Below are 57,671 nucleotides of genomic sequence, written 5' to 3' on the forward strand. Positions count from 1 at the left end.
AATTACCATTGCCAGGGAAACTTCCCGATTCAAAAGCTTCAAATTCTTTACGCCACTTGTATAAAAGAGTAACCTTGATACCTAGTTCTCTTGCTAGTTCTGACAGGTTCTTTCTGTCCTTACTTAATTCTACAGCTTGTCGTTTAAAAGCTGGATCATATTTCTTTCGCTCTTGTGTCATAAGTTAAATGTAAGACTTTATGCTTAACTTGTACTGTCCGCTAAATTAGCACATCCAGACTTCTATTTTTACATTTCTTTTTTATCGTACAATGAATAATAATACCTAAAATCCTAAGACTCCTATTATATCATAATATGAAAAAAACTAAACAACTGTTATTCGCAATAACCGCTTTAATAACCTTAAACTTATTTTCTCAAGACATTTCAATACATAACAATATTGCCTTGGTTAATGGTAAAGAGTACGTTTCTATAAATAAGAAAAAAAGCGATGAATATAGTATTAGTAGCTTAAAAACTAACGAAAAAATTATTGTAGTTAAAACCAACAAAAGATTTAATACTTATAAAAATGAATATGTACTGTTGCCAACAGTCACGTTTGTAGATTTAAATAAAACTTGGGATTTTGAGACTGAAAGTATAACGAATGAAAAAGATGTGATTAGGTTTATTTATAACCTTAAAATAGTTTCCTTAAGTGGTGAAGTAAATAAAGAAATGGCTTTAGAATACTATGACTATTTTGAAAAACAATCTAAAACTCAATCGCAAAATTAAGAACAGAATGCTAAATATCAGCTCTATTACTATAGCCTATAATGGTAATATATTCTGCTTTATTCCAAAGACTAGCAATGCACTTTTTAGTAGATTAAGAGATGGTAATTAAAATTTTCAAACAAAAAAGAATAATTATTGCCTAATAAGCAAGCTATAAAAATCTATTATTATTTTTACAGTCCAAGGATTAAAACTCACTGTTATTTTTCATATTTTTAAACTCTTTTAAAGGAAATATGAACAGCGCAATAGAAAGGTTTAAAAATAGTCGATTTCGCAATGCCATTCAAAAATATCAAAAATATTTACTGATATGCTTTTTTGTTGGTGGCTTTATTTTCGATTCCTTAACTCTTGGTCGTATCGATCGTATTTACGATTTAGTGGTTCTGTGTTTACACATGACTTCTTTAACCGTAACGCTGTACCTCTATAATTTAATGGATGATGGTAAATGGAAAAACACCTTTTTAGAACGTTATCAGATTTATTTTTCTCTAGCCATTCAGTTTTTCTTTGGTGGGTTGTCTAGCGCTTACGTTATTTATTTCTCCAGAAGTGTTTCATTATCCAAAACCATTACCTTTTTTATTATTCTGCTAGCATTGCTGCTGGCAAATGAATTACTAAAAAAGCGAATTTCCAATAAGTATTTACAATTTAGCGTCTATTTTTTTCTTAGCTTCACGTTCTTCGCCTTTATGATACCGGTTTTTATAAAGAAAATGAATACCCCTGTTTTTATTTATTCCGGTTTGGTCAGTTTAGCCGTAACGCTTTTATTAATAACTTTTATTTATAGAAAAAGCCCTAGCACTCGTGCAGAAATAAGAATTGTTAAACTATTCAGTATTATTTTAGTAATATACGTTACCATAAACACATTTTATTTTACAAACCTTATTCCGCCAGTGCCATTGGCTTTAGATGCTGGGATGGTTGCACACAACGTTCAAAAACAAAACAATAGTTATTTAGTGACTTACGAGCGAGATGAATGGTATATATTTTGGCGAGATCATAGACTAGAGTTTATATATGAACCCGGTGAAAGGGTTTATATTTTCACCTCTATTTTTGCACCGACCGAAATTAAGAAATCAATTTTTCACCGTTGGAAATGGTTTAATAAAAACACTAATAATTGGGAACTTGTAGACAATATTAGTTATAAAATAACGGGCGGTCGTGATGCTGGTTTTCGCGGTTACACATATAAAAACAACGTGAAACCGGGGCTTTGGAAAGTCGACGTTACCACCAAGGAAGGCTTAATTTTAGGCGTCATTGATTTTGAAATTATTATAGACACGAACTTGAAACCTAAAAAACGTATTCAGCGACGGTTTTAACAATTTGAAAGTAGACAGACACTAAGGGGATTCACTACCTTATATTCTATAAAGATTAGAAGGTATGTAAAATGGTTTCTACTCTTAATTAGGGCGTTAACCGATTAAAAAAAACAAACAATAAAACTAACAATTATGTAAGTTGAACTATTAAAATAGTCTTAAATAGGTGTTTTTTCACCCTTGAAGGTGAGATAAATTAAGAGCAACTTCAGTATTTTTGCAGTATGATACTAATAATTGGAGCAGGTTTATCGGGTCTTTTAATAGGTTACCACTTAAAAAAACAAGACATTCCGTTTAAAATACTAGAAGCGAGAGATCGCGTTGGTGGCCGCATAAATACTATTTATGGACCAAACTACCCACCTATTGAGATGGGAGCCACTTGGTTTACACACCAGCACAAGCAGCTACTATCGCTTTTAAATGAATTGGAAATAGAATACTTTGAACAGTTTATGGACCGCACCGTTTTCTTTCAAGCAGGTTCTACTTCAAAAACTCAAACTATAGAAATCCCTCCGCAAGCCCCGAGTTTTAGAATTTCTGGAGGAACAGCGCATCTCATAAACACTCTAGTCAAAAAATTGGATAAAAACGACATCCTGTTAAATCAGACGGTAAAGCACCTTAAATTTAAAGACAATTCTGTTCAGGTTATTGCAGAAGAAGTTATTGAAGGTACTGCGGTAGTATTAGCAATCCCTCCTAAATTATGGGCAAACAGAATTACATTTAAACCAGAGCTCCCAATCAATCTTTCAGAAATTGCAAAGCAAACACATACCTGGATGGAGGACTCCATAAAGGTAGCGTTAAGTTATACCACGCCTTTTTGGCAAGAGAATAACAAACCGGGCACTTTATTTAGTCAGTCCGGTCCCATTACAGAATTTTATGATCACTGCAACCACAAAAGGTCTAAGTATGCTCTCTGTGGCTTTATGAATTCAGCTTTAAAAACGCTAACAGCTTCCCAAAGAAAATCAATTGTGATTGAACAGATTACAGCGGTGTTTGGTTTGAAAGCAAAAGATTTTATTACCTATGAAGAATGTGTATGGAGTAATGACGTAAATACTTTTGAACCCTCCGAAGTGTATCCTCATCAGAATAACGGAAACCCCATTTTTAGAGACGCCTTTTTTGATGGTAAAGTCTTTATTTCAAGTTCTGAAGCGGCATCAGAATTTCCTGGATATATGGAAGGTGCAATACGCTCAGCGAATGCAATAGCTAAAAAAATAAAGGAAAGATAACAATTCTACTGATTAATTATCTCCAATAGAGAGGTGCAAAAAAGCAAACACGATTGTTTAACTTTTTTGAGAAGAAAGTTAGCGGTTTTAACAAAACTCTTGAATTCAACTAATAAACGACGATGTTTACTTCCTTTTATTTATTTTAGTAAAAAAGTAGACTACAAACACATTTGCAACGGTTGGTTAGTCCTTTCATTCTAGTTTGAATTCACTCTTTATAATAGCTTTTAGAACAATAGAACACACAACGCACGATGCTTTACAATTTATCAAAACACTTATTATTATTTATTTTTCAAATATCTTGTACCCTTTCAATGCAAGTTCATGCACAAACGAAAGCAACAGATACTATTAAAAGTACGTTGCGCGTTGGGGTTTCGGGAAGTGAACCCTTTGTTTTTAGTGAAAGTGATAACGGCATAGCTGTAGAGATATGGGATAGAATAGCTGAAAAGAAGGACTGGAATTTTAAATACATTCCGTTTACAAATGTTGAAGATGCACTGAACGCTTTAGAGAAAAAGGAGCTAGATCTGGTGGTTGGCCCCATAAGTATTACGTCAAAGCGCGTAGAAAGTATGCGATTCTCGCAACCCTTTTATAATTCGAGTATATCGATAATATCACGAATTGGGAATCAGACGTTTTGGCAAAAAATAAAACCACTATTTAGTTTTAAATTAATAATAGCTGTTGGTATCTTTCTAATTATCTTGGCCGGTGTTGGCTCGCTGTTTTGGTTGGCCGAACGCAAAGAATCCCCAGAACAGTTTCCTCACGATCCTGTAAAAGGTATTGGTACAGGTATGTGGTTGGCTATTGTAACGATGAGTACCACGGGTTACGGCGATAAAGCACCCATAACTTTAGCGGGCCGCATAATTGCAGGCTCTTGGATGATTATCTCCATAATTTTTGCCACCTCTATGGTAGCAGGAATAGCGAGCACACTAACGTTAACCTCTATTGGGTCGACTACCATTACAAATTTAGAACAACTTTCCGGTCGCAAAGCCGCTACGATTTCCGGGTCTCCAGCGGCTCAGTTTTTGACCAAATCTAAAATAAAATCTATTGGTGTTGCTAGTTTAGATATCGCAATGGAGAAATTAGAAAATCAAGAAGTAGAGGCTGTGGTATACGACCGGCCTCAATTATTATACTTCTTAAAAAATAATGAAAGTGATAACGAAACACTAAGCATAAGTAAAGCCGAATACTATAAACAGGGCTATGGCTTTGCGTTCCCGTTAAATTCAGAACTGGTATATAGCGTTAACAGAACTTTATTGGAGCTCGCCGAAAACCAAGAAACCGAAGGTATCATCCACGATTATATTCAAAAAGATGAATGATTTTAGCGTGATAGTGTTTTTAGCGCCTTAAAAAGATTTTGTTTACTATATGAATGATCTTAAATTCTAGAGACAAGAAACGAGACGTACTGCGTATTATTTTTATTAATTGAAAACGATTGTCTAGTTAAATCATTGCACCCGAGAAAAACTAAAATCGGAACCTAGAAATTATCTAGTGGTTTGTTGTTTGTGAATTTATAAATTACCTCTCGACTGCGATAGAGGGAACAGTTTTATTTCAAATTAGTATTATGTGGCAGAACTTTTCGACGAAACTGTAACACAAACTTAAATCGGGATCTCTTATAGAAACACAAATTTAGGCCACCTATTGTCTGGTCAATCGCCGTCGAAAAACTAAATAGAAAGATACTATTAAATCTAAACAAGCAGCTTCAAAATCTGTATACTAAAACAAGAAACCCATACATTCTCAAAATTTATCAAACAAACAATACCGTTTTAATTCTATTAATCGTAATATTGCAATAAACAAATCACTATGGGAATTACTAAATCCGAAATATTTACCCTTCAGCAAAACGAAATAGCAACATTTGCTAAAGTTTTCGGGCACCCAGCACGTGTAGCTATCCTTCAGCATTTATTTAAAATAAACACCTGTGTTTGTGGCGATTTAGTCAGCATTATTGGATTAGCACAACCTACCATTTCTCAGCATCTAAAAGAATTAAAAAACTTAGGACTGATAAAAGGAACGATTGAAGGCACGAGCGTGTGCTATTGTATTGACAAAGACAATTGGTTAAATATGAAGACTATTATGATTACATTTTTAGATCAAGACTATTCTGAAACCGATCAGTGCTGCTAGAAAACAAACTATTACATCGTAATTAACGAAGAAAAAAAACTTATGACATTATCTCAAATTAAAGCCATATTGAAAGAAGTTGAAACCATCGCTTTTCAATTACCCGATGGCACTTTGGTACCACAACATTTTCACGTTACCGAAGTGGGGAAAATAACGAAACATTTTATAGACTGTGGCGGAACGGTGAGACACGAAGAAGTTATTAATTTTCAATTATGGAACACCGATGATTACGACCACCGTTTACATCCTGAAAAGCTTTTAAATATTATCGCGCTATCAGAAAACCTTTTAGAGCTTCAAGATTTGGCGATTGAAGTGGAATACCAAGGACAAACTATAGAAAAATATGGACTTGGCTACAACGGTTCTCAATTTCTATTAACGACAACGGCGACCGACTGCTTGGCAAAAGACCACTGTGGTATTCCAGAGACTAAACAGCAATTAAATTTCAAAGATATTGAAACAGGGAGTTCTTGCGCGCCGGGATCTGGTTGTTGTTAATTGCAATACGAAATAAAACGACGCTATGAATGCCATATTTCCTGAGATTAAAAAACTGTTACGGAGTTTAGCGGTTGAAACCATAACACCACATCGAAAAAACATATTGGATCCTATTATCGAAGAGATACAGCAAAAGGTAACTCAAAATAAAGAGATAAGACTAAATTTTATCTGTACTCACAACTCGCGTCGCAGTCATTTAGCACAAATATGGGCACAAACTCTAGCATATTATTACAATATCCATAAGGTTCACTGTTATTCGGCAGGCACAGAAGCCACAGCGTTATTCCCTAAGGTTATTGCTACATTGCAGCAAACGGGCTTTCAAATCACCACACTGTCTGGAGCCGAAAATCCAGTATATAGTATAAAATACGCCACTAACGCACCCCCAATTATCGGGTTCTCGAAAGCAACAGAACACCCATTTAATCCTAAAACGGCGTTTATTGCAATAATGACGTGCTCTCAAGCCGATGAAGGATGCCCTTTCATAGCCGGAGCTGAACGTCGTTTTTCGCTCACCTATAGCGATCCAAAACGTTATGATAACACACCAAAAGCAGCAGACGAATATAATCAAACAAGTTTGCAAATTGCTACCGAACTATATTACGTATTCTCTAAAATTAAAGCCTAAACAATGAGCACACCAAAAAAACTAAACCTCTTAGATCGCAACTTAACGGTATGGATACTCATTGCAATGCTCCTTGGGGTTGGCATAGGATTTTTCTTTCCGAAATTTCCCGCAGTTGTTACTAGTTTAAGTAGCGGCTCGACAAATATTCCAATTGCTATTGGGTTAATTGTAATGATGTATCCACCACTAGCAAAAGTTAATTATGCCTTACTTCCTAAAGTGTTTAAAAACACTAAAATATTATCGATCTCCCTACTGTTAAACTGGGTTATTGGTCCGATTTTAATGTTTGTTTTAGCGCTTATTTTTCTCCAAGATCACCCCGGCTATATGGTCGGTTTAATATTAATTGGTTTAGCACGCTGTATTGCTATGGTGCTCGTTTGGAACGATCTTGCCGAAGGCAGCAGCGAATACGGCGCTGGTCTGGTCGCCCTAAACAGTGTATTTCAAGTATTTGCTTATAGTTTTTATGCTTGGTTATTTATTACCGTTCTTCCGCCCTACTTTGGTTTTGAAGGCGCTATCGTAGATATCTCTATTGCGACTATTGCCGAAAGTGTGGCCATTTATTTAGGTCTTCCGTTTTTACTAGGTATTGTTAGCCGTTATGTTTTGGTGAAAAAGAAAGGAGAAGTATGGTATAATACCGTGTTTATCCCTAAAATATCACCGCTAACCTTAATCGCTCTATTATTTACTATTGTGATTATGTTTTCTTTAAAAGGAGAACTTATTGTACAGATTCCTTACGATGTTGTGATTATTGCGATACCACTCGTTTTATACTTTATTATTATGTTTGCAATTGGCTTTTTTGTAACTAAAGCTAGTGGTGCCAACTACGACAAAACAGCTGCCGTGGCGTTTACCGCTGCAGGAAACAATTTCGAATTAGCGATTGCTGTTGCCATTGCCGTTTTCGGACTCCAATCAGATCAAGCTTTTGCTGGGGTCATAGGACCGTTAGTAGAAGTCCCTGCACTAATTCTTTTGGTACGCGTGTCTTTTTGGCTCAGGAAGAAGTACTTCACAAACATAACAAACTGATTATAAAGATACTCTCACGCGCCTAAAAGTAACAAGCACTACTCTTTGTTATACCCTTTAATATACCGTTTGGCGCTTGGGTTTCCGCTATCTAATGTTAACGATTTTGAATAGTTAATAAAAGCGTCCAAGCTGTCACCGCTTTTTAAATAGGCGTCTGCCAAACTATCGTAAACATTTGCGCTTTCAGGATACAAGGCCACATTCATTTTAAAAATGGCTATCGCATCATCGAACGCGTCATTGCGTAACGTTTCGTAACCATAAGTATTGAACTTTTTTTCTTCAATAAAAATACTCGCCGAATCTTCAACCTGAATCTGTAAATAACCTTTCAAAGCCTTGTCATAATCTTTATTTAGCAAATAATAGCTTGGCACGTGTTGCGAATCGCGCAGTTTTTTATAATCGTACGTTACAGCAGCATCCCCAATCACTTCCGATAAATAGTAAAGGCTATCGGCTGGATTTAAAACCAATCGCATTTTTTTATTCATTTCTTTTACATAAAATGTATGGTCGTCTAAAAGCAACGGCTTTATATCTTTAGCCCCCAACCAATCTACTAATAAGGTATTGTTATTATAATGAATACCAATCACGGCATCCGGATGTAATAAATAACGCCCAGCAGTGTGTTGCTGAAAAGCTTCAGTAAATTGATCCTGATCGGAACAACTTAATACGAAAACAATTAAAAAGAAGGAGCACAAAGAAAATGGTTTCATCAGAATTATAGTTTTGATTGCTGGATTTCTAAATAAAATAGAAAAAAATGAAGCACAAAAAAAACGCCCCATACCTATGAGACGTTTAATTAGTGTATTTGTTACGTGCGGACTACTTAACAGCCATTAATTCTACATCGAAAATTAAAGTTGCATCTGGTGGAATAACTCCTCCTGCACCGCGAGCTCCGTATCCTAAATCGCTAGGCACAACAAAACGCGCTTTATCGCCAACGTGCAAAAGGCTAACACCTTCATCCCATCCTGCAATAACTTGTCCCATTCCTAAGGCGAAATCTATAGGAGAATTACGTTTGTAAGACGAATCGAAAACCGTTCCATCAGTTAATGTTCCTTTATAGTGTACCGAAACTGTTTTTCCTTTTTCTGCTTTTGCTCCGTTTCCTTTTTGTATAATTTGGTAACGTAAACCACTTTCTGTCGTTTCAAAACCCGTAGCATATTGTTCTAATTCTGCTGCTTTTGCTGCGCGCTCTTCAGCGATAAGTGTTTCACGAGAACCTTCAAAGGTTCTAAATGCTTCTATAGCATTAAATTTCTCAGCGGCGTCTCCTACTCTAACAATTTCTAAAGTTTCAATAACATCGCTTTTTGCAATAGCATCTACAACATCTTGTCCTTCTATAACTTTTCCGAAAACGGTGTGGTTACCATCTAACCAATCGGTAGCGATATGTGTGATAAAAAACTGACTCCCGTTAGTTCCAGGTCCTGCGTTGGCCATCGATAATACGCCCGGTCCATCGTGTTTTAATTCTGGATGAAACTCATCGTCGAATTTATACCCTGGGTTTCCAGTTCCTGCTCCTTGTGGACACCCACCTTGGATCATAAAATCTGTAATTACTCTGTGAAATTTTAAGCCGTCGTAATAAGGCGTACCCTGCGGTTTTGCAGTGTTTTCCATATTCCCTTCTGCTAAAGCCACAAAGTTACCTACCGTTCCAGGTGCTTTTTCAAATTCTAAATTAACTAATATAACACCTTTGTTAGTGTTAAATTTTGCATATAAACCGTCTTGCATTGTCTTGTTTTTTTATGAATGGCAAAGATAGTAAGGTTTTACGAATTACGTTTTATCATTTTACATCTTTTTAAAAAGGCCTTTTAATAAAAATCAGCCCAAAACATGATTATTTTAGGCTGATGGTCTTTTAATTTGCGACTTCGCTCATAAATTTGATGCGATAGAGTCGCAATTCTTCATCGTCGTAATCGCCATCAAACTCATCGATCGCGTTATCTATTTTATCAGATTCAGATTCCATAAAATAATCGTGAAGCTCTTCTTGTTGGTCTTCATCTAATATATCGTCTATCCAATAATCGATATTCAATTTTGTTCCAGAAAACACAATCGCTTCCATTTCTTTTATAAAATCAGACATTTCCATACCTTTTGCCGACGAGATATCGGTTAACGGTAATTTCCTGTCTACGTTTTGAATAATGTATAATTTAAGACCCGATTTGGTTCCGGTAGATTTCACTACCAAATCGTCTGGTCTCACAATATCATTGTCTTCGACATATTGTGAAATTAGAGCCACAAAGTCTTTACCGTATTTTTTTGCCTTCCCTTCTCCTACACCGTGTGCATAAGCTAACTCGGCAACAGTAATCGGGTATTTTAGCGCCATATCTTCTAACGACGGGTCTTGAAAAATGACAAATGGTGGCACCCCTCGTTTTTTTGCATTGGTTTTACGAAGACTCTTAAGTAACGTCATTAATTGATGGTCTACAACAGTTCCACTCCCTTTGGAAGCCGTAATAATACTATCGTCATGTGCGGCGTTAAATAAATGATCTTCCGTCATCAAAAATGAGGTCGGGTTTTTTATAAAATCTAATCCGGCGTTATTAATCTTTATAACACCGTAGGTTTCAATATCTTTTTTAAGATATCCCGTCACTAATATTTGGCGTATTAAAGCCATCCAATACGTGTTTTCTTTATGTTTACCGGTTCCAAAAAAAGGCTTGGTTTCGGTTTTATGAGATTTTATTAAAGCATTTTCTTTACCTATAATAACGTTTACCAAATCTTTAGACTTGTACTTCTCCATTGTTTTCTTAACGATTTCCAACAGTAATTTAACGTTCTCTTTAGCTTCGTGTTGCTTTTTAGGAAAACGCATATTATCATCTAAATCACCTCCTTCTCCGGTTTCGTTATCGAATTCTTCACCAAAATAATGAAGTATAAATTTACGTCTCGATATAGAAGTTTCGGCAAATGCCACAACTTCTTGTAATAGCGCCTGACCAATTTCTTGCTCGGCAACGGGTTTCCCCGACATAAATTTTTCTAATTTCTCAATGTCCTTGTAATTGTAAAACGCTAAACAATGCCCTTCGCCACCGTCGCGACCCGCACGACCAGTTTCTTGGTAATAACTTTCTATACTTTTAGGAATATCGTGGTGGATAACAAAACGCACATCGGGTTTGTCAATTCCCATACCAAAAGCAATAGTCGCCACAACCACATCAATATCTTCCATTAAGAACATATCTTGATGCTTTACACGGGTTTTGGCGTCTAGACCAGCGTGGTACGGCAAGGCTTTAATACCGTTAACTTGTAGTACTTGCGAGAGCTCTTCTACACGTTTCCGACTTAAACAGTAGATAATACCTGTTTTACCTTCATTTTGTTTAACAAATCGGATGATATCTGCATCTACGCTTTTCGTTTTCGGACGTATTTCGTAGTATAAATTAGGACGATTAAAAGACGCTTTAAAGGTTCTTGCGTTAGACATTCCTAAGTTTTTCAAAATATCTTCTTGAACTTTAGGAGTTGCCGTAGCCGTTAAACCAATAATAGGAATATTGTCGCCAATACGCTCTATTATCTGTTTTAAATTTCTGTATTCTGGTCTAAAATCGTGTCCCCATTCACTAATACAATGGGCCTCGTCAACAGCCATAAATGAAATTTTTACACTGCGTAAAAATTCTACATTCTCTTCTTTGGTAAGAGACTCGGGTGCAACATATAAAAGCTTCGTTATACCATCGGTAATATCTTGCTTTACTTGTTTAACTTCAGTTTTGTTTAACGATGAGTTTAACACATGCGCAACTCCATGCTCATCAGAAACACCACGAATGGCATCGACCTGATTTTTCATTAAAGCAATTAAAGGCGATACAACAATAGCTGTGCCCTCTTGCATTAATGCGGGAAGTTGATAACATAAGGATTTCCCACCGCCAGTAGGCATTATAACAAAGGTACTTTCTTTGGCTAAAATACTCTTGATAACGGCTTCTTGTAATCCTTTAAATTCGCTGAAGCCAAAGAAGGTTTTTAGTGCTGAATGTAATTCACTTTTCACTAGTAACTCAATTGGTTTTAATTATTATTTACACTTTACAAACTGTACAATTTTTCAAAAAATAATCACTAATATTTTACACTCTTTAACAATCTTTCCTTTTAATTTTTCGCTAAATTTGCTGCAAATAAGAGTTATTACTAATTATACGTATTGCATATTATTTAAAGATAATAAAATCTTTTAGATGCATCATATATAAAAATTGATTAATTTGAATACTAAAGACAACATTCTAAAAACAGCAAGGGAAACTATTGCTTTAGAGAGCAAGTCTATTGAAAACTTGGCGCATTTAATTGATAATGATTTTGCTGATGCTGTTGAACTAATATACAACTCCAAAGGTAGGGTAATTATAACAGGAATTGGCAAAAGTGCCATAATTGCTACAAAAATTGTTGCGACCTTAAATTCTACCGGAACACCAGCTGTTTTTATGCATGCTGCCGATGCCATCCACGGAGATTTAGGATTGATTTTAAAAGATGATATTGTCATTTGTATTTCTAAAAGTGGTAACACACCAGAAATAAAAGTGCTGGTCCCTTTAATTAAAAATGCAAACAATAAAATGATTGCAATTACGGGTAATAAAGACTCGTTTCTAGGGCAACAAGCCGACTTCATTTTAAATACCTATGTAGAAAAAGAGGCCTGCCCTAATAACTTAGCGCCAACCACAAGCACAACCGCACAATTGGTTATGGGCGATGCGCTAGCGGTATGTTTATTACAATTACGAGGTTTCTCGAGTAAGGATTTTGCAAAGTACCACCCTGGCGGTGCTTTAGGCAAAAAACTATATTTAAGAGTACACGATTTATCGTCTGCCAACCAAAAACCAAAAGTAAACCTTGACACCAACGTTAAACAGGTTATTATAGAGATTTCAGAGAAAATGCTGGGCGTTACTGCTGTAGTAGAAAATGATAAAATTGTAGGTATTATTACCGATGGTGATTTAAGGCGAATGCTTACCAAAGTAGACGATTTTTCGAAATTAACGGCACAAGATATTATGAGCGCCAACCCTAAATGCATCACAGAAGAAGCGATGGCTGTAGAAGCTATGGAGCTTATGGAAATCTCCGGTATTTCTCAATTATTAGTGGAACATAATGGTAACTACGCCGGTGTGGTGCACTTACACGATTTAATTAAAGAAGGTATTTTATAATGGCAAAAAAAAATGTGAACAATATGTCTTTTTTAGATCACTTAGAAGATCTAAGATGGCATTTAATTAGAATCTGTTTAGCTATTATTGTTTGTGGAGCCGTTGCTTTCGCATTCAAATCTTTTATTTTTAATGTCATAATTTTTGGCCCTAGTAAAATGTCATTTCCTACTTACGAGTGGTTATGCAGTATGGCAAACTTTGTAGGGATAGAAGATTCTACGTTTTGCGGTGAAGAGTTACCATTTATACTTCAAAGTAGAACGATGGCCGGACAATTCTCGGCACACATTTGGACCTCCATTTATGCCGGTTTTATTATATCCTTTCCGTATTTTATTCATCAAGTATGGCAATTTATAAGCCCTGGAATGAAATCTACAGAACGCAAACATTCTCGCGGTTTTATAATTGTGTCTTCATTATTATTTTTTACTGGTGTTCTTTTTGGGTACTATATTATTACGCCATTATCTATTAACTTTTTAGGAACATATCAAATAAGTGAGCAAGTTAAAAACAACTTCGATATTAGTAGTTATATTGGTTTACTTCGGGCTTCGGTTATTGCTTCAGGCTTTATTTTCGAGCTTCCTATTATAATATACTTCTTAACCAAAGTTGGATTAGTCACTCCAGAATTTTTAAGAAAATACCGTAAATTTGCTCTAGTAATTGTACTTATTCTGTCGGCAGTAATCACTCCCCCCGATGTGGCAAGTCAAATTATTGTAGCGATTCCTATTCTTGTCCTATACGAGATAAGTATTTATATTTCTAAATTTGTATTACGCAAACAAAACCGCAAAATTAAAAAAGATGTCAGATCTAATAACCGAGTTTAATGACTATCGTTCTAAAATGAACGGTAAGATTCTAGAAGATAATAATAAAGTTATAAAACGTATTTTTAATTTAGATACCAACGCATTTGCAGCCGGTGCTCTAGATGTGCAAACCAAAGAATTACTAGGTCTCGTGGCCTCTACAGTGTTACGTTGCGACGATTGCATCAAGTACCATTTAGAAGCCTGTTTTAAGGCTGGAGTAACTAAAGAGAAAGTAGTCGAAACCTTAAGTATTGCTACTTTAGTGGGCGGTACCATTGTGATTCCGCACTTACGTCGCGCTTACGAATTTTGGGATGCCCTAGAGGCCCATAGTTAAACTTTAAACAAATCACTCTCCTGCTATTAGCGTTTAATTTTGATTTAGTATTTTTAGCACTTATATATTATACCTATGAAGCTTAAAGCCGAAAATTTAATGAAGTCCTACAACGGACGAAAAGTTGTAAAAAGCGTTTCTCTTGAAGTAAATACAGGAGAAATCGTTGGTCTTCTAGGCCCTAACGGCGCCGGGAAAACCACGTCGTTTTATATGATTGTAGGCTTAATAAAACCCAACGGTGGAACCATTCATTTAGAAGGCCAGAATATTACCAACTACCCAATGTACAAACGTGCGCAACACGGTATTGGTTATTTGGCGCAAGAAGCTTCTGTTTTTAGAAAACTAAGTATTGAAGACAATATTTTAAGCGTTTTACAAATGACGAAACTGAGTAAAAAAGAGCAGTTACATAAAATGGAATCGCTTATTGAAGAATTCAGTTTAGGACACATTCGTAAAAACCGCGGCGATTTATTGTCTGGAGGAGAACGCCGAAGAACAGAAATTGCCCGAGCATTAGCTACCGACCCCAATTTTATCTTACTAGATGAGCCGTTCGCAGGAGTAGACCCTGTAGCTGTTGAAGATATCCAACGTATTATTGCGCAACTAACAAAGAAAGATATAGGAATACTTATCACCGATCACAATGTACAAGAAACCCTTGCCATTACCGATCGTACGTATTTAATGTTTGAAGGTAGCATCTTAAAAGCGGGTCAACCTGAAGAATTAGCAAACGACGAGATGGTTAGAAAAGTGTACCTCGGCCAAAATTTCGAACTTCGTAAAAAGAAAATATTTGAATAATTAAGGCCGATTATGGGATTCCCCCTTCGAACCTTTCACTGTCTTAAACCCCCACTTAACTCCCATTACAAGAACCAATACCACAGCCCCAAACCCTAAACCGACAACAAAATCGCGGATAAAACTAGGAATAGACTCGAGAAAATGATGTAAAAACGCAAGGTTATGCACGAAAATACCGCCCGCAACAAGTAGTAAAGCGATGGTTCCAATAACCGATAGACTTCGAATAACTATAGGCAAAGCATTAACAAAAAAGCGTCCGATAGCTGCTAAAACCCCTTTACCATCTTTACTTAACGCTATTAATTTATGTCCGAAATCGTCCATTCGTACAATTACAGCGACAATACCATACACACCAATAGTCGCTATAATAGCCACTATGGAGACCACCAAAATCTGAAATAATAGGTCCTGACCGACAACCGTACCCAAGGCGATAATAACAATCTCTACAGAGAGAATAAAATCGGTAACAATAGCCGATTTAATTTTACTTTTCTCGGCCAAAAGAATCTCTTCCTCTGTAAGATTTTCTTTCAGTTTTATAGCCGTATTGTGGGCGTGAGGCACAAAATACTCATAGATTTTCTCTGCACCTTCATAGGCGAGATACAAGCCTCCCAAAACCAAGATAACGGTGACCGCCCAGGGTAAAAAAGCGCTCAGTAAAAAAGCGACGGGCAAAATAATTAGTTTATTAAAAAAAGACCCTTTTGTAATGGCCCAAAGCACAGGCAATTCTCTAGACGCTACAAATCCAGAAGCTTTTTCAGCATTAACCGCCAAATCATCCCCTAAAATACCTGCGGTCTTTTTTGTGGTTATTTTGCTCATTGCAGCAACATCATCCATTAACGCCGCGATATCATCTAATAATGCGAAAAATCCTGAAGCCATACTATAAAATCTATTTTAGTGTTTTGATTGTTGATTATAAAATGCTAAAGCTATTATTGAGAGAATAAGGACATTAAAATATAAAGCAAAATAACCAACGGAATCGCCGCAAATTGAAGTACAACCAAAAGCACAATGCATAACAGAATAAAAATATAACGAATGGCATTATTTTTAAAACTCCAGTCTTTAAATTTTAACGCAAATAATTTTACTGGTGCATTTAAAATATAGCAGCTAATAATGGCTAATGGAATTAAAAACCAGACGTTTAATATAATGCTATTAATTACATCGTTATTTTGAAACTCCATAATTAAAGGCAGCGACAGAATTAACAACGCATTTGCCGGTGTCGGTAAGCCTTTAAAATAGCTTTGTTGCTCTTCATCTACATTAAATTTTGCTAAGCGATATCCAGAACCTAAAGTCACCAATAACCCTATTAAAGCAATAGGAGCTAATTTAAAATCCCCTAAATGCAACAGCGAGTTCCACTCTGTCGAACTCGTAATAAAAGCAGAAGAATCAACACTCATACTAATCAGTTTAAAGAGTACAATACCAGGTACCAAACCGCTAGTCACCATATCTGCTAAAGAATCTAATTGAAGCCCAATTTCGCTTTGTGCATTCAGTTTCCTAGCCAATAAACCATCGAAGAAATCGAAGAAAATACCTAAAAATACAAATACCGCAGCAGCCACAAGTAAATTATTAACAGCGAATAAGACGGCGATACTTCCGCATAATAAATTAAGAAGCGTAACAAAATTTGGGATAAAAGACTTTAAAGTCATACAGTTGTTTTTTTGTAAAAATAGCAAAGTAATTCCTTAAAAAAAGGGTTTATACAATATACTAAGTGATTTCAAGTTTAATATATAGAAAAATTATAGCATCTTTGTAAAAAAATAGCAATTGAAATCAATTTTTACACTTGTTTTAATAACAGTGACACTGGCGACATCTGCACAAACCAAATATTCTAACGAATTTATGAATATTGGTGTCGATGCGGCTGCGTTAGGAATGAGTAATGCTGTAACCGCAAATACTAAAGATGTCAATGCTGGCTATTGGAATCCTGCCGGACTCGTTAATTTAGAAGAGAAACAACTGGCTTTAATGCACTCTAGCTACTTTGCTAATATTGCAAATTACGATTATGTTGCTTTTGCGATGCCTTTAGACGATAGAAGCGCTTTCGGGATTTCGTTAATTCGTTTTGCAGTAGATGATATTTTAGATACCACACAACTTATAGACGATCAAGGAAATGTGAATTACGATCGTATCAGTTTATTTTCGACAGCCGATTATGGTTTAACCTTTTCTTATGCTAGAAAATTACCTGTTCAAGGTTTAAAATATGGGGTTAACGCCAAAGTAATCCGAAGAATAATTGGGGATTTTGCTAACTCTTGGGGGTTTGGGTTTGATGCGGCTATTCAGTTTAAAACAGGTAATAATTGGGAGTTTGGGATAATGGCGAGAGATATTACCACCACCTTTAACTCTTGGAGTTACGATGAAGACGCTTTCGAACGTATTAAAAACGCTGTTGAAGGTCAGAACCAAGAACTCCCTGAAACGACAGAAATAACCATTCCTAAACTACAAATTGGGATTGCGAAAAGTTATACCTTTCATTACGATTACGCGCTACGTGCAGAAATAGATTTAAATGTGCGATTCGCTCAAAACAACGATATTGTCTCCACCTCTTTTGCCAGTATAAATCCCGCTTTAGGTTTCGAATTTGGATATATCGATATGGTTTATCTTCGCGGTGGTGTTGGTAATTTTCAAAATGAATTACAAATAGATAATAGTGAGAGTTTAAGCTTTCAACCTAGCTTTGGTATAGGTTTTAAATATAATGGCATTCACGTTGATTATGCATTTACAGATATTGGCGACCAAAGTGCTGCCTTATACTCTAATGTTTTTTCTCTTAAACTAGACTTCAGTATTTTTAGATAGATGTCCTTCTACGCCCTATGAAAAAACTAATCCTTATTTCTGCGCTTATAATTAGCGTTTTCAGTACCGCACAAAATAATCCGTTAATAGAGAGTGCACAATTTAGTGTACTAACCATCGGCCCCGGAACCTCTTTAAACGATGCTTTTGGGCACAGTGGTTTTCGTGTAAAAACGTCGTTTTCTGATGACGTCTATAATTATGGAATGTTCAATTTTAATGCCCCCAATTTCTATCTTAATTTTGCGAAAGGCCAACTCGATTATTATATGGGAGCCAACACCTTTAAAAACTTTAAAGAGGTTTATGTTTGGCAAAACAGAACGATAAAAGAGCAAGTACTAAACCTTACTCCCGCTCAGAAAAACGAACTATACACGTTTCTTATTCATAATTTAAAACCTGAAAACAAATACTATGCTTACGATTTCTTTTTCGATAATTGTGCGACCCGTATTCGCGATGTTTCAGAAAAAGCCTGGCATAGTGATTTACAATATACCACACCGCAAACGTATAAAGCAGAAACCTTTAGAACCTTAATTCAGAATAACTTAAAATGGAATTCTTGGGGTAGCTTTGGAATTGATGTAGCTTTAGGCTCGGTTATAGACACCAAGGCGACGCCTAGAGAGTATATGTTTTTACCGGAATACGTATATCAGTTTTTTGAAGAAACGACCTTTAAATCCACCGGAGAACCTTTGGTAAAAGAATCGCATACTATTTATAAAAAAAGAGACCAAGAGAGTCGTTCTTCCTTTTTTACAAGTCCGTTACTCGTGTTTTCTATACTGAGTCTAATCATACTATTTATAACTTACACGGATTATAAAAAGAAAACACGCTCTACAGTTTTAGACCTTATCCTGTTTACTATTACGGGACTTATTGGTGTATTACTGTGTTTTTTATGGTTTGCAACAGACCATAGCGCGACCGCTGCAAATTACAACGTGTTATGGGCATTCCCATTAAGTTTATTTTGCACGCTTCAGCTATTAAAAAAAACACCTAAAAAGTGGTTTATTGGGTACCTAAAATTATTAGTGGTAATGCTGTGCTTATTAACTTTACATTGGAGCATTGGTGTGCAACGTTTTGCACCCGTTTTAATACCCTTGTTAGTCGCCTTAGCCATAAGATACATCTACCTCATCTGGTTTTACGCGGCTGTAAAAGAGTAAGCTTAAAAACGTTCGTTTAAAGTATGTTTAATACTCCTTTAAATTATAGCTGACTTGGATATTAGTAAAGCGTCAATAGCAATTATTTTATCTCGTAGTGTTGGTTTAAACGCCGCTAAGAACTATCGTGTAGTAATAATGTTTAGTTCTAATAATGTACTTATACTTTTTAATTGGTGAGCTTGTAACCAATTTTAGTGTTCAATTCCCACCAACTACTGACCTCTAAAAAAGATAACGGTACTAAAGGTTTTTAATGATATGTTAATATCTAAGAAAAAACTACGATGCTTAATGTAATACAAGTCGTATTGCAATTTAACCAAGCTATCATCTATACTACTACCATACCGTGCATTCACCTGAGACCATCCTGTTAAACCTGGTTTGATAACATGGCGTGTTTGATAAAAAGGAATCACTTTTGATAGTTCTTTAACAAAAACCGGTCGCTCTGGGCGTGGTCCAATAAAACTCATCTCGCCTTTTAGAATATTAATAAACTGAGGGATTTCATCAATTCGAGTCGCTCTTAAAAAAGCACCAAAGCGCGTCACTCTAGCATCATTTTTTTGAGCCCATGCCGCACCGTTTTCTTCGGCATTCTTAACCATAGTTCTAAACTTAAAAATGGTAAACACTTTCCCGTGCTGCCCCACGCGTTCTTGCTTATAAAATAAAGTCCCTCGATTACCTAAAATATTACCAAGGAAGATTATAGGTAAGAAAAACAGACTGGAAAGCAATCCTAAACACGATAAAACCACATCCATTAAACGTTTATAGCTTAAATAAAACGTATTCGTATTACTACGACTAAACGGAAAATATTTATAAAAATCTTTCCCCACATACTGCACAGGAACACGATAGGTCATGTCTTCGTAAACTTGAGTATACTCGCGAATGGGAAACCCTTGTTCTAAGAGCCTCAATAAATGCGCGTAAATATCAGGAGTAATAACTTCAGAATTATACGTTGCTATCACAATTTCTGAAATGCCTTCCGTTGCCACAATAGTTTCTATTTTTTCGGGTGCAAATTCAGGTAACCCCTTATATGAAACAGAGTCTTTAGAGCCGCCTTTACAGTTTACAAACCCTATAATACTATAATTAGGATCGGCCGCTTTAAAGGCTTCCACAATGTTTTCTATGGTAGACGTTTCACCTATTAATAGCACGCGTTTATAAAATCGTGGAGAGGATATAAATGTAATGTATACAATTCGCCAAACTACCAACGCACCTAAAATAGCTAAATAAAAATATAGAATTTGTAACCTGTTACTAGGTAAAACTGGCGTAAAATAGGGCGTTAATAAAAACACCAAAACAGAAACCGATGCCGTTAATATAATACTAGGGAATACCGTTTCTATCCGACTAGACTTCTTCAAATCATACAATTCGAATACCGTACCAAATCCCCAAATATAAACGGACAATACAACGGTAGATTCCCAGTGTCCGACAACAGTGAAATAATCAAAAGCAAATAGTGTTTCAACACCATACAAAGCAGCACCAATAAAAAGAATATCGAATAAACGCAAAAGCACTTTGCGTTCAGAGATTTCAAAATGAATACTATTTTTTGTCATTTAATAAGGAAACTTGATGTAAATATAACAAGTTAAAAGAGTCCTGCAAGTCTTTTTTATTTTAAATGAGCTAACCATAACTTTTTAACACTGTTCCAATCATAAACTGCGGCTTGTGCCCTAGCCCTAGAGACCATAGCTGCCGTATTTTTAGGATCCTGCCTTAACACCAGAAGGGCATCTATAAAAGCATCTGCATTATTAGGCGGTACTAAAACGCCTGTAATATTGTTATCTATTAAATAAGGCAATCCACCAACATTGGTAGACACTAAAGTTAAGCCTAAAGCCATAGCTTCGATAACACTCACCGGCATATTATCGAAATTAGTGGTATTTATAAACACGTTATAGTCTTGCGATAAAGCAATCCATTCCGCTTTGCTTAACTGCCCTGTAAACGTCACAGTAACCTTCAACGCTTTGGCATAGCTTTTTGTTGCTGCTAGAGTGCCGTCCACTTCTGGCCCTACCATACACAATGTCGCCGTAATACCACGCTCAAGCAACCCGTGCAACACGCGAATAGCTAATTTAGGGTTATAAATCTCAGAAAAAGAACGCACCCAAAGTAGATTAATTGTCTGTATATTTCGCTCTTTAAACGGGTAAGCTTTAAGTATAATGCTATTAGGAATACATTTTACATTAGTATACCCCAATCGTTCGAAAGCTGCTTTGATATAATTTGATGGCGCACTATTAATAAAAGCCTTTTTAAACAACGATGCACTTAATTGCGGATGACTCTCTAAACGTTGCGGTAGATTACCCCCGTGCAATATTGGAATATACGGCAATCTCAAAAACCGACATAATAGAGCACAGAGATAAGCATAGTAAAAATTCTGAGTACTATACGTATCAATTAACACATAATCGGCTTGTTTTGCGTGTCGTAGAATCGTCCATAGCATATCGCAAAGGCGCAACACTTTGTTCGTCTGTTTTGAAGCGGTGGTCACGGTAAAGCCTTCCGCTCTTAACAAAGTGCTTAAGGTATCGATTGTACTTTGAGTACGCCCAGCACTACTGAGTTTATTTCCTAGATAGACGAGGTGTTTCATACTGTATATTTAATAAACATAAACCATAAATAAAAGCGGGCGCAGCAATACGCATTGAACTGTGATTGATCGTTAAAAACCAAAACAGAAAACACGAGTAAAAAAATATATTATACTTGTTTTCCATACGCATTACTAATGGCGTAATAAACAGTATTAAAAAGGCAATAAGGCCAAACAATCCATGTTCTGACAAAATACGACTCAATTCATTATGCGACGCCGCCCTTATATTTTCTTTTTCATAACGCAGCTCCTTTACCTTACCTACGCCAACGCCTAAAACAGGATTAGAGTAAAAAGCATTCAATTCAAATGCTATCAACTCCGTTCGCCCTGTGGAGAGATCTTCCTTTTCACGCCCTAACGCATCTTCATTAGCATAACGTTTATCGATAAAGCCGTTGGTTTGATACGACGATACCCCCCAAGTGATACCCCCCATTCCGATAAATAAAAGACTGTAGATAATCAGTTTTCTTTGATATTGCGGTTTAGAGTATCTAAAATACACCACAACAAAAAACAATATCATAACTACCGCCGTAATTACGCCACCACGACTAAAAGTAACAATAGCTCGAAAACTAACGACAGCAAGTAAAAACAGATTAATACATTTTAACAGAATACTTGGAGAGCGCATAAAAAATCGAACGGTAAAAACAAACATCCCTATCCCTAAAACGGTGGATACCTGATTAGGACCAAAGCCTCCAGAACTGGCAAAATTAGATCCCGTGCCACTTATCATATCTCTTAAATCTGGTGTTTTCCAAAATAAATAAGTACTCATAGTTACAATGGGCAATGCCATAGCTAAGAGTATAGCGTGCATATGTTTGTAAGACACTTTACGCTGGTAGCAATATACTGCAACAATACCTAAACAAACGGGACCACTTAAATTAAAGGCAATTGCTTTTCGTATAATAGTATTCGCATCTTGCGTAAAACCGGCAACGAGTATGCCTGGTATAAGGAGTATTAGATAGACATAGTAGGGCAATGCCTTCTTACTGGCTCCCGTAGTAAACACCCCTATTAAACAAAATAAAATAACACCGTATTTAGACACCTCATAGAAAAAAGCTCCTCCGGTCATGCGTATAAAAACCTCAACACCTACTAAATAGCCACAACCTAATAAGATATAAAGTGGTCTTTGATCTCTTGTCGTCGATAAGATTTTAAAGACAAAATAGATTAAAACACCAAAGAGATATAGTTGAGCAACAAAAGGAATAAGTGCGACTAGCACCCCCAAAACGAGGTGGACTAAAAGATAAAATATGTATACGGACGTTTTCAAATTAAGACAAGCAGCGTTTATAAATGGACAATAATTTTTTAAAAACGAATTCTTCTGAAAAATGAGTAGCAATATGTGCGTTCAAGTTTTTCGAATATCTTAACCGTAAGTTCTCATTCTTCATTAATAAAATGAGGGCTTTTGCTAACGCTTGCTCATTCTGCGACGGCACTAAGCATCCTGTATCTCCATTCCTTATTAAGCGCTCACAGTCACCTACTTGGGTGGAAACTACGGGTAAACCGTGCAAACCATACTCTAATAACGCTATGGGCAAACCTTCTGACGCCGATGATAAAACCCCTAAACTACTTTGTTTAATAATAGCATCGCTATCATTTCGACTACCGTAAATAAAAACTGACTGCTCTAATTCTAATCGCTTTAAAGTGCTTTTTATGGACGCCGAATAGGCATCATTAAAATCCTTCCCTACCAGATGCAATGTCCAATCTGGACACGCTTCCAAAACATGTTTAAACGCTTTTATTAAGGTGATATGATCTTTTTGAGCTCTTAGATTAGCCAAGTGAAGTACGCGTTTGCCTGTCACGCCTTCCAATACCGTTTGTGGTGTCACGTAATTATGAACTGCAAAATTAGGTACATAACTCGTAGGCACTCCTTTAAATCGCTGACTTGCCCAAGTTTCCAGTGAGGTATTAACCGCTATACTATGTGTAAAATAACGAGAACAGATGGCCAATATTTTCGTTGGTCTGTCGTCTAAAAACTCACTTTCTCCGTAATGGTCGTGCCAAACAATGGTTACCTTTCGGTGCAGTAGTTTGACCATAGTCGCTAAAAAAAAAGACGACGAATGCGCGTGAATAATGTCTATATTCTGCGATTGTACATATCGCAATAATCTTACCACAGCTTTAAAATCTACTGTGCGTTGTTTATCTAGAAACAGGTACTCGACCTCCTTTGAAATAGTCTCTTTTAAAGTCCCTTCTTTACGAGTAGCACATAAAAAAGACTGCTCTATTCGGGACGCCAATCCATTCGCTACATTAACAGCTACACGCTCTGCACCCCCCGCTTCTAAACTATCTATTAATTGTAAAACCCTCACTTAAATATATAAATTCGTTTCAATATACGTTTATTAGCAAAACTAACAACAAACGAATAGAAAACGACTGTGAATTTTGTTTAAAAGACTGAAAGGTCACTTTTTTACGCGAGCCCAAATTTAGAAGGTCATACTTATTTGATTACGCCCTCTCGACCTTCTTTCTAATTTTATCATTACGCGATACCCCCTAATTCTTCAGCAACGCCTCAATCTCTCTCTCAAACCGCTCCAAAGTAAACTGCTGACTCCATTTAGCCGCAGCTTTCGAAATGGACTCCAAACCAGCAGGATCTTCCAACGCTTCAGTAATATGTTTTACATCAACATCTAACGCTCCAAAAATAAGCACTCCTCTACTCCCATACTCCAACATATCCACCAAGCAAGATACCGGTGTCGCTATGGGGATCACTCCAAAAAACATAGCCTCGGCAACGGCTTTGGGCCAACCTTCAGATTTTGAAGGTAGAATTAAAAAGTGAGCAGATTTTAATCGGGCTTTTATAATAGAGAATTCCTGATTACCGTGAAAGTGTACCACATTTTCTAGTTCGTGTTCTACAATATAGTGGTGTAAAGACTCCCGTAAAACACCATCGCCAAAAAGATCCAGTTGCACATTAAAACCTAAATGGTGCAGACGTTCTACAAGTTGAATGGTGTAAAACGGACGTTTGCCCTCTACTAAACTTCCTACAAATAGAAACTGTAATCTGTTGCTATAATCTCTCACTGTGGGAATGTTCTTATCGGCTTCTAAAAAACTAGCCGTAAAAAAAGGTTTAATATTTGGTGATGTAGAGAACCAGTTACCATAAACTAACACTTGCATATTTTTAGTAAAGAACGAAGAACTCAAGAGCCATTTCTGAATTCGATAACTTAACGGTTGCTCACTCTCAGGGTCCCAGTTCCCTGCGTATTTTGCTGTTTTTGGGGTCTTAGGAAAAAAGACTTGAACCAAACAGCCCAACGATCCTATATTTCCGGGACATCGCAAATGAATATGATCGGCTTTGCGCATTTCTTTATACAAGGTAAAAAAGAGGTGTGGTAAGTTTAAAAGGGCGTAAAATATAGTTTTTAAAGAGGTAAACTGAATACTAGGTATCGTCTTTAAATGTAGTTTAGGGTGTTCATACGGTAAATCAATTTTAGAAATAGAATCGCCCAAAACAGGAGCGATAATAGTTACGGAATCCACAGACTTCAACCACAGGTTCATCTCTCGAATATAAGGTGCATAAGAATAAATACGATCTCCTTTTTCTTTATGCATGGCGTGAGTGATGATTAAGAAGTTCATTATTTAGATTTTGGCGAATTAGTAAATAAAGATAACCAACCTACGACACGTCCGCAACTTTCTGTTAAAGCTTCTTTGCGTTGAGATGTTGTAAACACATTAAGAAAACGGATTGCTGTTAGTAATAGTGCCGTAGCGTGCCATTGAACTATTGCTTGAACTGAAGGAGCTGTATATTTTACGCGCCACACATACCAGCCGTTGCGTACCACCATTTTACCATAAGCGTATTGGTTTGGCCGACCAGCAGCATTATGATGATGTTCTAGTCTTGCTTTTGTAGTCACAAACAACTTTCCCATTTTAGCAATTCGCAAAGAAAAATCGGCGTCTTCATACAAACCATAGCCTTCAAAATAAGTAGAAAATGAGAGTGTCTTAAAAATTTCTTTTTTATAAGAAGAAACGCCTCCCATAAGTTGTTCCACAGGATATATATTTCCCGAAGGCGGCAAAAAGCCTATAGAACGGCCGTGAGAAAAACTAGGCATAAAGCCTGGTGGTGTATCTGGTAACAAACCAAAAGCGCGTCGGATTTTAAATCGAGACGGTTCAGTTCTCTGCCAACCATCATAATAAAAATGGCTTCGCGTTTTAGGAAGTGCTTCGCGTTCCCAATTAATCTCATTGGTTATGTATCCACCAACAGCAAGAGCTTCGGGATGTGACCGGTAGACACTTAATAAGGCTTCAAAATAATCTGATTCCAATACCGTATCATCATCCAAAAAACATACAACTTCAGAGGATTTAGCAACACGGGAAATGCCATAATTACGCTGTTTCGTTAATCCGCGATCAGATTCTGGAACCTTAAAATATTTCAAATTATTAAACGGGGTAATCTTTAATACGTCTTCTGTCTCAGAATTCGTCGATCCATCAATAATTAAAATCTCATCAGGATACAAGGATTGAGCACTTACTGACTTTAGCAAGGTATGCAAAGCTTCGGGACGCATATACGTACAAATGATTAGTGTGAATGGGAGAGTCATAGTTGTACGTATTTTGCTTTTAAAACAGTCGCCCAGTGCATACTTACTGCCCATTGTTTTTTAAATTTCCTAAAGTACAAGTAAGGGTTTTTAGTATGCTGAAGTCTGTAATATTTAATAAATAAAATTAGCTTATACCCGTTTAATTGTTCACTTGTATTGTTTAGTAGTTGGTATAATAGGACTGTGGGAGATGGCTTTGGCTGTATTTCCTCCTTGTTCCATACATGTTGAAAAGGCGTTCTAAAACCTCCAATGGGAGCTTTTAAATGGATAAGTCTCCCTTTCGGAAAATACACAACATCTACTCCTTGTCGTCTTAATTGTGCTCCGAAATCGGAATCCTCGCCAAAACCATGCTCAAAAGCCGTATTAAAACGTATGTTTTTTAATACTGCTGTTTTAATTATGCTACACCCAGATCCAAAAGCTGGCCATTGTATCGCTGTATTCAAAGAATCAATTTCATTTTCTCTTTTGCAGCTCAATGTTATGGCATCATATTTATTAGTTCTCATAAATTGGATACTGCGTTCCATAACTTCACTTGAAAACCTAATATCATCGTCTGCTAAGAAAACGTAAGGAGATTTCACTTCTTTTAAAGCTATATTTCTCGCATTACACGCGCCAGTCTGTGTAATAAATTGATGCTGAATTAAAAATGGCCATGATTCCGTTTTTAAATACTGTAACTCAGAAACCGCCCCTTCTCTATCATCTTGTTCGATAATGATCACATTGGTAGGAAGTACCGTTTGTTTGGATAAATCCTCTAAAACGTCATAGAGGTATTTGACTCTACCTAAAGTAGGAATAACAACATCATAATTATTATGCTCCGTTATTATATGAATTGTGCTTTGGGATATGATTTTTTGCTGATTAAAATGAAGCTCCATTGCTTGCTTTTTTGAAAATAAACTAAGAAATAAAGGTCTAAGTAACACTCGTTTTTCATGTAGCGCAATATTTAAAAATAGTAAATACACCCAAATCCCTTTATAATGTTGTTTTACAAATTTAAAAAGAGCAGTATCTCTAATTCCCTCTTCCTCTTTATTTGAAGCAGTTTCAAATAACAAATTTGGATCACTGTAGCAAAACAACCCTAGAGGCATCCCTAATTTGGCAATGGCATTTAAATGATAGGCAAAACCTTCAGACCCTTTTAAGGTTTTTTCAAAACATAAAATCGACTGACTATGTATAGCGCCACACATACTACTCATTAGCCATGAAGGAAATTTTACTGATTTATTAATTTTTAAGAACGGTGATTCCTCTATGTAGCCTATTCTGTCAGACATATAATTCTGTTCTGAAAATGAAATCATAGTATATCGATTATTAAATTGGGTCGCTATATACTTTAAATTAATGTATTGTGCATTCGCTTCTTGACACCATACAATGATTGAATTCGGATAAATTTCAGCAACATGCAATAGCACCCTACTTATAGAACTTAGTCTATCGACTTCTAGTTCTTCATTTTTTTCTGAATCAAGAATTCTCGTAACCGTACCATTATTATGATAAATTATAATCATATATCTAAATATGTTTGGTAAAACGCCACACTTTGAGCGGCTACAATCTCTGAGCTAAAATGAGACTCTATTTTTTGTCGTGCTGCTTCTCCCATCACTTGTCGCTCTTCAGCATCGTTCAATAGACTAACAATATGTTCACTATAAGTACTGTGATCTGTAGGGTGCACTAAATAGCCATTAACCCCATCATCTATAATATCTTTTGCCCACCCAACATTAGAGGCAACAACTGGACGTTTTAAGGCCATAGCTTCCAACCAAGAGACGGGTAACGCCTCGGCAAAAGTAGGAAATACACAAATCGTCGCTTGCTCTATATGGGTGCGCATCTCAGAATATGGCATTGGCCCTAAATAGCGTACCTGCTCTAACGCAGACGCCCTAAATAAAGGTTGCATCAAGGCCCATGTGGAATGAGATTGTGTTTTTATATCTGGGCTATCCTTACCCACTAAAATTAATTGAGCACCTGGAAACCTGCTATGAACGGCATTAAAAATATAGGGCAACTCTAACAGCCCCTTTTTCCGGATTAAAGTTCCAAAATAAAGTATTGTAGGTGGCGAATTTGGCTGATTTGACACGGTATCACATTCAAAATCTGTAAGTGTAATACTATTAGGTATCACCTTAAAATCGAGAGATATGCCAAACAACGTATTAGTTAACTCCCCAGTGAATTGACTAACAGCCAGAATGCCATCTGCAGACTGTAGCGCTTTCTTTTCGTGAAATTTGTTTATCGCCTTTACTGGTCGGTGATCTAAATGGCAAAAATAAGTATCAGACCCATTTTGCCTGATAATTAGAGGACAGTGCAATCTCATAAAAGAAGTGATTCCCGTCCAATCTGGCGCTTCAACAATATCTATTTTATCTTCCGAATGTAATCTATTGATTAGGCGTTCTATTTTTTGTCGTGTAAGCCACCACGATAACCCTTTAAATTTCTTGTTTTTTATTAAATAAATAGTAATCCCATCTACAACAAAAATAGCATCTTCCGTTTGCCCATAAATTAATAAACTTATGCTATGGCCTTGAGTAACCAACGCCTGTGCTAAATGTTTAATACTCGTTCCAATACCACCAGAATGACCCACGCGTTCGTGAGGATATTCAGGAGTTAAAAAGGCTATTTTTATAGGAGTCATTGGTTATAGATGTTTTTTATTTAAATACTTTATATTTAATAATACAGTATATGGCACGCACGCCATCTTTCCATCCTATTTTCTTACCTTCGGCGTATGTTCTTCCGTAATAACTAATACCCACTTCATAGGCACGAATACCAGGAATTCTAGAAATCTTAGCGGTTACTTCCGGTTCAAAACCAAAGCGCTGTTCTTTTAAGTTTAAGCTTTTTAAATGCTCAGCCTTAAATAGTTTGTAGCAAGTTTCCATATCGGTAAAGTTCATATTCGTCATCAAATTACTTAAAAAGGTCAGGAACTGATTCCCTAAACTATGCCAAAAGAACAGAATACGATGCGGCCGACTGCCTTTAAAACGGCTCCCATACACCACATCGGCAAAACCATCTAAAACAGGCTCCAACAATATATTATACTCTCTGGGATCATATTCCAAATCGGCGTCTTGAATAATAATCAAATCACCAGAACATTCTTTAATGCCGCGATGTAATGCCGCACCTTTCCCGTAGTTTTTATCTTGCTCGCAAAGCATAATAGTTTCGTTTGGGTGCTTCGCAATATACGCCTTAACGACAGCAACCGTATTATCGCTACTAAAATCATTAACAATAACGATTTCTTTCTCTAAAGTATTGAGTAATGACACTGCAAGAACCTTATCCAAAATCAAGTGAATAGTTGCCGCTTCGTTATATGCAGGAATGATAATGGAGAGTTTTTGTGGTGGCTTGGTCATTGCTTTTTTTTATACTTTTATTAATATTTAGAATTTCGAAAGAGATTAATTTAATAATTCTAAATGTCCCTCTACCATTTTTTCAATAGAAAAGTGATTTTCAATTAACGGTCGCGTTGGGCCCACAATGGTTTGTTTTCCCGTTATAATAGCTTCTAATAGCTCTGCTAATTCTTCACTCTTTTTAGCATTAAAAATATAACCATTGTCACCGTGAGTAATAACCTCTTCATTACCTCCAACGGGAGTTGTAATCACTGGTATATTTGCTGCTAAACTTTCTAAAACAGATAAGCTAAAGCACTCCATATGCGTTGGCTGCAATAAATAATCATAATCTTTATAAAGACTTGGTAAATTATTTACACTGCCCTTAAACGCGAAAACAGAATGTAATCGGAGACTTTTTATCTTATCTTCTAAAACTGCTTTGTAAGGCCCATCACCATAAACATCAATTATTAAATCGGCTTTTAAAACCTCTGGCAAGCGTACTACAGCTTGGATTAAATCTTGAATCCCTTTAGAAAACCGCAAATGGGAAACCACCAAGAATCTAGGGTTTACTAAAGTCCGCTGTGCAGTTTTAGGTATAATATCTTTTAGTAGTACACCGTTATAAATGGTTATCGTTTTTGGTTTTAAAAACATTCCAAAATCTTTCAAAATAGCATTACAGGTGTAATTCGATACACCTACAAAAATATCTATATATTGACTGTATAAAATCCCTTTTACGCGTTTCTTAAGTCGCTTTTGAAGTGTGTAACCGTTAAGAGGTCGTGGGTTATGGTCTACAGCAATAATTTTTAAGTGTTGCTTTTTTTTAATGGTTTTGTAAAACGATGTACACAATTCTACAAAATGTGTAACAACGTGAGAATATTGAATAGTATTATGCGCTATATAACTAGTAAAATGTGCTTCGACAGACTGCTCTGTATTTGGGATTATATTTAGGTTTTTATACTCTTTAAAATTTGCTGTATTGGGAAAAAACCAATCCACAGCGATCCCTTCTTTTTTGCAAGCGGCATCAAAAGCCCAGAAAAAATAGTCCATACCTCCTATCCTATTGGGCAATAACTCGTAGTTACAAACTATGGCAATATGACGCTGCTCTATAGCCATAGTTTTAATTTTTTTACCACTGTGGAACTCGTATTTTCTAGCGCCACGCCTATTTGTTGCTCTACTAGGTTTGTTCTAAAGGGTGCGTCTTGATCTTCTAGTAAATAAACAGTAATAGCAGCAACCAATTCGTTAGCATTGGTAACAACTTTAGTCGCTTTACTATTTACAACATGCATAATATGCTCATACCCTAGAAAACGCTGATCGTCGTATAATCCATTAGTGGCAGTACCAAAAACAGTGTTTATAACCGGTTTATTAAATAGCATAAAATCTAAACTCATCGTAGAGAGCATATTAATATTAATATCTGAATATTCCAATAATCCACGTAGCTCTTTAATATCACGTACGGTAGGAATCCGTTGCGACCACGATTCTTGGTGACCTATACGCGTTAATTCCCATTTTGGAAAATGCCATTTAATAAACGGATAACGCACTACCAAACTTTCAAAGCGCTCACGTCCTTCTGCAGGAGACGTGCGAACAATAAAATTCACTTTTGGTATCATTTGGTTTTTAATCGCTTCAGCAATCGTTTCAATATAAAGTTCGTCATTTTTACTTGTAGAACTATCGCCACAGCTAAAACAAATGGTTTTTAAAGTGGATTTTATTTCGAACAGTTCATAAAATTCCGAAGCCTTCATCTTATATTCAGGCATAACATAAGGTTCAAATTGTGGTGTACCCACCACTGCCACCGACTCTGAAGTTATAGAACTGTAATACTTTAATAAATCGCGTTTCATTAAAGCACTCCACACCAAATAATAGTCAAAGCTTGAGGCCATCCGTCCTTTAGAGGCTAAATTATCCCAACTGAAAATGAACGCGGCTGTTTTAATCTTTTGTTGCTGCGCTGCATAAACTAATGGTGCAATGTATGGCGGCCGCTGGTGCGTAAAAAACAAGAGATCAATTTCTTCTTTTTGTAATATATCCTGATAAGAAGTCGTCACTTTATGAGTACTAAATGTTTTATTCTGAAGACTTTGAAAGCGTTGAATACCCTTTTCCGAATGAAAAAAACGGGTCAGTTTATATATAAATCGCGTGCCGTAACCTCGTGTTGTTTTTAATATAGAAGTATTAGTTTTTAAATTATCTTGAATTCCTAAATTGTTAGCAGCGTGCAGTTTTAAATGCGCCACTTCTTTAGCTTTTCTAAAAAACCAGGTTGGATATTTTTCAGTAAAAATAGCGAGTTCAATAACCCGGCAATTAGTATGTGCTTTGTACACAGACGCAGGCAAACAGGATAAAATGATAACAGAATCGAACTCCTTGGTTGCTTCCTCTAGAAAACGGCTTAATATAAAATTTCTAAAACCAACGCCATCGGTAATGACTAATCCCAAGGTGCTACTCATACCGTTTTAAATTGTTTTTGATGATGTGTTTTCCAAAACGATTCTAATGTTAGAGATTCCATAAAGGCTTCCGCACTATTCCCTGTCCCAAACACTTCAGTTTTTTCAATCTTTAAACTTGGCAATTGTTTTATGCCTGCACTTATTTCTGAGGTTTCATAATTCGTGTTAATAATAGAATCTAAAACCACTCTATTGGCTTGTCGGCTGCCAATATTAATAGTAGGAATCCCGTAATATGGTGCTTCACGAACACCGGCACTACTATTACCAATTATAAATTGGGCTGACTTTAGCAGGGTTAAAAAGTACTCAAAACGAATAGATGGAAAAACTTTAAAACGCGAATGAGATTCTAAAGCTTTATACGCCTCTAATATAACACGACTCCCTAAATCGTTATTGGGAAATATAACCACATAATTCTCACTACTTTCTAATAAAGCAGTCACAAAATTCGCGGCGTATTCGGCCATTTGTTTATATTCGGTAGTCACCGGATGAAACATAGCGATAGCATAGGTATCGAAAAAAATATCATAATAATTTTTAACCACTTCTAAAGTCGGTAAGTTTTCCGAAAACATAATATCGACATCTGGAGAACCAATCGGATAAATGCTTTCAGGCCGCTCCCCCATTTGCTCCAGTCGAGATTGTGCTTCAGTATTGGCTACAAAATGAATATGACTCATTTTACTGGTCGCATGTCGTAATAATTCATCTATAGTTCCCGATAGTTCCCCGCCTTCAACGTGTGCTACTAAAACAGAGTTTAAACTCCCTACAATAGCACCAGCTAAAGCTTCTACACGATCTCCGTGAATAACTATTAAGTCTGGAGCTACCTCTTTTACAAATTCAGAAAAACCACCAATCGTTTTTGCCAGGGTTAAATCCATTGTCGCTTCATCGGTATGATTATTAAACGTACTTATGTATTTAAAACCACAACGTTGCACTTCAATTAAGGTATAACCATACGTTTCCAGCATATGCATACCAGTTACAAAAACGTGCGCTTCGAAGTCTGGATGCGTTTCCACTGCCTTTATAAGAGGTTTCATCTTGCCAAAATCGGCTCGTGTGCCTGTTAAGAATACTATTTTTTTAGCCTTACTCAATATCTTCCCAACTTAATTGTTCGTCGTTTGCAATACCCCTTGTTGCCGTTTGCCCTAAAACAGCCTCGTATTTATCGGCTAAAATAGCACCTGTTCCTGGGCGTTTCACCCAGATATTATCTTTTGTAAACGCTTCTCCTTTAGCAATAGGTTTAATACTACAAACGGTAGCAAAAGCAAAATCTATGGTGACTTGCTCTTCATCGGCAGGGCCTTTACTCCCTCCACGCATTAAAGCCATTTCAGCACTTTTAGAGATCAACTCCTTGCACGCTTGTTCGTCCATACTACATATAATATCTGGCCCAACACGTTGCATGTGGTCCGTAAAATGACGCTCTAAAATAGACGCGCCTAAAGCCACTGCCCCTAAACACGCGGTGTTAGACAGCGTATGATCACTCAGTCCAAAAACAGTATTCGGGAACGCTTCGTGCAACTCTAGCATCGCTCCAAAACGCACTAAATGAACAGGCGTTGGGTATACATTGGTTGTGTGTAATAAAGCAACAGGTACATTATGCCTTTTAAAAATAGCCACTGCTTTGGCTACACTTTTAATGGTGTTCATACCCGTGCTTAAAATCACTGGTTTTCCAAACTCCGCAATATGTTCTAACAACGGATAATTGTTACATTCCCCAGAACCTATTTTATAAGCAGGAACATTAAAACGCTCTAAGCGATTGGCGGCTGCCCTAGAAAAAGGAGTCGAAATAAATAGCATTCCCAAAGACTTTACATATCGCATTAACTCAAGTTCGTCTGCTTCATTAAGCGAACAACGCTCCATAATATCATAAATTGAAACATCGGCATTGCCAGGAATAACCTTCTTGGCAGCCCCACTCATTTCATCTTCTACAATATGGGTCTGGTGTTTTATCACCTCAACACCGGCACGTTTTGCCGAATCAACCATTTCTTTTGCCACTACTAGCGAGCCTTCGTGGTTAATCCCGATTTCGGCAATTACTAAAGGTGGATAGTCTTGGCCTATTTTACGGCCAGCAATTTCTATGTAAGGGTTAGTCATTAATGTAAAAATTTAATTTAAAAGTTGCCAAGTCAAAATCGTCTTGGGTATCAATATCAATAGAAGCAAAAGGATGCTCAACAAGATACGGATACCCATCTTCTGTAATGATAAAACCTTTTAAAAGTTCGGCAACGCGTGTAATATACAATAAACCATTTTCAAAATACAACGGTTCTAAGTCTTGACTGCGTTGACCAGGGGTGTAATTATGAGGAATAAACTTATCAGACTGTATACTCCCTAATTTATGGTGATTTCTACTTACTGTAAACACGCTATCGCATTTATTATTAGTATAATACTGAAACGCATTTGCAAACAACTCCTTTGGTCGTAAGGGGTTTGTGGGTTGCAAAAGAACGACCGTCTCTAAAGTGGAACAATTTATGGTCTTTACTGCGTGTTGCAACGCACTTATAGTAGGTTCCAAATCGCCCGATAAGGCTTCGGGGCGTTCTATAACTTCCGCGCCATATTGTAGCGCAATGGCTTTAATTTCTGCATCGTCTGTACTAACATAAACCGCATCGATCTCCGCCTGTTTTTGAGCATATTGAATACTATAAACCAACAACGGCAAACCATTAAGGAGTTTACTATTCTTTTTAGGCAACCGTTTAGATTGTCCTCTGGCGGGTATAATGGCTATAGTTTTAATAGTCTTAGTTTGAATCAAATAGTTTTAATGAAATATAGGTGAAGGCAAGCTGTTTTTTAACGCAATACACGACTGCGATACCGGTTGCCTATATTTCAAAATCTTAGGCAAATTAAGTATAATAGTCGCAATAGCACGAACGTAAGCTTTAAAAAATGTAAAATCTTTTAGTGCATATTTTCTAAAATTGTGATAGAGCAATTTCAATAATTTCACTGAAGGATACCTATAATATACCAAATAGTAATAAAAAGTGTTTTGTAACTGCTTTTCGAATCGGAAATAGTTATGTCCTGCTTTTTTCCGGGCAATCATGTCTACTCGATGATTAACAGATACCGCATTCGTATATAATATCTTTTCGTTATTCGCTAAAACCTCTAAAGACACACAAGACTCCTCTCCATAAATATCTACCCAATCAGGAAATCCTCTCGTTTTAAAATAAGTTTCTTTTTTTATGGCAAAACCACACCCTACAAATTCACTACACAAAAATTGTAAATCCTGTTTTGGTTTTGTTGCTAAAGCTTCGGCATCTAATTTAAAAACCCCTTTTATTTCTTGAAATGCGAGAATGCCTACTTTAGGATTAGTTTTAAATAAATCACTAATAATTTTAATAAAATCGGCTTGTAGCGGATGTGCGTCGTCATCAAAACCAATTAAAACAGACCCTTTCGCTTGCTTATAAAGCATATGTCTAGCTTTAGAAGCTCCTACACTTTTGTTTAAAAAAGTCCAATGCACAGCGCTATACTTACCCTCCAGCAAACTCGTATCATCTTCACCACCATCAACTAAAACTAAAATTTCAACTTGTGTTGTATCAATTAAATTATACAATCTCTCTAAAGTAAAGTCTAACTCAGATTTCCTGTTTTTGGTTACGATTACTATTGATGCTTGCATAAAGAAATGTACTTTTTTATCATTTTATTTAATTTCTAGCTTTTTGTAATAGTTTACAATTTCCTCAATTCTTATAGAATAAGTATAAAATCATAGTGTTAAAAATGATTTTTTAAATATTTTGCTATTCTAATTTCAAAATAATATGTGTATAAGATACTAATAGCACACAATATTATAATCAATAGAATTGAAAAAAAAGGAAAATTATTTCTAGCAAATTTCTCTATTAAAACTACCCCTATAGACTCGTGAATGAGATATAAAAAATAAGAGGAGACTCCTAGTTTTATAAATAATTTATTTTCTAAATATAATAGGTATCTTTTCTTGAAAATCATTAAAAAGAATAGAGATAAAAAAACAAAATAGAACGATAATTTAACGAAATCACCCCAATAATAATAAACTTGAATAAGAACAAACATACTGAAGAAAATATGTGTAATTCTTTTTACTCTAAGAGCTTTAACCTGTATAGTGTATAAAATGTAAAAATAAATTCCAATACAAAAAAAAGGAAGAGTTAACGATAAATTAAAAACTCTAAATATGTTTTTCATAATGTATAAAAAACTACCCTCTGAAAACACCAGATAATCCATACTAATTTTAACTAACGAAATAATCAAAGCTAAAACAAAAAAAACTAAATAAAAATTTTTACGAAATACAAAAAAGATAGTAGAAACAAAGAGGTAAAACTGTACCTCTGGCCACAAGCTCCAATAAACAGAACTTAAATAATCAAAATTAATTCTTCTTCCTATTAAGGACGATATTAAATCTGGTTCTATGAAGGTTAAGCTAATCAATAAATTCTTGATATAATGACCAGAAGGGAAAAGGTTCTTATCATCGAAATTAATTAAAAAAATATATGTTAATATAGACGCTATCAACATACTAGGGAGAAGCCTAATCATCCTTTTTTTTAAAAAGAACAAAATAGATGTTGTCTTTTCTAAAGAATTTAATATAACAAAACCACTAATCATAAAAAAAAACTGAACACCTAACTTTCCAAACTCAAAAAAGTTATAATCAGAACCGTAAGGATAAACCTTTACCCATCGTGAAAAGAAATGAAAAAAAATCACCATTAAAATGGCTATTCCTCTATAACTATCTAAAAGTTTAATTCTCATATTTGATTTCCTCTGATGCAATTGATTCGTGTAATATTATCTATAAAGGTGCTTAAGTAGTCTATAATTATTAATAAACTCAACTTCATTTAGCACTAAAAACCATACTCCTAAAGAATTACGTGAACTTAAATTGGTTCGTTTCCAAAACGATAGAATAAACCTAACAAAACGATATCGAAAATTTTTAGCACTGTTATCATCCATTAATTTTAAATAATCTTTATTTAATGAATTAAACATTTCTATGATTTGCTTTAAATATTTTTGAAATTCAATATTATTTAAAGGCTCTACGGAATAATAACATTTAAAAACAGTATTTGGATCCAAATGGACATCGAAATTTTCCAAATATTTAGAAATGATACTAGAGCGCTCTTTAAAGTGCTGTTCTTGTTTGTTTTCTGCTCGATGATTACTTGTGTTTACAATTCTATATTTCATTAAAAAATCAGGGAGATTAGCTACCTTATGTTTCAAAACAATACGCGTCCACAAATCCCAATCTTCGCAAGTTTGTATAGATTCGTTATAAAAAAGAGAATCATTAAAAACTGTACATCTAAACATAACCGATGAATGGCCGAAACATGCTGAAAACATTAAGTCAAATTTAATATCAGAATGCCGTGTGGGATAAACCCAGTTACTATCTGGTAAAACCTGCATATCTTTTAGCCAATAGCCTTGTGTACCGCACAAATTAACAGTACTATTTTGGTCTAAAAAATCAATCTGTAATTTAAAGCGGTTAGGGTAGCTATAATCATCTGCATCCATACGAGCAATATACTCATAGTCTATATATATCTTTTTAATAGCCTCATTCAATGTTCTAGCTATACCTAAATTTTTATCATTCTTAAAAACAAAAACTCTACTATCATCATAATTATTAGCCTTAGTTAAAGAATCATCTATGGAGCAATCATCAATAATATACAAATCAAAATCTTTAAAACTTTGATCCAATGTAGATTTAATCGCTAAGTCTATATATTGCGAAGCATTATAAACTGGCATTATTACCGCTAATCTTTTCATTACTTTAATAAAGAGTTTTTAATATAATAAATCGATTTAGAGTTTTTAGAGCTATCAAATTTTCGAGCAAATAGATAGTCATCATTTTGTATATTTTGTATATTTTTGGTCTTTAAATATTCGGGACTACTTTTATTCCCTTTAAAGGATACAAATGTTAGGCTTTTATTTTTTAATAAAAGTTTTTGAGGAATACTATTTAACAGTAACGAAGCAAATAGTGTTTCGTCTGGCGCTAGAGTATATCTAAAAATAGAGCGCAACTTCTTTTCATCTTCAAAACTTTTTAAAAGCTTATTCAAAGCTAATTTATTTAAAATAAGCCATTGACTACTTCCATAAATTTTAAAATTTGGAAAACTTTTTTTTAATCTATTATAAGGTAAAAGTTGTACAAACTTAGTTCTATTAATTACCTTGTTTATGCATTTATTAAAAGTGCTGTATTGATATTTAAAAAAATATAAATTTTTAAATCTAAATAAACCACCATCCCACCATCTTTGATCTGGCAACTCCCAATGCTCTAAAAAAGAATACTCTTTGTTTTCTTTTAAATAGTCGTGAATTTCTTTATTCGTTTTTAAGGGTAAATCTTCTCCCGATAATAAGATTGTATGATAATCCGCATCCTTATGATTAATACTCATAAAACGCTTAATACTTTCAAATAAAACAGTTGTAGCTTCTACTAAGCTAAAAGTCCCCCATTTACATAACACTCGATTTTCTATGAAGTAGCAATTATTAAATTGTATTTCTTCTTTAAAAGTACTTAGCTTACTCTTTTTGTCAATATGAATAAAAAATAATGTGTCTTTATACTGTAATAAACTTATCAATTCCTTTAACTGAGAAGGGTTTTTATGTGCAAGAATGGCGTATACTTTAAAATACATACTAATTTGCTTTTATCTGTCTTAATAAGTCTTTCGCAAAAGTAATTTCTGGATCTTTCTCTACTTTTCTACAAATTTCGCGTCTTGATTGAACCCCCATATGCTGCCACTCTTTCCTGTTTTGCCACGCCAATTCTAAAGCGCAATCAACAGATTTAACTCTAGGTGCTTCGGCAACAAAACCTGAAACCTTATGGGTAACTACCTCAGCACTACCGCTAACATTTGTAATAATAGCTATTCTTGAACATAACATAGCTTCTACTAAAGCTATAGGAAGGCCTTCGTAGCGAGAGGTTAAAATTAAACCGTGATTTTCTCTCCAAATATCTAATGTGGGAGTAAAATCTTTAATGAATACATTTTCTAGTTTGTAAAGCGCTATTAAATCTATTAAGTTCTGCTTATCACGGCCGTTTCCGTAAAAATTAATAATTAAATTTCTATCTCTCCATTTTTCCTGATTTAGTACTCGCAATAAAATATCTTGTCCCTTAGCACTAAAAAAATAACGGCCCACAAAGGCTAATTTATAACTTTCTTTATCAGTTGGGTAAGTTAGAGAAACGTCATAAGGCACATTAAAAGGGTTTTTCACTACTTGTGCATTAACAAGTTGTTCTCCTATTTGAGATTCTGTAACATTCAAATTATCGTTACTAACAAAATAATTAGTTAAAGCTCCTTCAAACCCATTTTTCATTTTAACTCTTAAGCTAAAATTTGGCCAATAAAGTTCATTTACTGCTTGAGATATAGTAACATATTTTATATTACATTTAATACAAAACGCCATTAAATCTACACCATTAAAATTATACCCTTGATTGATTACAACTAAATCTGGCATTATTTCTTTTATATAAGCAATTCTGGAATCATTGTGTTTTAAGCGAAGAGAATAAGGAACTATTCTATTGTATATTTTTTGTAAAACGGTAAAGGTAGGTTTTGTAATATAACGAATTGTAATCGCATTATTATGTCTTGTTTTCTCTGGAAGTTGTATTTTTTCATTCACACAAATAGTAATTTGCTCTGTACTACTTAAATAGTTTGCAACGCTATTCCATAATAATTCACTTCCACCCCAATCCATATTCTCTGTTGTAAAAAGTATTTTCATAGTTTGAAAATATTATTAATTTTTCGAAATACTTTCTTTTTTAAAACAGCTAACACTTCTTTTGTTGCTGGTTCTTCTTTTAATTTTTCATTTTCAATTAAAAGTTCTCGCAACAATCCTAAGTGTTTTAATTCCTTTTTATTAAAAATATACTCTATTAACATATCTCTATTAGACCAAGCGTTTGTTAGCATAGAATGTTCTCTTACACGGTAATCAAAAAACACATCATCGACATATTGAAATTGTTTTCCTTTAGCAGCAAATCTTAACCACAAATCCCAATCTTCAAAACCCATTATTGGCATTTGCTCATCATAACCATTAAATTCTTCCCATGTAGTTTTCCTAAAGCAAGCACAGGCATCTATATCATTATTTAAAACTAAACTCTTAATATCTAATGGGTTTACTTTCCAAAGCCCCTGTCTTTTCCCAAAAAACTGGGCGTTTCCATGAACAACCTCTATATCTAAATTATTATCTAAAGATTTAATGGCCTTTTTAATAAATCCATGACGTAATTTATTATCGACATCCAACGGTATAATGTACTCTCCCTTAGCTAATTTTATTCCATTATTACGTGCCTTTGCCAAACCTTGATTTTCCTGATTAACGACCAGAACATTTGGGTAATCGTAAGTTATTTTATTTAAAATTCGTTTAGTATCTATTTCGGTTGAGCCATCATTTATTATTATTATCTCTAAAGTTTCGAGAACTGGATAGTTAATAATACTATCTAAAGCCTCCTGTAGAAATTCTCCTAGATTATAACAAGTTATTATGATGGATACTTTTTTCATTTTTTAATGACTCTTTTAAACATGATAGTATCTTCCTTAAATATTTGAGATTGGTTGTTTCTTTTTTTTTAACATTTCTTAAAACTTTTTTAAATCCTTTAAGATATTTTCTTTGTCGAATGTAATCAAATTCTGATTGTTCAATCCAAGAAGAATTCCACAAATGAATACCATATGTATTCTTGGTTATATAATTCTTGTAATTTAATATATCTTTTCTGTAGTGATAGTTAACTGGATAAAAGTAATCAAAAGGGTAGATTTTGACCCTATCTAATTCAATTATAGAATCGAAATTAAAATTAAAATTATTTTTTCCTCTAAATATTTTAGTAACTATAAAAGGAATTGTGTGACTCTTAGTGTTTTCAAAATTAAATTTTAAGGAGTCATAAAATAAAAGTGCATTAAGGATAAATTCATTCTTAGGTTTTGCTCCAATTATACCTACACTTATTAAATCTAAATCTTCTGCGCCAAAAAAACATTCATCTTCTAAAAAATTATCTATATTTTTTAACATAAGCATATCAGTGTCAAGATATATTCCACCAAATTCATAAAGCTTTTCTAACCGAACATAATCTGACACAAACGCCCATTCTTTTTTTAAATAGGCTGCTTTCACAAAAGGATGTAACAGGTCAGTATTGCTCTCATTCCATTCAATTATCTCATAACCTTCTAATATATTCTTCCATGATTCTAAACAATCCAATATAAGTTTAGACTTTTTACCTTTACCAAACCAACAATAATGTATAATTTTAGGTATCAAATTGAATTGTTTTTAAGGTTATCAAATGTAATTTTTTTTAAAAAATATTTGATTCTTTCGCTAGGATTGTTTGTTAATTCACAAAACTTAAGTAGTAAGGTTAAAATGACGTACTTTTTTATACTTACATCTCTTATAATTTTATTCAATTCTCTACCTATTAAAAGTCTGTTTTTATTATCTTTTTTTGCTAGAGCTTCAAACCATATTACAATTAAATTTTTGTAATAAAAACTAATTAAATCTTTATCTCTAAGCAAGAATGATTTTCTTAAATTATCAATATAAATTAGTGCTACAGATTCTTTATATTCTTTTTTATATACTTTATTCTTGTGTGTTTTTGAACCTTTATGTTGCCGGTACAAAAACAACGGCTCATTAATAATTTTATATGCTTCTTTATTTGAGTTAAAAAATAATCTAAGAAATAATTCAGTTTCTTGCCCTCTTTTAATATTGTATGAGAATAATTTTTTGCCTTTTAAAAACTCCTTTTTAAATAAAACAGAAAGAGTTACTATTTGTAACTTCCATAGCGCATAATCTTTATACAGATTATTGGTATCAATCAAACTTACATCTTTTAGAAATTTTAAGTTTTCATCTACTAAAGTATATGCACAAAAATTAAAATCCATTCCATAATGAAAATGAGTAATTTTCTTTTGTATAAAATTAGACAACATAATATCATCACTATCAAACCAATTCACATATTCCCCCTTACTCACTTCAAACCCATAATTCCTTGCGGCATTACCACCTTTAGGTCGATCGCTTGGCCTGTGATGATACTGAAAACGCGTATCTTTCTCAATATATTTATTAATGACCTCAACAGTATTGTCTGTACTGCCATCGTCCACAATAATACATTCCCAATTTTTATAGGTTTGCGCTACAATAGAATCGAGCGTTTCACCAATTAAGTGCGCGCGGTTAAATGTTGGGATTATTATTGAGACTAGAGGAGTTTCCACAGTTTATAAAGAGGTTACAAATTTATATTTTTCTGTAGCAATTATGAGTACGCTTTTACTTCCTGCATAAACAGCTGTATGTGTTTTTATCTTTTTGTCATTTAAGATACTCAGCAGATCTTTAGCTGTTTCTTGCTCTCCTAATCGATTATAATCATCTAAAATAATTATAAACTCATCTCTTTTTGAAAATTGATCCATTAAATGCACAATATCATACCGCGAATAATGAGAACTTCCAAAAGGACCATCTATTACATACAAATCAAATTTTGTTGTAATAGTATTAGCAATCCCTTTATAACTATTAGTTGGGTGGTTATTAATGGTTTTTTGTTCTAACGGACATATTTCAATAGTTGTGCGTGTGGAGGTAGATTGTGCTTGTAAATACGTCTTTTTCCAATTAATATCATGTTCAATAACTACGTGTGATGATTCTAATAAATAATGTTCTAAATATGAGCTTATAAATTTTGTAGATTCACCCAATCCCATTTCTAAAATACGCTTAGGTTTATAATCGTAAAGCACTCGATTTAGCACATAAAAGAAAGAATAATTCCCAGCCCAACGCCCTACATTTAAAGATAAGTTTTCTAACCACGCTTTACCTCGTATACTATCGTGATACGTATTTGCCCAATCTAACTCTTTTAGCAAAGTGACTTGTTGTTTTTGAAAATTTCTATTTTCTTTAATTATTTTTTTAATCTTACTTATCATTATAAATAATTTACGTCAAAGTTTAACAAGGCTTTACATTGTGCATTAGGCACATCAACATTATTGCCATAATAATCTCCTTTTTCCACATCAAAAGAAAAGGCATTCTGTACCCAGTCCGCCACTTCATTTTTAACCATAATGTGGGTAGTCACATAATAAACACCATTATTTAATTGTAAAGAATTCATAGTAAACTCTATAATACTAATGGCTTTATCTTTACTATATTTTTTTTCTAATAATTGGCTACTTAACCACGATACGCGTTGGCCTAAATTATCATCTATTCTTATATCAAACTCTATATCGTTTAATTTTATAATGTTTGCATTTTCTAGTTCAAATCGAATAGTAAATGGTTTACCTGTTTGTGGTTTACTATCTTCTTCCTTTCCAAACACATTTACTCCTTTAATTTTTACCAATCCATTACCTTTCCTATCTTTAAATGTGGCTTGAGAAAAATCATTCTTAGAACTTTCTAAATAATATTCAATAGCATCTTTGGTAGCTCCCTCAAATAACGTTTCTCCATATTCCAAAACAACAGCCCGAGTACACAAACTCTTCACTGCTGCCATATTATGACTCACAAAAATAACGGTGCGCCCTTCGCCACGACTAATATCTTGCATTTTACCGATGGCCTTTTTCTGGAATTCGGCATCACCAACGGCCAAAACCTCATCAATTACTAAAATTTCGGGTTCTAAAAAAGCGGCAACGGCAAAAGCCAGTCGCACGGTCATTCCCGAACTATAACGTTTTACAGGCGTATCAATATAACGTTCACAACCTGAAAAGGCAATGATCTCGTCTATTTTATTAGCAATTTCCTTTTTAGTCATTCCTAAGATAGCACCATTTAAAAATATATTCTCGCGACCGGTCATTTCACCGTGAAATCCGGTGCCCACTTCCAGCAGCGACGCAATACGGCCGCGTGTTTTTATTTCTCCTGTGGTTGGCGACGTGACTTTAGATAGTATTTTTAAAAGTGTTGATTTCCCTGCGCCATTTTTACCGATAATACCCAGGACTTCACCACGCTTTACTTCAAAATTAATATCCTGTAATGCCCAAACGTATTCACTAGACCCTTTTGTGCTTCTATCGTTAACTTCACCCACTTTTAAATACGGATCGTCCTTACCACGAACACGAGACCACCAGCGATTCAAATCGTGACTAATAGTCCCCGTGCCCACGAGCCCTAAACGGTATTGTTTGGAGATGTTTTCGACCTTTAGGATGATATTACTTGATGTCATTATTAATTGTATTTCTATTTTTTAAGTGAAAAGAGGCTTTGTTGCTATAATTTATAATTTGAACTATTCTACTTTCTACTCTATTCTTAATATACTTTCTCTTTGGTGAGTAGTGAGTAGTGAATGGTGACTTTGGGGTTATAATATAAACGTATTATCAAACTTTCACCTTTTCTCAATTTCTTAATATTAAACCAATAGTCTTCTACTATTCACTAAAAGTGAGCTTGCGAACGAACCATTCACTACTCTCTAAACCGTATCAATAAACGATTTTTCCGTTTTATTAAATATAATCAATCCTATTAAAAAAACCACAATGCTAATCAGTCCGGAATACAAAAAATATGAGATTGAAAACTCCCCAACGCCGAGTGTCATATAACGAAAAAGCTCTATAATTCGGGTCATAGGATTGTATTCGACAAGCCACGCATACTCGGGTACTTTTTCTTTAAAATACGCCAACGGATACATCACTGCCGAACCATACATTAATAATTGTACACCAAAACCGACAAGAAACGTGAGGTCCCTATATTTGGTAGTGAGCGATGAAATAATCATTCCGAATCCCAAGCCTAAAAGGCCCATAAAAATAATTAGAATGGGTAGTAATACGATAACGTTATCCGGACGTGCCGCTGAAGCGCTACTCGTAAAAAAGACAAAATAAATATAAAAAAGTACGAATACTAAAAGCTGAATACCAAACTTAATCAAATTAGAAAACACGACAGATAGTGGCATAATCACGCGAGGAAAATACACTTTTCCAAAGATGCCTTGATTTTTTTTAAACGTATCGCTGGTTCCTGTTAGGCAGGCGCTAAAATAATTCCAAGAGGTTATCCCAGCAAGGTTAAATAAAAACGACGGAATCCCTTCACCCGTAGGGATAGCAGCTAAATTATTAAAAATAAGTGTAAAAATTACCGACGTAAATAAGGGCTGAATTAAATACCATAGCGGCCCTAAAACAGTTTGCTTATATAAGGTAATCACATCGCGCTTAACAAACAATAACAGCAAATCGCGATAGCGCCAAATTTCTTTAAAGTTTAAATTTAAAGCACTCTTTTTGGAGGAAATTGTATAAAGCCAGTCTGTAGATTTATCGGTTTGAAGTGACAAGGATTTTTATTAAAATAGGTTAATACATATACAAATAAAGGCTTTTTTTTTATATTCAAGTAGTAATCCCAAAGGGATTACACTAATCAATCGAAAAATAAAAATTTCCACTCAACAAAACACTTAAAATGAAGGCTTTGGCAACAACGTAGAGTTACTACTGTTACATTTAGCAACGTGAATATTTTACCACTAAATCCCGTAAAAGGAACCTTATTTTACCTTTTTGAATCCATTTCCGCCCTTTAGGGTTAGGGAAAGAAAATTGAGATATGCATTACTAAAGCAAAATTTCCAATGGAACCAAAATCAAAACCACGCACTTCTCACTAAGAACTATTCACTAACAACCTTTCACTAAAAAACCGGTCTATCGTGCATCTATCGTTACACTTAAAATAAAGGCTTTGGAAACAACTTAGAGTTACTACTGTTACATTTAGCAACGTGAATATTTTACCCCTAAATCCCCTAAAGGGGACTTTCTTTTACCTTTTTGAATCCATTTCCGCCCTTTAGAGTTAGGGAAAGAAAATTGAGATATGCATTACTAAAGCAAAATTTCCAATGGAACCAAAATCAAAACCACGCACTTCTAAATATTCAATCCTAAATTGCTATTTAAGTGAGATTTCTAATTTTAGCAATTTTGCATAGAGAACTGTAATCTTTAAACTTCTCAATACAATTTTATCGTACCTCTCAAACCACTCGAAATGACGCTGCGTTAAATTTTAAACAAACCTTTAACACGCTCTTTTAACGACGGTTTTGGCTTATAATTGTCATGATACCCATTGCCATAAGGCCCATTACCATACGTGGCATAACCATAACCGTGTCCATAACCGTATTTCCCTTTCTGGTCGTAATGGTTATATAAAAAACTGATATTAGACAATTCTTTCTTTTTATACTTATCGTTAATAAAATTCAGCATGGCTTTTTTTGTGTAGTCTTGTCTTACCACGTACATCGAAGCATCAGCATACTCAAATAACTCTAAAGCATCGGCAACTAGCGCTACCGGAGGGGTATCTAAAATAATATAATCGTAACGTGTCTTTAGCTCATTTATTAATGTATCCATCGGTTCTCCAATTAGTAATTCTGAAGGATTTGGAGGGATAGGTCCCGAAGTGATAATATCTAGATTGTCTATTATTGATAGATTTATAACCTCATCCAACGTATTCTGGCCTATTAAATAATTTACCACGCCGAGATCATTATTTAACTTAAAATCACCAAATATTTTTGGTTTCCTTAAGTCTAAACCAACAAGCACCGTTTTCTTGCCGCTTAACGCAAATACAGTCGCTAGATTAATAGAGCAAAATGTTTTTCCTTCACCACTTACTGAAGACGTGACTACTATTGTTTTACTGCCTTCCTTACCTTTTGTACGATACATAAATTGCAGACTCGAACGAATGGATCGAAAGGATTCCGCTATCGTCGATTTAGGCTTGTTATGCACCACCAAATTATTATCCGACTCGTTTTTACCAATAACACCCAATAACGGAATACGAGAGATTTGTTCTAAGTTATGGGGACTGTGCAATTTAGTGTCAAAAAAAGCGACTAAAAACGCCAGTAATAACGGGGGAAGGAACCCGCCGATAATCGCAAAAATATAACGCGAACTCAGTTTCAAATCTATGGGTTGTGCCCCCGTATCTTTTGCTGGATCTATCACTAAAACATCTGACACACTTGCCGATTTAATAATTTCGGCCTCACCACGTTTCGCTAAAAACACATTGTAGGTTTGTTCGCTTAGCGCATATTGACGCTCGATATTTAGCATATTCTGCTGGTCTTTGGGCAGCTTTCTTATTTTAGAGTCGATAGAAGCAATCTTAGAATTTATAAATTCCATCTCGCGACGCAACCCATTGGAGGCCGAACTAATATTCTCTAGTAAAACGGCTTTAAGTCCCTCTGTTTGTCTGTCGATATCACCAAAAATAGCAGCATCGCTGCGCACCGTTGTTTCGTATTTAGATTTCTGTACAGACAATGCATTTAGTTTAGACACATTACCTAATATATTGGCATCATCTACTCCTGCTATGGATGGCGCTGGCACATCGGTAAAACTATTACTAGTTTCTAAATAGGTTTTTAGGTTAGAATAATACGCCAACTGCCTGTTGGTATTATCCTTTTCAATTTCAAACTTAGCGAGCTTTTCATTTATCTGAAGGCTTTCTTCATCTAAATTAAAAATCTTATTATTTTGTCGGTAGTTATTTAAAGAATCCGCATTCAGTGTCAATTGAGATTTTACACGCTCCAATTGCTCATCGATAAAAGTAATGGTATTCGTTACAAACTGATTTTTTCTATTCAACTGATCCTCGCTTAATACGCGTACCGTTTCATTTAAATAATCTTCAATTTTCCCCGTGTTAACATCGGTCATTTCAAGATTTAAAATCGATGAGTTTGCAGGATTATCCACCCACAATTTATCTTTATACTTTCCGACAACGGCATCATAATTTTGAAATGTTATAAAATACTCATCGCCAGACACTATCTTACGATCCTTTTTAAAGTGGATTGTTCCGTTTAAAAAAGGTAAAATAATAGGATTCCCAAATTTAAAACGCTGCTTAAAAGGGCCTATAGACACATCGGTCGTGCTTTTTTCTTTATTAGTAAAGTTTTGTGTGTTGACTATTGTATTTTCAAAATCTAATCCTATTTCAAACGTTGTATCGTCTACTATCGAGATGCGTACCGGCACGTTTAAAACTTGAGACGTGTTCGGTAATAACGTAAAGGTGAAGGGCGCCGCCTTATAAATATCGTCTTTTCTAAATCGCGCTTGTTTTAAATACGTGATATAAAACTGAAGATTATCTACCACCTTCTCGTGGTGAGAACGCGACTGAAGCGTTGTAATAATCGTTTTAACTTTTCCAGAAACACCACCCCAATTAAAGGTTAGGCTGGTATTAGCACTAAATAAAGGGTTATTATCGTCTTCTATAGAAATTTGAGTTCCTAATTTATAAGATTGTTGCGTTCTTATATTTTGTTGATACACGATAAACAAACCGATACCAATACATAAAATAAAGAGTTTCCAATAACTTAAGGTTTTATATAAAAACGCTTTAATATCGAAAGTTGAGGGTGAAGATTCTGAAAACTCAAATTCATCATTCATAAACTAAGGTTTAAAGATTTCGTGCTAAAAAGTAGGTCGAGACGACTACGGCGAATAAAGAAGCAATAGTGGTTAAGGTTTGCGTTGCCGTTTCACCTGCACCTATAGCTTTACGCTTTAAAGGTTTTACCAAAATAATATCGTTGGGTTGGATATAGTAATACGGCGATTGTAGTGCCGTAATATCGGTTAAATCAATATGGTGTATTTTCTGACCTTGTGGGTATTGTCTAATCACCAAAATATCGGTACGGTCACCAGTATTTTTTACATCACCCGCATTGGCCAAGGCTTCAATAATATTAACGCGGTCTTGAAATAGGGTTAATACTCCCGCCCCTCCAACTTCGCCCGTTACTGTGTAACGTAATCCGGCTAGTTTAACGGTGATAAACACCTGAGACACATCTTTTAGATATTTTTTATGGAGCTCTTCCTTTACTTTTTCGGTAACCTCATCGGTAGTAAAGCCCAAAACATTAATTTTTCCAAGAATAGGGAATTCAATATTACCATGTAAATCTACGGTATAGCCGTTAAAATATAACGCCTGCTGGCCACCTTCTCCTGTGGCATCTTCAACGGGTTTAAAAACCTCAACTAATTTTTTTAACTCCGAATCTATCGCTTTAATATTTATACTTAGTATATCGTTAATTTGGAGGCGGTACGGTTTGGACAGCTCTTTTACAACAAGCGCATCGTCTACAACTGTACCTTTATCTTGTAAGTAAACAACATCTTTATTGGTAATGCACGAAGAACTTAAAAGGTTGAGCAATACCGTGAAACATATTATAAATCGTTTCATTTTTTGGCAATTGGTTTAATCACAAATATAGCTTTTCGTCACGAATAACAAAACTTCTATCCCGTTTTTTGGTTTTTAAACCGTTTATTTGCATAAAAACAATATATTGAATTATTTAACGGTAGAAAATATAGCAAAGTCTTACGGTGAACTCACTTTATTTGAAGACCTTTCGTTTAGTGTACATAAAGATCAAAAAATAGCTTTCGTCGCTAAAAACGGAACGGGTAAAACCTCTATTTTAAATATTATAACGCAATTAGACACCCCAGATTCGGGTCAAGTTGTTTTTAGAAAAAATATAAGAATGTCTTACCTGTCTCAGGAACCGCATTTGGATGAAAGTTTAACGGTAGAAGACACTATCTTTAATTCTGACAACCCTATTTTGGATGTTATAAAAAACTACGAAAAAGCATTACTTAATCCTGAAGACGAAGAGGTTTATCAACGCGCATTCGAGCAGATGGATATTAATAATGCATGGGATTTTGAAACCCTATACAAGCAAATTTTATTCAAACTAAAATTAGATCAGCTCGATCAAAAAGTAAGTGAATTGTCTGGTGGACAGAAAAAACGGCTTTCTTTGGCTAATGCATTAATTAATAAACCCGATTTATTAATTTTAGATGAGCCTACCAACCACTTAGATCTTGAAATGATTGAATGGCTGGAAGAGTTTTTTGCCAAAGAGAATATTACTTTGTTTATGGTAACGCACGACCGTTATTTCTTAGAGCGGGTGTGCAATGAAATCATAGAATTAGATCATGGGAAACTGCATTTCTATAAAGGTAATTATTCGTATTACTTAGAAAAAAAGGAAGCACGAATAGAACAGTACGAATCGGAAACGGGTAAAGCCAAACAACTCTACAAAAAAGAATTAGGCTGGATGCGCAAGCAACCAAAAGCGAGAACGACGAAATCGAAATCTAGAATTGACGATTTCGCCGATATTAAACACCGCGCAAACCAACGCCGTCAAGATCACGAAATACAATTAGAACTAAATATGGAACGCTTGGGAAGTAAAATTCTAGAGTTTCATAAAGTATCTAAAGCTTTTGATGATAAACTGATTTTAGATAAATTTAATTACGTTTTTCAAAAAGGAGAACGCATTGGTATTATTGGAAAAAACGGAACAGGAAAATCGACATTCCTAAATATTTTATCTGAAAGAGAAGCACCAGACTCTGGTACGGTAACCGTTGGGGAAACCGTGAAATTCGGGTACTATACTCAAAAAGGAATCACTGTAAAACCCGATCAAAAAGTAATTGATGTGGTCCGTGAGTTTGGCGATTATATTCCGTTAAAAAAAGGGCGTCAAATAAGTGCACAACAATTATTAGAGCGCTTTTTATTCGATAGAAAAAAGCAATATGATTTTGTCGAAAAATTAAGTGGTGGTGAACGCAAACGCTTGTACTTATGTACCATTTTAATTCAAAATCCAAACTTTCTAATCCTCGATGAGCCTACCAACGATTTAGATATTGTTACGCTAAACGTTTTAGAGCAGTTTTTACTCGACTTTCCAGGGTGTTTAATTGTAGTTTCTCACGACCGTTACTTTATGGATAAAATTGTAGATCACTTGTTCGTCTTTAGAGGTGAAGGTGTTGTAGAGAACTTTCCAGGTAACTATTCTGACTTTAGAGTGTATGACGACAGTAAAGAGGTCGTTCAAGAAGCAGACGACGCATCGAAAAAAGAGAAGAAAAACTGGAAAAAAGAAAACAATATAAAGTTATCTTACAGCGAACAAAAAGAATATAAAAGTTTAGAGAGTAAAATAAGCAGTTTAGAATACGATAAAAAAGAGTTTGAAAAGAAATTTTTAAATCCGGAGTTAAGCACAGAACAGATTAACGAACTGTCTGAAAAACTTCAAAAGATTATTTCATCGCTCGAAGAAAAAGAAATGCGCTGGTTAGAACTTTCCGAAAAACAAGAAGGATAATCGCGTTACTTAATTCGTTTTTATGATGTGGTACACTATTGCAGCCTATTTTAAATTTTTAACTAAAGCATCTAATCAGCACGGGGTTCATTCGCCTTTTGTCTACAATTTTATCACGCAATGTGTGTACGACAAACAGCGCTACAGCGACTATTCGAAATTAAAAAATTATCGTAACCATCTAGCGTCTAACAACAATACGCTAGAGGTTACCGATTTAGGCAGAGGTTCTCGTGTAATGAAAAATAAGGCGCGCCGCATTAGTAAAATGTCGCGCAACGCTGGCACCCCTTTAAAACGTGCTAAGTTGCTGTTTCGTTTGGTGCGTTATTTTAATTCGCAACAGATTTTAGAATTAGGTACCGCTTTGGGTACAGCGACCTACGCTATGCACAAAGGCAACCCGGAAGCAAAAATAACAACGATTGAAGGCTGCCCAAATATTTCAGAGTTTACAGCAAATACCTTTAAACAATTTCAAATTGAAAACACGACACTGATAACAGGTGATTTTAAAAAGGAATTACCGCCTTTAAAAAACAATACCTACGACCTTGTGTTCTTTGATGGCAATCATAAAAAAGAGGCTACAATTCTTTATTTTGAAACGCTATTAGAAACCGTTCATAACGACTCTGTCTTTATTTTTGATGATATTTATTGGTCTGAAGATATGACTGAAGCTTGGGAACACATAAAACAGCATCCAAAAGTCACTGTAACCGTAGATCTCTTCTTTTGGGGTATTGTTTTCTTTAGAAAAGAACAAGCCAAAGAACATTTTAAAATACGTTTTTAAGTCTAGGGGTTGGCTATATTAAGTCGTCAACTAAAATAGTTTGTGGTGTGGTCAATGGTTAACACAGAGCTACAAAATATTGTTACTTGTTTCTGAAAAGTGAACCCGCAAACAAATTCTAAGCTAACCTTGTACTGCCCACTACTTAAATCTATCAATATTAGCTCTTGACTCTTTACTCCCGATTCTGAAAAGTGAGCTTGCGAATCGTCCTCCTAATACCTCATATCTTATACCACCGCCCTAATACCTAATTATCTTTCAAACTTCACTTTTTCTACATACCTTTAACCTATGAAAATTTACACAAAAACTGGAGACAAAGGCACCACCGCTTTATTTGGTGGCACCCGAGTACCAAAGCATCATATTCGAATTGATAGTTATGGTACCGTAGACGAGTTAAACTCACATATTGGCTTAATTCGCGATCAAGACATCAATCAAGATTTCAAAGACATTCTTGTCATTATACAAGACCGTTTATTTACTGTGGGCGCTATTCTGGCTACCGACCCGGAAAAAGCGACCCTTAAAAATGGTAAAGAGCGTTTAAATATTCCAAAAATATCAGAAGAAGATATTGCTCTTTTAGAACGTGAAATGGATGCGATGAATGCCGACTTGCCACAAATGACGCATTTTGTATTACCGGGCGGACATCAAACGGTGTCATTCTGTCACATTGCACGTTGTGTATGTCGTAGAGCAGAACGATTAGCTTCTGCATTGAACGCATTAGAGCCCTTTTTACCAGAAGCATTAGTGTATCTAAACCGCCTATCTGACTACCTTTTTGTGTTGGCACGAAAATTGTCATCAGACCTGCAAGCAGACGAAGTCAAATGGATTCCAGAGAAGAATTAACCCCGTTTAATTCTTCTTTTTAAAAACATAGAAACACAAACCACATCTGTAATTTAATAACACTGCAAGATATTTACAGTCAAATAGTTTCAGTGCAAAAAAGACGTTCTTTTTTATTATTGATAAAATAATTCACTTTTTCCTTGACTATTACAACTAAAAAATTATTTTTGCAAAAAAATAAACCTAATAAGAAATGTATTGGACTTTAGAATTAGCATCTTATTTAAGTGATGCGCCTTGGCCGGCAACAAAAGATGAGCTTATAGATTACGCTATTAGAACAGGAGCTCCTTTAGAAGTTGTTGAAAACTTACAAGCAATTGAAGACGAAGGAGATTCGTACGACTCTATAGAAGAAATATGGCCAGATTATCCAACAGACGAAGACTACCTCTGGAATGAGGACGAGTATTAATAAATTAAATCATAAAAAAAAGTCTCATAATGGAGGCTTTTTTTTGTGCTTATTTTAAAAAAAGCACAGAAACAAAACGTATCTTTAAGCCCTTTTTACAAAGGTTTATAACCTACATATAATAATTACCGGTATAGCTATATTGGTATAACCATAAATAATCTACAATGAGTTTTTTAGATTCAGTATTAAAAGTATTTGTTGGCGACAAATCAAAACAAGACGTTAAGTCTATTTCGCCAATCGTTGAAAAAATTAAAACACACGAAGCAGCCTTAGAAGCGTTATCTCACGATGAACTTAGGGCGAAAACAGCTGAATTTAAAGCCATTATAGCAAAAACTAGGCAACCGTTTAATGATAGAATAGAGGCTCTTTTGGAGGAATCTACGGCTTCTGATGATATCGATAGACGTGAAGACATTTATTTAGAAATAGATAAAATCAAAGAAGAGTCGTATGCTGCAACCGAAGAAACCCTAGACGAGATTTTACCTGAAGCCTTTGCCGTAGTTAAAGAAACAGCAAAACGTTTTACCAACAATACCGAAATTACAGTAACAGCAAATGCTTTCGATAGAGATATTTCTAGCTCTAAAGGCTATGTAACCTTAGAAGACGACAAAGCAAAATGGGCTAACTCTTGGGATGCTGTTGGAAAGGCCATCACTTGGGATATGATACATTACGATGTACAACTTATTGGTGGTATTGCGATGCACCAAGGTAAAATTGCCGAAATGCATACTGGAGAAGGTAAAACATTAGTAGCAACGCTTCCCGTATACTTAAACGCTCTAGCAGAAAAAGGAGTACACTTAGTAACCGTAAACGACTACTTAGCGAAACGTGATAGCGCGTGGATGGCGCCTATTTTTGAGTTCCACGGTATGAGTATTGATTGTATCGATTACCACAAGCCAAACTCAGACGCTCGTAAAAAAGCCTATAATTCAGATATTACTTACGGTACAAATAACGAATTTGGTTTCGATTATTTACGTGATAATATGGCAAACTCGCCAAACGATTTAGTACAACGTCCACACCACTACGCTATTGTCGATGAGGTCGATTCTGTATTAGTCGATGATGCCAGAACACCATTAATTATTTCTGGACCAATTCCGCAAGGCGATCGTCACGAATTTACAGAATTAAAACCTAAGGTTGATGATATTGTAAGCGTGCAACGCCGTCACTTAACACAAGTTTTAGTAGATGCTAAAAAGTTAATTGCTGATGGAGATACTAAAGAAGGTGGTTTCCAATTATTAAGAGTCTATAGAGGAATTCCTAAAAATAAAGCCTTAATTAAGTTTTTAAGTGAGGAAGGCATCAAACAACTCCTTCAAAAAACGGAAAACCAATATATGGCAGACAATAACCGTGAGATGCCAAAGGTAGATGCGGAATTGTATTACGTTATTGAAGAGAAAAATAATCAGATTGAATTAACAGATAAAGGTATCGAATACATTTCTGGTAAAGACAATCCTGATTTCTTCGTAATGCCAGAAATTGGTATTGAAGCGGCTAAAATTGAAGCTCGAAACCTACCAACGGAAGAAGAAGCCAATTTAAAAGAAGAATTATTTAGAGATTTCGGTGTTAAATCCGAACGTATTCATACCCTTAACCAATTACTAAAAGCATACGCTTTATTTGAAAAAGACAACCAATATGTTGTTATGGAGAATAAAGTAATGATTGTAGACGAACAAACCGGTCGTATTATGGATGGTCGTCGTTATAGTGATGGTTTACACCAAGCGATTGAAGCCAAAGAAAATGTAAAAATTGAAGATGCAACCCAAACTTTTGCAACGGTAACACTTCAAAATTACTTTAGAATGTACCGTAAACTGTCTGGTATGACGGGTACAGCGGTAACCGAGGCTGGAGAGTTATGGGAAATCTACGAACTAGATGTTGTAGAAATACCTACAAACAGACCTATTGCACGTGATGATAGAGAAGATTTAGTTTTCAAAACAAAACGTGAGAAATACAACGCCGTTATCGACGAGGTCACCAACTTATCGCAAGCGGGACGGCCAGTATTAATTGGTACGACTAACGTTGAAATTAGTGAGTTGTTAGGTAGAATGTTAGCATTACGTAAAGTACCACACAACGTATTAAATGCAAAATTACACAAAAAAGAGGCCGATATTGTTGCCGAAGCTGGACAACCAGGACAGGTAACAATAGCAACCAATATGGCAGGTCGTGGTACCGATATTAAATTATCAGATGCGGTAAAAGCGTCTGGAGGTTTAGCTATTGTAGGTACCGAGCGTCACGATTCACGTCGTGTAGACCGCCAATTAAGAGGTCGTGCTGGTCGTCAAGGAGATCCAGGAAGTTCTCAATTCTATGTGTCCTTAGAAGATAACTTAATGCGTCTATTTGGTAGTGAACGTATCGCAAAAATGATGGATAGAATGGGCCTTGAAGAAGGTGAAGTGATTCAACATTCTATGATTTCTAAATCTATAGAACGTGCACAGAAAAAAGTAGAAGAGAATAACTTTGGAGTTCGTAAGCGTTTATTAGAGTATGATGATGTAATGAACTCGCAACGTGAAGTCGTTTACAAACGTCGTCACCACGCTTTATTTGGAGAACGTTTACGTGTGGATTTAGCAAATATGATTTTCGATATTTCGGAAGTTATTACTGAATCGAATAAATCGGCTAACGATTATAAAAATTTCGAATTTGAATTGATTCGCTATTTCTCTATGAGTTCGCCAATCGCTGAAGCTGATTTTAGCAAATTGTCAACCCAAGTGATTGCTCAAAACGTTTATAAAGCAGCTTTCGAACATTATAAAGCAAAAATGGATCGCAACGCTGAAGTCGCTTTCCCTGTAATTAAAGATGTTTATGAAAATCAAGGTGATAAATACAAACGTATTGTAGTACCATTTACCGATGGTACAAAAACATTAAATGTCGTTACGGATTTAGAAAAAGCCTACGAATCTCAAGGTATAGAACTGGTAAAAGATTTTGAAAAAAATATTGCTTTAGCAATTATTGACGATTCTTGGAAAACCCATTTACGTAAAATGGATGAGTTAAAGCAATCGGTACAATTAGCTGTGCACGAGCAAAAAGATCCCTTACTAATTTATAAGTTTGAAGCTTTCGAATTGTTTAAAACAATGATCGACCAAGTAAATAAGGATGTCATTTCATTCTTATTTAAAGGGGAATTGCCAAGCGAAACTACAAATGCGATTAGTGAAGCAAAGCAAGTGGGAGATAAAGACATTTTAAAAACGCAAAAAGATGAGATCCCGAATCTTGATGAGCGTTCGTCTCAAAACCAAGCTGCTGGAAATTCAAAACGTCAACAGCAAGTGGTAGAAACTATTGTTCGCGACAAACCAAAAGTGGGTCGTAATGATAAAGTGACGATTAAACACGTTATGAGTGGTGAAAATAAAACAGTAAAATACAAGCAAGCCGAACCTTTATTAACTAAAGGAGAATGGGTGATTGTTGAAGACTAATA

Annotated in this window: 52 protein-coding genes; 19 read left to right on the plus strand and 33 right to left on the minus strand. The window is 35.2% G+C overall.

Annotation, left to right across the window (positions count from 1 at the left end; translation table 11 throughout):
- On the minus strand, positions 1-181 hold a 181-nt coding region (locus tag ES677_RS02015; protein WP_148380285.1), incomplete at its 3' end, for a transposase.
- Between the two features lie 137 nt (positions 182-318).
- Between ES677_RS02015 and ES677_RS02020 the strand changes: the two genes are divergently transcribed.
- The 8 genes from ES677_RS02020 to arsB all read left to right on the plus strand — a co-directional run bounded on the left by ES677_RS02020 (position 319) and on the right by arsB (position 7,772).
- The gene (locus ES677_RS02020) at positions 319-747 is read left to right on the plus strand and encodes a hypothetical protein (protein ID WP_148380286.1); all 429 of its coding nucleotides are present in this window, start codon (positions 319-321) and stop codon (positions 745-747) included.
- 239 nt (positions 748-986) lie between these two features.
- Positions 987-2,102, plus strand: a complete 1,116-nt coding sequence (locus ES677_RS02025) for a DUF2914 domain-containing protein (RefSeq protein WP_148368027.1) — start codon at positions 987-989, stop codon at positions 2,100-2,102.
- Between the two features lie 227 nt (positions 2,103-2,329).
- A complete protein-coding gene (locus ES677_RS02030; protein WP_148380287.1) occupies positions 2,330-3,364 on the plus strand; it encodes a flavin monoamine oxidase family protein in 1,035 nt (344 codons plus the stop codon).
- 320 nt (positions 3,365-3,684) lie between these two features.
- Positions 3,685-4,725 carry a transporter substrate-binding domain-containing protein gene (locus ES677_RS02035; RefSeq protein ID WP_211357854.1) on the plus strand — a complete coding sequence of 347 codons (1,041 nt, stop codon included), beginning with the start codon at positions 3,685-3,687 and terminating at the stop codon, positions 4,723-4,725.
- 505 nt (positions 4,726-5,230) lie between these two features.
- Positions 5,231-5,563, plus strand: coding sequence for an ArsR/SmtB family transcription factor (locus ES677_RS02040; RefSeq protein ID WP_148368029.1), 333 nt, complete (start codon positions 5,231-5,233; stop codon positions 5,561-5,563).
- Positions 5,564-5,605: 42 nt separating this feature from the next.
- Positions 5,606-6,073 carry a DUF6428 family protein gene (locus ES677_RS02045; RefSeq protein ID WP_148380289.1) on the plus strand — a complete coding sequence of 156 codons (468 nt, stop codon included), beginning with the start codon at positions 5,606-5,608 and terminating at the stop codon, positions 6,071-6,073.
- Positions 6,074-6,098: 25 nt separating this feature from the next.
- Positions 6,099-6,719: an arsenate-mycothiol transferase ArsC gene (locus ES677_RS02050; protein WP_148368031.1), complete on the plus strand. Its 621-nt coding sequence runs from the start codon at positions 6,099-6,101 to the stop codon at positions 6,717-6,719.
- 3 nt (positions 6,720-6,722) lie between these two features.
- The gene (gene arsB, locus ES677_RS02055; RefSeq protein ID WP_148368032.1) at positions 6,723-7,772 is read left to right on the plus strand and encodes an ACR3 family arsenite efflux transporter; all 1,050 of its coding nucleotides are present in this window, start codon (positions 6,723-6,725) and stop codon (positions 7,770-7,772) included.
- A 38-nt stretch (positions 7,773-7,810) separates the two neighbouring features.
- Here arsB and ES677_RS02060 read toward each other — a convergent pair whose 3' ends face one another.
- The 3 genes from ES677_RS02060 to ES677_RS02070 form a co-directional block, all read right to left on the minus strand.
- Positions 7,811-8,500, minus strand: a complete 690-nt coding sequence (locus ES677_RS02060; protein ID WP_148380290.1) for a tetratricopeptide repeat protein — start codon at positions 8,498-8,500, stop codon at positions 7,811-7,813.
- Between the two features lie 112 nt (positions 8,501-8,612).
- Complete coding sequence (locus tag ES677_RS02065) at positions 8,613-9,545, minus strand: peptidylprolyl isomerase (RefSeq protein ID WP_148368034.1); 933 nt, start codon at positions 9,543-9,545, stop codon at positions 8,613-8,615.
- A 130-nt stretch (positions 9,546-9,675) separates the two neighbouring features.
- Entirely contained in the window at positions 9,676-11,868 is a 2,193-nt protein-coding gene (locus ES677_RS02070; protein WP_148380291.1) for a RecQ family ATP-dependent DNA helicase, read from the minus strand.
- Between the two features lie 214 nt (positions 11,869-12,082).
- On the opposite strand from ES677_RS02070, the gene ES677_RS02075 reads away from it, so the two are divergent.
- The 4 genes from ES677_RS02075 (at position 12,083) to lptB (ending at position 15,031) form a co-directional block, all read left to right on the plus strand.
- Entirely contained in the window at positions 12,083-13,048 is a 966-nt protein-coding gene (locus ES677_RS02075; protein ID WP_148380292.1) for a KpsF/GutQ family sugar-phosphate isomerase, read from the plus strand.
- Complete coding sequence (gene tatC / locus ES677_RS02080) at positions 13,048-13,893, plus strand: twin-arginine translocase subunit TatC (RefSeq protein ID WP_148368037.1); 846 nt, start codon at positions 13,048-13,050, stop codon at positions 13,891-13,893. Before ES677_RS02075 ends, tatC begins: the two co-directional genes overlap by 1 nt.
- Positions 13,868-14,215 carry a carboxymuconolactone decarboxylase family protein gene (locus ES677_RS02085; protein WP_148368038.1) on the plus strand — a complete coding sequence of 116 codons (348 nt, stop codon included), beginning with the start codon at positions 13,868-13,870 and terminating at the stop codon, positions 14,213-14,215. Before tatC ends, ES677_RS02085 begins: the two co-directional genes overlap by 26 nt.
- 75 nt (positions 14,216-14,290) lie before the next feature.
- Complete coding sequence (gene lptB / locus ES677_RS02090) at positions 14,291-15,031, plus strand: LPS export ABC transporter ATP-binding protein (RefSeq protein WP_148368039.1); 741 nt, start codon at positions 14,291-14,293, stop codon at positions 15,029-15,031.
- Here lptB and ES677_RS02095 read toward each other — a convergent pair whose 3' ends face one another.
- On the minus strand, positions 15,032-15,934 hold the full coding sequence (locus ES677_RS02095; RefSeq protein WP_148368040.1) for a DUF808 domain-containing protein: 903 nt from the start codon (positions 15,932-15,934) through the stop codon (positions 15,032-15,034).
- A gap of 53 nt (positions 15,935-15,987) precedes the next feature.
- Positions 15,988-16,734: a CDP-alcohol phosphatidyltransferase family protein gene (locus tag ES677_RS02100; RefSeq protein ID WP_148368041.1), complete on the minus strand. Its 747-nt coding sequence runs from the start codon at positions 16,732-16,734 to the stop codon at positions 15,988-15,990.
- A 121-nt stretch (positions 16,735-16,855) separates the two neighbouring features.
- On the opposite strand from ES677_RS02100, the gene ES677_RS02105 reads away from it, so the two are divergent.
- Both ES677_RS02105 and ES677_RS02110 read left to right on the plus strand, forming a co-directional pair.
- Positions 16,856-17,920, plus strand: coding sequence for a putative type IX sorting system protein PorV2 (locus ES677_RS02105; protein ID WP_246124326.1), 1,065 nt, complete (start codon positions 16,856-16,858; stop codon positions 17,918-17,920).
- A gap of 17 nt (positions 17,921-17,937) precedes the next feature.
- Positions 17,938-19,107 (plus strand): lipoprotein N-acyltransferase Lnb domain-containing protein, encoded by a 1,170-nt coding sequence (locus ES677_RS02110; protein WP_148368042.1) that lies wholly within the window; start codon positions 17,938-17,940, stop codon positions 19,105-19,107.
- A 215-nt stretch (positions 19,108-19,322) separates the two neighbouring features.
- Here the strand turns inward: ES677_RS02110 and ES677_RS02115 are convergent, their stop codons facing one another.
- From ES677_RS02115 to ES677_RS02245, 27 genes are all read right to left on the minus strand, one after another.
- The gene (locus ES677_RS02115; protein ID WP_148380293.1) at positions 19,323-20,711 is read right to left on the minus strand and encodes a sugar transferase; all 1,389 of its coding nucleotides are present in this window, start codon (positions 20,709-20,711) and stop codon (positions 19,323-19,325) included.
- Between the two features lie 56 nt (positions 20,712-20,767).
- On the minus strand, positions 20,768-21,778 hold the full coding sequence (locus ES677_RS02120) for a glycosyltransferase family 4 protein (protein WP_148380294.1): 1,011 nt from the start codon (positions 21,776-21,778) through the stop codon (positions 20,768-20,770).
- Entirely contained in the window at positions 21,750-23,090 is a 1,341-nt protein-coding gene (locus tag ES677_RS02125) for an O-antigen ligase family protein (RefSeq protein WP_246124327.1), read from the minus strand. Before ES677_RS02125 ends, ES677_RS02120 begins: the two co-directional genes overlap by 29 nt.
- A 1-nt stretch (position 23,091) precedes the next feature.
- A complete protein-coding gene (locus ES677_RS02130; protein WP_148380295.1) occupies positions 23,092-24,168 on the minus strand; it encodes a glycosyltransferase in 1,077 nt (358 codons plus the stop codon).
- 190 nt (positions 24,169-24,358) lie between these two features.
- Positions 24,359-25,477 carry a glycosyltransferase family 4 protein gene (locus tag ES677_RS02135; RefSeq protein ID WP_148380296.1) on the minus strand — a complete coding sequence of 373 codons (1,119 nt, stop codon included), beginning with the start codon at positions 25,475-25,477 and terminating at the stop codon, positions 24,359-24,361.
- Positions 25,477-26,475: a glycosyltransferase family 2 protein gene (locus ES677_RS02140; RefSeq protein ID WP_148380297.1), complete on the minus strand. Its 999-nt coding sequence runs from the start codon at positions 26,473-26,475 to the stop codon at positions 25,477-25,479. The genes ES677_RS02135 and ES677_RS02140 overlap by 1 nt, the downstream gene beginning before the upstream one ends.
- Positions 26,472-28,028 (minus strand): glycosyltransferase family 2 protein, encoded by a 1,557-nt coding sequence (locus tag ES677_RS02145; RefSeq protein ID WP_148380298.1) that lies wholly within the window; start codon positions 28,026-28,028, stop codon positions 26,472-26,474. The genes ES677_RS02140 and ES677_RS02145 overlap by 4 nt, the downstream gene beginning before the upstream one ends.
- The gene (locus ES677_RS02150; protein WP_246124329.1) at positions 28,025-29,185 is read right to left on the minus strand and encodes a glycosyltransferase family 4 protein; all 1,161 of its coding nucleotides are present in this window, start codon (positions 29,183-29,185) and stop codon (positions 28,025-28,027) included. The genes ES677_RS02145 and ES677_RS02150 overlap by 4 nt, the downstream gene beginning before the upstream one ends.
- 16 nt (positions 29,186-29,201) lie before the next feature.
- Positions 29,202-29,927, minus strand: coding sequence for a glycosyltransferase family 2 protein (locus ES677_RS02155; RefSeq protein WP_148380299.1), 726 nt, complete (start codon positions 29,925-29,927; stop codon positions 29,202-29,204).
- Between the two features lie 45 nt (positions 29,928-29,972).
- Positions 29,973-31,058, minus strand: a complete 1,086-nt coding sequence (locus tag ES677_RS02160; protein WP_148380300.1) for a glycosyltransferase family 4 protein — start codon at positions 31,056-31,058, stop codon at positions 29,973-29,975.
- Entirely contained in the window at positions 31,049-32,437 is a 1,389-nt protein-coding gene (locus tag ES677_RS02165; RefSeq protein ID WP_148380301.1) for a hypothetical protein, read from the minus strand. Before ES677_RS02165 ends, ES677_RS02160 begins: the two co-directional genes overlap by 10 nt.
- Positions 32,434-33,561 carry a UDP-N-acetylglucosamine 2-epimerase gene (gene neuC, locus ES677_RS02170; RefSeq protein WP_148380302.1) on the minus strand — a complete coding sequence of 376 codons (1,128 nt, stop codon included), beginning with the start codon at positions 33,559-33,561 and terminating at the stop codon, positions 32,434-32,436. Before neuC ends, ES677_RS02165 begins: the two co-directional genes overlap by 4 nt.
- Positions 33,554-34,597 (minus strand): N-acetylneuraminate synthase family protein, encoded by a 1,044-nt coding sequence (locus tag ES677_RS02175; RefSeq protein ID WP_148380303.1) that lies wholly within the window; start codon positions 34,595-34,597, stop codon positions 33,554-33,556. Before ES677_RS02175 ends, neuC begins: the two co-directional genes overlap by 8 nt.
- Positions 34,590-35,276, minus strand: coding sequence for an acylneuraminate cytidylyltransferase family protein (locus ES677_RS02180; protein ID WP_246124331.1), 687 nt, complete (start codon positions 35,274-35,276; stop codon positions 34,590-34,592). Before ES677_RS02180 ends, ES677_RS02175 begins: the two co-directional genes overlap by 8 nt.
- A gap of 6 nt (positions 35,277-35,282) precedes the next feature.
- On the minus strand, positions 35,283-36,170 hold the full coding sequence (locus tag ES677_RS02185; RefSeq protein WP_148380304.1) for a glycosyltransferase family 2 protein: 888 nt from the start codon (positions 36,168-36,170) through the stop codon (positions 35,283-35,285).
- A 98-nt stretch (positions 36,171-36,268) separates the two neighbouring features.
- On the minus strand, positions 36,269-37,318 hold the full coding sequence (locus ES677_RS02190; RefSeq protein WP_148380305.1) for an acyltransferase family protein: 1,050 nt from the start codon (positions 37,316-37,318) through the stop codon (positions 36,269-36,271).
- 36 nt (positions 37,319-37,354) lie between these two features.
- Positions 37,355-38,365, minus strand: a complete 1,011-nt coding sequence (locus ES677_RS02195) for a glycosyltransferase family 2 protein (RefSeq protein WP_148380306.1) — start codon at positions 38,363-38,365, stop codon at positions 37,355-37,357.
- Positions 38,365-39,264: a beta-1,6-N-acetylglucosaminyltransferase gene (locus tag ES677_RS02200; RefSeq protein ID WP_148380307.1), complete on the minus strand. Its 900-nt coding sequence runs from the start codon at positions 39,262-39,264 to the stop codon at positions 38,365-38,367. The genes ES677_RS02195 and ES677_RS02200 overlap by 1 nt, the downstream gene beginning before the upstream one ends.
- Position 39,265: 1 nt before the next feature.
- Positions 39,266-40,390, minus strand: a complete 1,125-nt coding sequence (locus ES677_RS02205; protein WP_148380308.1) for a glycosyltransferase family 4 protein — start codon at positions 40,388-40,390, stop codon at positions 39,266-39,268.
- Positions 40,387-41,199, minus strand: coding sequence for a glycosyltransferase (locus ES677_RS02210; RefSeq protein ID WP_148380309.1), 813 nt, complete (start codon positions 41,197-41,199; stop codon positions 40,387-40,389). The genes ES677_RS02205 and ES677_RS02210 overlap by 4 nt, the downstream gene beginning before the upstream one ends.
- On the minus strand, positions 41,165-41,977 hold the full coding sequence (locus ES677_RS02215) for a glycosyltransferase (RefSeq protein ID WP_148380310.1): 813 nt from the start codon (positions 41,975-41,977) through the stop codon (positions 41,165-41,167). Before ES677_RS02215 ends, ES677_RS02210 begins: the two co-directional genes overlap by 35 nt.
- Positions 41,974-42,960: a glycosyltransferase family 2 protein gene (locus ES677_RS02220; RefSeq protein ID WP_148380311.1), complete on the minus strand. Its 987-nt coding sequence runs from the start codon at positions 42,958-42,960 to the stop codon at positions 41,974-41,976. Before ES677_RS02220 ends, ES677_RS02215 begins: the two co-directional genes overlap by 4 nt.
- A gap of 3 nt (positions 42,961-42,963) precedes the next feature.
- Positions 42,964-43,686, minus strand: a complete 723-nt coding sequence (locus ES677_RS02225) for a hypothetical protein (RefSeq protein ID WP_148380312.1) — start codon at positions 43,684-43,686, stop codon at positions 42,964-42,966.
- Positions 43,686-44,960: an ABC transporter ATP-binding protein gene (locus ES677_RS02230; RefSeq protein WP_148380313.1), complete on the minus strand. Its 1,275-nt coding sequence runs from the start codon at positions 44,958-44,960 to the stop codon at positions 43,686-43,688. The genes ES677_RS02225 and ES677_RS02230 overlap by 1 nt, the downstream gene beginning before the upstream one ends.
- Before the next feature lie 252 nt (positions 44,961-45,212).
- Entirely contained in the window at positions 45,213-46,094 is an 882-nt protein-coding gene (locus ES677_RS02235; protein WP_211357855.1) for an ABC transporter permease, read from the minus strand.
- Between the two features lie 727 nt (positions 46,095-46,821).
- Complete coding sequence (locus ES677_RS02240; protein WP_148380314.1) at positions 46,822-49,278, minus strand: exopolysaccharide transport family protein; 2,457 nt, start codon at positions 49,276-49,278, stop codon at positions 46,822-46,824.
- A gap of 10 nt (positions 49,279-49,288) precedes the next feature.
- A complete protein-coding gene (locus ES677_RS02245) occupies positions 49,289-50,089 on the minus strand; it encodes a polysaccharide biosynthesis/export family protein (RefSeq protein WP_148380315.1) in 801 nt (266 codons plus the stop codon).
- Positions 50,090-50,195: 106 nt separating this feature from the next.
- On the opposite strand from ES677_RS02245, the gene ES677_RS02250 reads away from it, so the two are divergent.
- The 5 genes from ES677_RS02250 to secA all read left to right on the plus strand — a co-directional run bounded on the left by ES677_RS02250 (position 50,196) and on the right by secA (position 57,669).
- On the plus strand, positions 50,196-52,061 hold the full coding sequence (locus ES677_RS02250; protein ID WP_148380316.1) for an ABC-F family ATP-binding cassette domain-containing protein: 1,866 nt from the start codon (positions 50,196-50,198) through the stop codon (positions 52,059-52,061).
- 22 nt (positions 52,062-52,083) lie between these two features.
- Positions 52,084-52,860, plus strand: coding sequence for an O-methyltransferase (locus tag ES677_RS02255; protein ID WP_317130601.1), 777 nt, complete (start codon positions 52,084-52,086; stop codon positions 52,858-52,860).
- Between the two features lie 294 nt (positions 52,861-53,154).
- A complete protein-coding gene (locus tag ES677_RS02260; RefSeq protein WP_148368070.1) occupies positions 53,155-53,727 on the plus strand; it encodes a cob(I)yrinic acid a,c-diamide adenosyltransferase in 573 nt (190 codons plus the stop codon).
- A 196-nt stretch (positions 53,728-53,923) separates the two neighbouring features.
- Entirely contained in the window at positions 53,924-54,145 is a 222-nt protein-coding gene (locus ES677_RS02265; RefSeq protein WP_008272287.1) for a DUF2795 domain-containing protein, read from the plus strand.
- A 167-nt stretch (positions 54,146-54,312) separates the two neighbouring features.
- The gene (gene secA / locus ES677_RS02270) at positions 54,313-57,669 is read left to right on the plus strand and encodes a preprotein translocase subunit SecA (RefSeq protein ID WP_148368071.1); all 3,357 of its coding nucleotides are present in this window, start codon (positions 54,313-54,315) and stop codon (positions 57,667-57,669) included.
- Positions 57,670-57,671: the final 2 nt, after the last annotated feature.

Source organism: Bizionia gelidisalsuginis (genome assembly GCF_008086185.1).
Lineage (GTDB): Bacteria > Bacteroidota > Bacteroidia > Flavobacteriales > Flavobacteriaceae > Bizionia > Bizionia saleffrena.

Bases quoted from the DNA above. Each gene is read 5' to 3' on its own strand.
- ES677_RS02020 (WP_148380286.1), top strand. From the start codon at position 319: ATGAAAAAAACTAAACAACTGTTATTCGCAATAACCGCTTTAATAACC.
- ES677_RS02025 (WP_148368027.1), top strand. From the start codon at position 987: ATGAACAGCGCAATAGAAAGGTTTAAAAATAGTCGATTTCGCAATGCC.
- ES677_RS02030 (WP_148380287.1), top strand. From the start codon at position 2,330: ATGATACTAATAATTGGAGCAGGTTTATCGGGTCTTTTAATAGGTTAC.
- ES677_RS02035 (WP_211357854.1), top strand. From the start codon at position 3,685: ATGCAAGTTCATGCACAAACGAAAGCAACAGATACTATTAAAAGTACG.
- ES677_RS02040 (WP_148368029.1), top strand. From the start codon at position 5,231: ATGGGAATTACTAAATCCGAAATATTTACCCTTCAGCAAAACGAAATA.
- ES677_RS02045 (WP_148380289.1), top strand. From the start codon at position 5,606: ATGACATTATCTCAAATTAAAGCCATATTGAAAGAAGTTGAAACCATC.
- ES677_RS02050 (WP_148368031.1), top strand. From the start codon at position 6,099: ATGAATGCCATATTTCCTGAGATTAAAAAACTGTTACGGAGTTTAGCG.
- arsB (WP_148368032.1), top strand. From the start codon at position 6,723: ATGAGCACACCAAAAAAACTAAACCTCTTAGATCGCAACTTAACGGTA.
- ES677_RS02060 (WP_148380290.1), bottom strand. From the start codon at position 8,500: ATGAAACCATTTTCTTTGTGCTCCTTCTTTTTAATTGTTTTCGTATTA.
- ES677_RS02065 (WP_148368034.1), bottom strand. From the start codon at position 9,545: ATGCAAGACGGTTTATATGCAAAATTTAACACTAACAAAGGTGTTATA.
- tatC (WP_148368037.1), top strand. From the start codon at position 13,048: ATGGCAAAAAAAAATGTGAACAATATGTCTTTTTTAGATCACTTAGAA.
- ES677_RS02085 (WP_148368038.1), top strand. From the start codon at position 13,868: ATGTCAGATCTAATAACCGAGTTTAATGACTATCGTTCTAAAATGAAC.
- lptB (WP_148368039.1), top strand. From the start codon at position 14,291: ATGAAGCTTAAAGCCGAAAATTTAATGAAGTCCTACAACGGACGAAAA.
- ES677_RS02095 (WP_148368040.1), bottom strand. From the start codon at position 15,934: ATGGCTTCAGGATTTTTCGCATTATTAGATGATATCGCGGCGTTAATG.
- ES677_RS02100 (WP_148368041.1), bottom strand. From the start codon at position 16,734: ATGACTTTAAAGTCTTTTATCCCAAATTTTGTTACGCTTCTTAATTTA.
- ES677_RS02110 (WP_148368042.1), top strand. From the start codon at position 17,938: ATGAAAAAACTAATCCTTATTTCTGCGCTTATAATTAGCGTTTTCAGT.
- ES677_RS02115 (WP_148380293.1), bottom strand. From the start codon at position 20,711: ATGACAAAAAATAGTATTCATTTTGAAATCTCTGAACGCAAAGTGCTT.
- ES677_RS02120 (WP_148380294.1), bottom strand. From the start codon at position 21,778: ATGAAACACCTCGTCTATCTAGGAAATAAACTCAGTAGTGCTGGGCGT.
- ES677_RS02135 (WP_148380296.1), bottom strand. From the start codon at position 25,477: ATGAACTTCTTAATCATCACTCACGCCATGCATAAAGAAAAAGGAGAT.
- ES677_RS02140 (WP_148380297.1), bottom strand. From the start codon at position 26,475: ATGACTCTCCCATTCACACTAATCATTTGTACGTATATGCGTCCCGAA.
- ES677_RS02145 (WP_148380298.1), bottom strand. From the start codon at position 28,028: ATGATTATAATTTATCATAATAATGGTACGGTTACGAGAATTCTTGAT.
- ES677_RS02150 (WP_246124329.1), bottom strand. From the start codon at position 29,185: ATGACTCCTATAAAAATAGCCTTTTTAACTCCTGAATATCCTCACGAA.
- ES677_RS02155 (WP_148380299.1), bottom strand. From the start codon at position 29,927: ATGACCAAGCCACCACAAAAACTCTCCATTATCATTCCTGCATATAAC.
- ES677_RS02160 (WP_148380300.1), bottom strand. From the start codon at position 31,058: ATGGCTATAGAGCAGCGTCATATTGCCATAGTTTGTAACTACGAGTTA.
- ES677_RS02165 (WP_148380301.1), bottom strand. From the start codon at position 32,437: ATGAGTAGCACCTTGGGATTAGTCATTACCGATGGCGTTGGTTTTAGA.
- ES677_RS02175 (WP_148380303.1), bottom strand. From the start codon at position 34,597: ATGACTAACCCTTACATAGAAATTGCTGGCCGTAAAATAGGCCAAGAC.
- ES677_RS02185 (WP_148380304.1), bottom strand. From the start codon at position 36,170: ATGCAAGCATCAATAGTAATCGTAACCAAAAACAGGAAATCTGAGTTA.
- ES677_RS02190 (WP_148380305.1), bottom strand. From the start codon at position 37,318: ATGAGAATTAAACTTTTAGATAGTTATAGAGGAATAGCCATTTTAATG.
- ES677_RS02195 (WP_148380306.1), bottom strand. From the start codon at position 38,365: ATGAAAAGATTAGCGGTAATAATGCCAGTTTATAATGCTTCGCAATAT.
- ES677_RS02200 (WP_148380307.1), bottom strand. From the start codon at position 39,264: ATGTATTTTAAAGTATACGCCATTCTTGCACATAAAAACCCTTCTCAG.
- ES677_RS02205 (WP_148380308.1), bottom strand. From the start codon at position 40,390: ATGAAAATACTTTTTACAACAGAGAATATGGATTGGGGTGGAAGTGAA.
- ES677_RS02210 (WP_148380309.1), bottom strand. From the start codon at position 41,199: ATGAAAAAAGTATCCATCATAATAACTTGTTATAATCTAGGAGAATTT.
- ES677_RS02225 (WP_148380312.1), bottom strand. From the start codon at position 43,686: ATGATAAGTAAGATTAAAAAAATAATTAAAGAAAATAGAAATTTTCAA.
- ES677_RS02230 (WP_148380313.1), bottom strand. From the start codon at position 44,960: ATGACATCAAGTAATATCATCCTAAAGGTCGAAAACATCTCCAAACAA.
- ES677_RS02240 (WP_148380314.1), bottom strand. From the start codon at position 49,278: ATGAATGATGAATTTGAGTTTTCAGAATCTTCACCCTCAACTTTCGAT.
- ES677_RS02245 (WP_148380315.1), bottom strand. From the start codon at position 50,089: ATGAAACGATTTATAATATGTTTCACGGTATTGCTCAACCTTTTAAGT.
- ES677_RS02255 (WP_317130601.1), top strand. From the start codon at position 52,084: ATGATGTGGTACACTATTGCAGCCTATTTTAAATTTTTAACTAAAGCA.
- ES677_RS02260 (WP_148368070.1), top strand. From the start codon at position 53,155: ATGAAAATTTACACAAAAACTGGAGACAAAGGCACCACCGCTTTATTT.
- ES677_RS02265 (WP_008272287.1), top strand. From the start codon at position 53,924: ATGTATTGGACTTTAGAATTAGCATCTTATTTAAGTGATGCGCCTTGG.
- secA (WP_148368071.1), top strand. From the start codon at position 54,313: ATGAGTTTTTTAGATTCAGTATTAAAAGTATTTGTTGGCGACAAATCA.